Genomic DNA, 45,435 nt, shown 5'->3' with positions numbered 1-45,435 from the left:
CCGCCCTTTTCAGCCAGGATCTTCGTGATCGCAGCCGTCAGCGAGGTCTTGCCATGGTCAACGTGACCGATGGTGCCGATGTTGCAATGCGGCTTGTTCCGCTCAAATTTAGCCTTACCCATGGGGCTTTACATTCCTCTAACCGAGTGGATGCGATGTGCTGACACTACGCGGTCGCGCGAACGGCGCCGGGGGGTTGGAGCGGGTGAAGGGAATCGAACCCTCACAACCAGCTTGGAAGGCTGGGGCTCTACCATTGAGCTACACCCGCACAGTGGGTACGGATGAAACCCCCGTTTTCCGAACCGAGTCAACCATTCCGAAAAATGGCGGCCCGTTTCGACCGTTGCCTGAACCATGCACCCGGCCGGCTCCCCTGCCGAGGGCATCGTTCAACCCGGTTTTGCCGCGAAGCAAAACACGAGGCGATGCAAGTGGCCGGTTCCTTACCCGATCACCCCCGCCCTTGCAAGATCAATCTAAGCGACACCTGATGTGGAGAAAAATTGCAGCGGCCCGAAACGACAAAAGCGCCCCCGAAGGAGCGCTTTGTTGGTCACGGAAGGCGATGGTGGAGGAGGTTGGATTCGAACCAACGTAGACATAAGTCGGCAGATTTACAGTCTGCTGCCATTGACCGCTCGGCCACTCCTCCAGACGCCTCGTCCGCTCCGAGGAGCAGCGCGACGGCCGGGGAAATACGAGGTCGCGGCCCTCCCTGTCAACGCTATTTTGTTCGAAGCGAGAGATTTATCCGCTAACCCTTGCATCAAGGCCCCGGTAACGGCAGGCTCTGGCCCATGAAAAAACCTGATCGCCGTAATGCCCCCCAGGGCAAATCTTCTCATTCCCCGTCCGGTCCCCGTGGCCGGGACGAGCGCCCAGCCCGCGCCAATGCCCCTGCCCCGCAGGCGCAACCCGCCCGCGAGCCCCGCCCGGAAGGACGCCCGGACGCCCGGACAGATCGGGGCCCCCGCCCCAATAAAGGCAGCGGCAAGGGCGGCAGCGGCCAGCCCTGGCTTTATGGCCACCACGCTGTGCGCGCGGCACTTGCCAACCCCAACCGCAAAAGCCGCCGCCTGCTGTTGACCGAGGAAGCCGCCCGCGACTGGAAGCCCGTCGGCTCTCTGCGGCCGGAAGTGGTCGAGCGCATCACCATCGAGAGTGTCTTGCCCGGCGGTGCCGTTCATCAAGGCATCGCCCTGCTGGCCGATCCGCTCGAAGAGCTGGGCCTGGAGGATGTGCTGTTCACCGCAGCCCCCGATGCGGTCTTTGTCCTGCTGGATCAGGTGACCGATCCCCATAACGTCGGCGCCATCCTGCGCTCCTCGGCCGTCTTCGGCGCCGCCTGCGTCATCCAGACCGACCGGCATGCCGCAACGGCTACAGCGACGCTCGCCAAGGCCGCCTCCGGCGCGCTGGACAAGGTGCCGCTGGTGCGCGTGGTCAATCTTGCCCGCACCATCCGCCAATTGCAGGAGGAAGGTTTCTTCGTCGTCGGCCTCGACGGGCAGGCGGACAAGACCCTGGACGAAGCGGTCATGCCGGGCCGCCTCGCGCTGGTCATGGGGGCAGAAGGCGACGGACTGCGCCGCCTGACGGTCGATAGCTGCGACACACTCGGCCGTCTTCCGGCAGCCGACGATTTTGCGTCGCTGAACGTCTCCAACGCGGCGGCAGTCGCCCTTTACATCGCGTCCAAGCGGTGATGAGCCTCTCGCTCGCCCCTGCCCGCGCGCAAGACTTCGAGCTGCTGCTGGCCTTACGCATTCTGGTGATGCAGCCACAGCTTGAACGCATCGGTCGTTTCGACCCGATCCGGGCACGCGAGCGCTTCGCCAAAGTCTTCAATCCGGATACTGCCCGCCTGATCATGGCGGGCGGTATCCAGATCGGCTGCGTTGGCATGACGCCGGGAACCCCGGACTGGTCGCTGGATTATCTCTATCTCGAACCTGAATTGCAGGGGCGTGGGATCGGTGGTCGGGTCCTGGATTGGGTGCTGGCTGAAGCCGATCAGGCTGGCGCGCCGGTCGTGGTCGAGGTTCTGCGCAACAGCCCGGCCATCCGCCTCTATGAACGGGCCGGGTTCAAGCAGTTCGACATGAAGGAACACGACGTCTATCTCCGCCGCGCTGCTGCAAAGCCCACCGGTTAACGGACGGTCAGGCTCGCCCGCCAACTGGCCTTGTCCTGTTCGAACCAGACCGGCGGAGTGACCCAGGCGGCGACGGTGCCGATCACCCCCAGGACCAAGACCCAGCGGCGCCACTGGATGTCCAACGTGCTGGTCATCAGCCAGATCGCGACTCCGGCAATGACATAGCTGGGATAGATCCAACTGGCGGCGACATGCCAGAACCAGCTACCGACAGATCCTGCCGCCAGCGGTACGAACAAGGCCAGGGCAACAAGGCCGGGGCGCCTGCGCTCGCGAAACAGACGCACCAGCATCAGGATCAGCAAGGGGCAGACAACCAGGATCAGCGCCACAATAGCGCCAAGCGCCAGCCCCGGCCTGCCCCCGAACAGGATCAGCCAGTCATAGCCTGCAAAATCGGCCGGGATGCCGTGGAGCGGGCCGCTCCAGGCTGCCAGAGCATAGCGCGGCGCCCGGGTCGAGAGGAGCAGTTGCAGGATCATGACGGCGCTGAGCGCGATCAACGGCGGCAAACCGACCAGCAGATATCCCGCGATGGCCGACTTTCCATCCACAATTTGGCGATAGAAGATCGGCAGCACGGTCAGCACCGCCATCAGCACATAGATACCGTTGGGGTCCGACACCATCAGCAGCCCCAGGACGAGCCCGGCCGTCATCTGGGACTGCACATCGCCGATGGCCTCCAGGCGCGAACACCAGAAGACCAGCGCCGCGAAGATCCCCAGCGAAAGCAGCCGCGGCTGCCCCGAAACCGCGAGATACAGCAGGAAGGGATGCGCCGCGAAACTTAAGGTCAGGACCACTGCTTCCCAGCGCTTCCAACCCCGGCGGATAATCCAGGCACAGAAATAGGCCGCCATCAGGGCTGCGATCCCCACCGTGACCAGCACCAGGAACCAGGGCTGCACGCCCGGGATCTGGCGGAAGACCAGCACCAGGATGATCGTCAGCCACTGCCCGCCCGAGGAGGCCAGGGCCTCTACCGGCACGCTCCACAGCCGCTCGACCGTCGGAATGGTGAAACCGCTGCGGATGGAGATGAACGCCAGCGCGGCAAAAACGATGGCCAGCACCACGCCGACAGCCGCCGCCGTTCGGCCCAGCGGCTTCTTCGGCGTATGTCCCAGGACCTCAACCATTCTTCGCCTCGGCTGCCTTGGCGAGCGCCTGATGGGTGGCGGAGCTGGTGCCGTGCTGGGTCTTCTCCCAATAGTGCGGATTGAAGATCAGTTGGCTCAGCGCCTTATAGGCCGCGATCGAATGCATGATCCAGTAGAAGGGCTGCAGCAGCCCATAGGGCACGAGGTCGTAATATTGCCGTTTGAAGGCCGCCACGACCCCGAAATAGATGTAGAGCAGGTTGGCAACCAGCAGGTTGAACAGCGAGATATAGAGGACGACGGGCGGGAAATACTCACTGATCGCCGGCATCGGCCAGATCAGGGTGACGATGAAGGTTAGCCAAAGGATCGGGTTCAGCAGCACCGTCAGCGGCGGCCCGCCGATGAAGAACTGGAACCCCCAGAAGCCGGTATGGCCCAGCGACTTATAGAGCTTGATCGGATTGCGCATATGGACCAGCCAGGTCTGCATATAGCCCTTGATCCAGCGCGAGCGCTGCTTGATCCAGCTGGGGTAGACGCCGTTGGCTTCCTCGAACGTCGTCGAATTGACGATGCCGACGCGATAGCCCTCCTGCGTCATGCGTACGCCCAGATCCGCATCCTCCGTAACGTTGAAGGAATCCCAGGCGCCAAGCCCGCGCAAGACATCGATCTTGAAATGGTTGGAGGTGCCGCCGAGGGGAATCGGCACCCGCAGCGCATCCAGGCCCGGCAGCAGGAAGTCGAACCACTGGGAATATTCCAGCGTGAACATGCGGGTCAGCAGATTGTCGTCGCGGTTGAAGTAATTGAGGCGCGCCTGGATGCAGGCGACGTTCGGATCAGCCTTGCGGAAGGCGACCACCGCCTTCTTCAACTGGTCCGGTTCCGGCATATCCTCCGCATCATAGATGCAAAGATATTGGCCCCGGGCGAAGCGGAGCGCGTAGTTGCAGGCCTTGGGCTTGGTCTTGGGCTGGGAGTGCGGCACCCGCACGATCTCGAAGATACTGGCCGCACCCAGGGCCTTGGCGGCCTCGATGGTCTCATGATCGCCCGCCTCCAGCACCAGCTTCACGTCGAGCTTGGATTTGGGGTAGTCGAGCTTGCGCACGCTATCCACCAGCAGGGGCAGAACTTCGTGCTCCTTGTACATCGGGATCAGCAGCGTATAGACGGGCAGATCGGCGTCGGACAGGGCCGCCACCTCCTCGACCGTCACCTGCACGTCGATGCGGTGATTGCCGCCCAGCCACGTCAGCAGGAACTTGAAGCAGAAGGTCGCGAGATACAGCAGCGATACAAAGGCCGACACGCCGATTAGCGTCGCCTTGGGTGCCCACCAGAGCCCCAGGATCAACAGCGACAGGATGACCCAGACGGCGATAACCTGCCCCGACACGAAGGTCGCGCGCGCCGAATGCATCGGCATCACCCGCCACAGGCCTTCGCGGGCATCAAGATCGTCCAGCGCCTCGAACCGTTTCTGCACCTCCCACAGCACGTCGAACTTGGAGGTGATGGCGAAACGATAACCGCCTTGCCCGAACCGCCCTACGGCCCAGGTTTCCACATCCTCATTCACATCCATGGTGGCGATGGTGACACTGCCGTCCTCCCCCCGCCGCCAGGGGATCAGGGCCAGATCCAGATAGGTCTGACGCTCCCCCGCATCCGGCAGATCGTCGTCCGGCGGGGTTTCGCGCAGATTGACGAACGGCAGATCCAGCGCTTCGGCCAGTGCCTTGTAATAGCGGAAAGCCGTGGTGTGGCCGCGCGCGATCAGGATCTGACCGACGTTCGATCCCCAGCGCTCCTGCTCTCCCAAAGCCTCATCAAGGTTGGGGGGCGTGATCAGCCCATCCCGCAGCAGGATTTCGGCAGCTTTGACGCTGGCGGCACTGGAATGGCCCAGGGTTTCGAAGCGCATGGCTAGAACCTCCACCAGAGGGCGGTGAAGAGCGCGTGACCGGGGTCGATGTTCCGATTGCCCTGCTCGACATAACCGCCCAGTTGGATAGAGACGGCAGAACTCACGTCATAGACCACCGACAGCTGGGTCTTATAGACATCATAGTCCGATCCGCCGCCATGCTCGTTCGATACCCCAATGGTGTTCAGCTGCTGGACGAGCAGCAGCCAATCCGGCACCGGCCGCAGACCCAATGTTGCGTCGAAGCGAATTTCGTCCGCCGGTTCCTGCAACCGGAAACGATAAGCGCCTTCAAGATTCAGAAAGCCGCTCCAACTGCCCACCGTGAAGCCATGACCGAACAGGATGCGCGGCTCCAGGTCGATCTGCTCGCTGCCGATGCCGGGGCGACGGCTATCGTTGCTGGTGCCCGGCAGCTTCACGAGACCCTGCAAAGACAGCACGCTATTGTCACTGCGCCAGATGCGCTGGCGGGCCGAAAGATCGATATCCGCCAACCCATTGCTGCTCGCCGAACTGCCATTCGCCCGGTCATGGGACAGCCATTGATAGCGCGGCTGCGCGCCAATGGTCAGGCTATCGGTCGCGCCATATTCCAACAGAGGACTCAGCTCGAACCGGCTATAGTCCGATCCGCCAGTGCGCACTCCATCGGCGCTATAGGTCGTATCTGTGCGATACCAGGTCAGCGTGGTGATCAGCTGTCCCGTCCCCTCCCCTTGGGTCCAGGCTCCTGCCGAGGCGGAGAGAGGAACAAAGCCGACAGCGATGGCGAACAGGGCCGCTCTCATCGAACCTCTCCCCGGCGCAGGCGCAGCACGATGAAAAGCGCCAGTGCCGACAGCAGCAGCCAGCCCAGCACAAACAGTTCGGTCCGATAGAGCGTCAGTTGATCCTGAAAGGTCAGCTGTTCAGGATATTCGACCGAGCGGCGTTCCGATTTAGTATCGACGGCCGTCGCGCGTACCCCATCCAAGACCGTAACCGTGCCATCGATACCGCCCGCAACCCGCGCACTGCCCGGCGCACCAGGATAGATCCAGACGGCTTGCCGCCGGGGTGTCTGCACCAGTTGCACGACGCTGGCCTCGACAGGCTGAGCGAGCGACAGAGTCCCTTGACCATCGGGCAGCGCGATATCGACCCGGCCACGTCCGAACTGGACCGGCGCCCCCGCCAGATCGGCAGGCGGCATACGGCCGAACCAGATAGTCGGCCCCCGGTCGATGCCGGTGGTCGGCGCCCCTTCGACAACAGAGATCGACGCCCCCGGCCCGGCGCGGTCATCAATCAGTTGCGCGATGACAGGCAGGAACTCCCGCAGCCGATTGGCATATTCCGGCTGCACGGCCACATGGGCCTGACCATCGGGTGAGATAAACAGATGCCGCAAATCATAGGCATCGACCCGCTGGTCGGTCAGTTCCAGATAGCTCGTGCCGCGCAGCTGGAAGGAGGCGCCCTGCGAGCATTGCCCCGCGCGGGCGAGGTGACGCAGGCGGATTTCCAGCCGTCCGCCGTCGCTGACCAGATCGCCCGGCAGTTCGATCCGGCGACCGTCCAGCCCGAACTCATCCCGGAGCGCGAAGCTGTCGACAAAGGCGCCGTCGATATAGACATCGGCGACCACGATCTCCTGGGCAGACAATTCTGAGCCCTGCCCGAATAGGACGACGGCACGCGGCAGGCGTCCTTGGGGCAGGCGATGAACCGGGATCGTAATGGTCTCGACGGTGCGGGCCTGAAGACGCGCGGTGCGCTCGCGATAGCCCAAGGCCGCCAGGGTCACCTTGTTCGCATCCGGTGCCACGCCCCGCGCCAAGGCGCTGTCGAGCGCCAGTTCCGCCGACTGCACTTCGGGCAGCAGGATCAAGGCGCGGGCAGCCTCCGGCGAGGAGATCTGCAAACTGGCCCCTGCCCGTGCGCTGGAAGCGACGACGGTCGTCGGCTCGCGGGCTCCGGCAATCAGAATGTCCGGAGCATTTCCGGCGGTGATACTGTCTGGCAGATCGACGAATTGCGGGCGGGCGCCGCGCCGCCGCAGCGCGCCATAGATCTCCAGGGCTGCTTCCGACTGCGCCAAGGTAGGCTCGGCCGGAATTCCGACCCGGATATCGCCAACGGCCCGTCGCCAAAGCTCACCGGGCAACGGCAAGGCTCCCGCTCCGCGCTCCACATCGAACGTGCTATCGCCGCTGATCCGCACCCAGCTGGCCGCACTTTCCGCCACCCCGCAATTGCCGATACCTCCCGGCAAGTCGACGTTGAATTCGACCCGGGCATAATCGGCCTGCAGGCTTTCCGCCGGGATCTCGACCGACAGGCGGCTGCGGGCCGTCTGATCCAATTGAACGGTCGCCAGCGGAATCCCGCCAACCCTGACAGTGAGCATCGCTCCTGGCGGCAGCAGGCCGGAGGTTTGGGCATCGAACCGCAGGCGTCCGTCACTGGCACGCGCAGGCAACGGAAAGAAGACCTCCGCCGCAGTCTGAGATGCAGTCAGCAGAGCGCCATCGGCATATCCCAGATCGGCAAGGCGGATGGTATCGGCGTGGGCCATGCCGCAAAGCGCGGCCAGGGCGGTGGCCAGAATCGCGGTTCGTCGTGCGGATGCCATTGGGGCTGGCCTCTTATTCTTCAATACGACTGCTGGCCCCAAGATGACCGCTGGCGACACTCCAGGGGCAGGGATAAAATTGTGACCGATGTGAAGCTAACGCTGCAACCCTTCGTTTCCAGCGCTTAGCTGAAAAAGAAACCGGGCGGGATACGCCCGTGCGCACCCCACCCGATCCACAACCGATAGCAAGTGTGACTTAGCTAGCGCCCCAGTGCCGCCGCCACCCCTGCACCGTAAGCCGGATCGGCCTGGGTGCAGTGGGCGATGTGCCGGTCCTGGATCTCCTTCGACACACCCCCCAGCTGGCGCGCCGTGTTTTCGAACAGCAGTTGCTTCTTTTCCGGGGTCATCAGGCGGAAGAGATTACCCGGCTGCTCGAAATGATCCTCATCGACCCGGTGATCCCAGTGATCGGCAGCCCCTTCAATCGGCAGGGGCGGTTCGGACGCGCGGAGATTATGATCCGGCCATTCGCCCCGGCTATTGGGAGAATAGCTGGTCGTGGCACCCAGGTTGCCATCGACCCGCATGGCGCCATCCCGATGATAGGAATGGTAAGGGCAGCGCGGGGCATTCACCGGGATCGAGTTGAAATTGACGCCCAACCGATAGCGCTGAGTATCGCCATAAGAGAAGAGCCGCGCCTGCAACATGCGGTCGGGCGAGAAACCGATTCCCGGCACGATGTTGGCAGGCGAGAAAGCCGACTGCTCCACTTCGGCAAAGACATTCTCCGGGTTGCGGTTAAGTTCCATCACCCCCGCCTCGATCAGCGGGAAATCGCCATGCGGCCAGACTTTGGTCAGGTCGAAGGGGTTGTGTTTATGCGTCTTGGCCTGAGCCTCCGTCATCACCTGGATGAACAGGGTCCAACGGGGGAAATCCCCCGCCTCGATGCTGCCGAAGAGGTCGCGCTGATGGCTTTCGCGATCTCCGCCGACCACGACAGCGGCTTCGGCATCCGTCAGGTTCTCGATCCCTTGGTGGCTGCGGAAATGGAATTTCACCCATACCCGTTCGTTCGCGGCATTGATCATGCTGAAGGTATGGCTGCCGAAGCCGTGCATGTGGCGGTAGCTCTTGGGAAGCCCGCGGTCGGACATCACGATGGTGACCTGATGCAGCGCCTCGGGCAGCAGGGTCCAGAAGTCCCAGTTATTCTCCGCCGACCGCATGCCGGTCTTGGGATCGCGTTTCACCGCGTGATTGAGGTCCGGGAACCGCAGGGGGTCGCGGAAGAAGAACACCGGCGTGTTGTTGCCGACGACATCCCAATTGCCCTCGTCCGTGTAGAATTTGACTGCAAAGCCCCGGATATCGCGCTCGGCATCGGCCGCCCCGCGTTCCCCCGCCACGGTCGAGAAGCGCAGGAAAAGATCCGTTTTCTTGCCGACCTGCGAGAAAATGCTGGCCTTGGTATAGCGGGTGATGTCCTGGGTGACGGTGAAGGTGCCATAGGCCCCCGATCCCTTGGCGTGCATCCGGCGTTCAGGGATCACCTCGCGGTCGAAATGCGCCAGTTTCTCGATGAGCCAGATATCCTGAAGCAGCGCCGGGCCGCGCGGGCCTGCGGTCAGCGAGTTCAGGTTATCGGCGACAGGGGCGCCCGTGGCATGGGTAAACGTCGGTTTGGTCATCGCGTCCTCTTTGGCTGAAAGGCTGAGAGTTGAGCGGCGGTCCACGGCCCCGTCCTAAGCGTATGGCCAAAGCACGTGGACTTGAAGCGCGCTCATCCTAATCGGCGAAGCCGGATCAGGGAATGGCAAGAAAGCGGTAGCCACCGCCCTTCCGCTCGGCCATGCCCGCCCCAGGGGTGGGCCAGTGATAGCCGAGCATGCGCGTGCGGTCGGTCGCCACCCGGTCGATAAGAGCGGTGCGGGTCCTGACCGCCAGATCCTGGTCGGTGTCGAAGCCGAAGCGCCACTGCGGATGCTCGAAGGAAATCAGGGCATTATTGATGGCATCGGCCGAGATCAGCAGCCCGTCGCCGCCCTCCATCTCCAGCGAGATATGCCCCGGCGTGTGACCCGGCGTCGCTAAAACCCGGAGGCCGCTGACGATATCGTCGCCCGCCTTCACCAGACAAACCCGGTCGATGATGGCTCCAAGATCGCGCTGGGCGCCGAGCGCGAACTCATGCAGAGCGGACGGCACGCGGAACTCCCAGCCTTTTGCCGTCCAGAAATCCCATTCGATGGCGGATACATAATATCCGGCATTGGGGAATGTCAGGGAGCCGTCGGGGCGGATGATCCCGCCAGCATGATCGGGATGGGCGTGGGTGAGTACCACCTTCGTCACCGCCGCAGGATCAACCCCGGCAGCGAGGAGATTATCGAGCAAGCGGCCGGCACTGGCCTGGAACTTATCGCCCGATCCGGTATCCACCAAGATCAGATCCTCTCCTTTCCGGATCAGCGGGATATTGACGCTGATGTCCGCGCTGTCAGTCCGGCCGGAGTAACGCTCCATCAGCCCCGGCAGGATGTCAGGGGGCGCGTCGGGGGCAATGATACCGCTCGGCAGCGTTATGAACCCGTCGCTGAATACCGACAGATCGAACTCTCCGACCGAGAAGCGATGGGGCTTTGTCGCAACGGTAAGACTATCCATGGCACCGATCCTTCCAGGAAAAAGGGCGGCCCCGGTCGGGAGCCGCCCCTTGCGGCCTTACGCCTTGGCGAAATCCAGCAGATCCTTGTTCACCTGATCCTTATGGGTATCGGTGATCCCATGCGGGGCACCGGCATAGACCTTGAGGATCGAGCCCTTGACGATCTTGGCAGAGGCCCGTCCTGCGGCATCGATGGGAACGATCTGATCGTCGTCGCCATGGATGATCAGGGTCGGGACATTGACCTTCTTCAGATCTTCCCGGAAATCGGTCTGCGAGAAGGCGACGACACTGTCGTAGGTATTCTTGTGACCGCCCATCATGCCCTGCATCCAGAAGCTGTCGATCATGCCCTGAGACGGTTTGGCACCCTCGCGGTTGAAGCCGAAGAAGGGCCCCGACGCGATATCCTTATAGAGCTGCGAGCGGTCCTTGAGGCTGCCCGCCTGAATACCATCGAAGACTTCCTTGGGCAGGCCACCGGGATTATCGGCAGTCTTCACCATGAGCGGCGGCACTGCGCTGACCAGCACAAATTTGGCGATGCGGCTGGTGCCATGACGGCCGATGTAGCGCGTGATCTCGCCGCCGCCGGTGGAGAAGCCGATCAGGATGACGTTCTTCAGGTCCAGATGCTCGATCAGTTGGGCAAGATCATCGGCATAATGATCCATATCGTTGCCGTCCCAGGGCTGACTGGAACGCCCATGGCCGCGACGGTCATGACCGATGGCACGGAAGCCATTATTGGCGAAATGCAGCATCTGCGATTCCCAGCTGTCGGAGCTGAGCGGCCAGCCATGGGCGAAAATCACGGGCTGCCCCTTGCCCCAATCCTTGTAATAGATCTCGACGCCGTCCTTGGTGGTGAAGGTGCTGCTCATGGTTTTCGCTCCGGATGAAGAGGGGGTTTTCGACTGGTTCGACGGGGCGGCGAGGCTCGCCGTCGGCAGGGTGGCGGCGGCTACGGCGGCACTCGCTCCGCCGAGCAGCAGATCGCGACGCGTGGCAAGCAAGCCGGTTTCGCTGGTCATCATTTTTGCTCCTCAGATTGCATGGTCAGGCAGCTCTGGCCGCCGCCCTGAACTGAGAGTGAGTATCGATCGTTCGCCTGCCGATTTCTTGAAGATCAGGACTGTCTGTTTTTGTAAAAAACGACTGAACAGTCAGAAAAAAATTCCGGGCACTTAAAAAAATAACGCCCTCACAAAGGAGGGCGCTCAAATACTCAGCAGACTAAACCTTAGTATCAATTGACAAAGGCCACCCGACGCTGACGGCGCCAGCTGTGGGGCGGTGCGCCCGTCGAGCGATGAAACACTCGGGACAAATGCGCCTGATCGCAGAAGCCGCAGCTTACCGCAATCTGGCTCAGGGGATCCGTTGTCGTGGTGATCATGGACTTGGCGAGAGCGATCCGCCGCTCGATGACATATTGCCCGAAGGAGGTGCCGAAGGTCGTCTTGAAGGCGCGGGCGAAGTGACTGACGCTGAGGCGCGCCACCTTGCTGACAGATTCGCGACAGAGCTTGCCTCCGAGGTTTTCTTCGATGAAGTCGGCGACCTTCTTCTTCTGCCAGGGCGCAAGCCCGCCCGATGTCTGCGGCACCGGGCGGCGCAGCAGGCTGGCGGCACGGTCGATATAGGCAATGACGCCGTCCCGGTCGCCTTCCAAGGCATCCAGAGCTTCGACAAGAAGATGCGCAATGTCCTGGCGATTGGCGTTCTGAGGGGGGACAGGAAGCGAGGACAACATGGGACACCCTTTGACGTTTGAGGATCGAATGCCCCAAGCATCACTCCGCCGCCCTCAAGCCGCGAGTTAAGCGGTGATAAGATCTGTTCAGCACACAAACAATTTAAAGATTTCCATTATTTCAATAGCTTACACATTCATTCCCTCAGACATCAGGTCGTGTGATGACTGTCGCTTTACAGAGATTCACACGTCTTAATTCGCATTACGATCGTTCTGTCCCTCATTGTGGCACGCATGTATCGACCGATGCCCCAGGACGTTTGCGCGATGAGAATCCTGATTGTCCTGACTTCCCCTGAAAAGCTGCCGACCGGCGAGCGGATCGGCTTCCAGTTGGAGGATTTCGCCCTGGCATACTATGGCTTTGGCGATCTGGGCATGGAGGTGGTTATCGCCTCCTCCCAAGGGGGCGAACCATTCTATTTACGGAACACCTCCCCACCTGTCCCGCTGATCGAGCGTTTTCAAGCTGATCAAGCTGCACGCATATCGCTCTCCGATACGCTGCGGCTCGACCAGATCCATGCCGATGACTTCGCCGCGCTCTTTTGTCTCGGTGAGCAGGATGATTCTGCGGGCGATCTGGTCGGGCACTTCAGGAAACTCGGAAAACCCGTAGCTCTGACCTCCCCGGACGGCACCCTCTATGTCGAACGTGATGATGTGCTGGTAACGGGGCAAAATACGGCTTCCATCCCCGCCGCCGTGCAGTTGATTGGCCGGATGCTGATGTCCAAATCGCTGCCGTGACATATCGCCCCAGTACCCGATCAAAATTCAGGCATCTTCTGGAAAAAATCGAACGATCACAGTAGCATGGCGCCCCGGGGAGATATTCGATGGGCGAACAGCCGCTTTCGTTCGGTTCGTTTCAGCTATTTGCAAGTCAAAGACTGCTGCTGGAGCAGGGTAAGCCCATGCGCCTTGGCAGCCGCGCCTTCGATATTCTGCTCGCACTTGTCGCCCGCCCCGGCGAGGTCATCAACAAGGAAGAACTGATCGCCCAGGTCTGGCCCGACACTTTTGTCGAGGAAACCAGCCTGCGGGTCCATATCGCCGCCCTGCGTAAAGCGCTCGGAGACGACACCTCCGCCAGCCGCTTCATCGCGAATGTGCCCGGACGCGGTTATTGTTTCGTCGCCTCGGTATCGAGTGGACCGCCGACACAGCCGCCCATTCTTCCCACTGCAGAATTGGCAGCGCTGCCATCCCTGCCGGTTTCCATCACCCGGGTGATCGGCCGGGATGATGTCGTGGCGGCGATATCGGCACAGCTCACCCTGTCGCGCCTCGTGACCATCCTAGGGCCAGGCGGCATCGGCAAGACCACAGTCGCCTTAGCCGTTGCCGAGTCTGTCGCAGAGCGTTATCGCGACGGCATCGCCTTTGTCGATCTGGCGCCAGTTACCGACCCCAGGGCAGTCCCCAGCGCCCTCGCGGCAGCTCTTGGGCTTACGGACAGGTCAGAGGTACTTCTCCGCGATCTCATCGGCCATCTGCGGGGCCGGGAGATGCTGGTGGTGTTCGACAATTGCGAACATCTCATCGCCGAAGCCGCCGGTCTGATCGAGACTCTGCTGCGGCAAGTTCCCGATACCCGCTGGCTGGCAACCAGTCGTGAGCAGCTTCGCATCACCGGAGAATGGGTCCAGCGCCTGAGCGCCCTGGATGTCCCCCCGGAACAGGAAGACATGAGCGCCGACCAAGCCCGGCGCTATTCCGCCGTTGAACTCTTCATCGAACGCGCGTCAGCCGGCCTCGGCGGCTATAACCTGTCCGATGCCGATGCGCCGCTGGTTGCGGAGATCTGTCGCCGCCTGGATGGGATCGCGCTGGCCATCGAACTGGCAGCGGGTCAGCTCGATATCATGGGTGTGCGGGACATCGCCGCATCACTCGAAGATTGTTTCCGTATCCTGACCCGAGGCCGGCGGACCGCCCTGCCCCGCCACCAGACCCTCCGCGCGACCCTGGATTGGAGCTATCGCGTTCTGCCGCACGAGGAACAGGTCGTGCTGCGGCGGCTGGCCGTCTTCAATGGCGGTTTCACGCTGGAGGCGGCCAGGACCATTCTGGCGGACGAAAAACTTTCCCCAGCCGCTGTGATCGAGGCGGTCGCCAATCTGATCGCCAAATCACTAATTTCGGCCGATATCGCCGGGGACAACGGGCGCTATCGCCTGATGGACACGACACGCACCTATGCTCTCGAACAGTTGAACGAGGCGGGTGAGACGGCTGTTCACCGGCATCGGCATGCCACCTACTATCGCAGTGTCTTCGAACGGTCCGAGGGCGAATGGGAAACGCGCCCGACACCGGAATGGCTCGAAGACTATGCCCGGCATATAGGTAATCTGCGCGCCGCCCTCGACTGGTCGTTCGGTCCCGAGGGCGATCCGATGGTCGGTGTCGCACTCACAGTTGCCGCCGTCCCCTTCTGGCTTTCCCTGCTGCTGGTCGAGGAATGCGAAGGCCGGGTGCAGCAGGCGCTCCTCGTCCTGAACATTCAACCGGCTGGAGCGGCGGATCACGCGAAGATGCGTCTGCATGCCGCCCTGGGCTGGCCGAAGATGCGGGCCATCACCGGGTTGCTGAGCCGGGGTGATGCCTGGCGCGTGACGCTGGATCTGGCCGAATCGCTGGGCGACGTCGATTATCAGATGCGGGCCCTTTGGGCGCTGTGGGTGGATCGCACCAATGCAGCAGAACCGCGCACGGCCCTTGAACTCGCGGATCGTTTTTGCGCCCTCGCCGCCCGCTCTGGCGATCCGTCGGACCGCCATATCGGCGAACGGATGCAATCGCGGTCCCTGCTTTTCCTGGGCAAGCTACCCCAGGCGCGCCAGTTGATCGACCGGATGATCGCCCAATATCGGGCCCCCATAAATCGTTCGCATCACGTGCGGTTTCTATACGACCAGAAGGTCGTCGCTCGCATCACGCTTGCCCGTGTGCTTTGGCTCCAAGGGCATTTTGAGCAGGCGATGGCAGAGGTCGAGAGTAACCTTGCCGAGGCCCAGGCTGGCGGTCACAGCCTGTCGGCCGCCCATGCGCTATCCGATGCCGCCTGCGCCGTCGCCCTCCTCCAGGGAGACCTGGAGACAGCAGCCCGCTACATCACGATGCTGAAGGATCAGACACGCGCCCAGTCGATGGATGTCTGGAACGTCTATGCCGACGGCTTTCAGGGGGAATTGCTGATCCGCCAGGGGCAGGTGGATGCAGGGATTATCCTTCTGCAGGATGCCATTCAGCAACTGCAGAACACCTGCTTCATCCTGTTCCAATCCTGCTTCCAGGGCGCCTATGCTGAGGGTCAGGCCTTGGCCGGGAATGGGGCTCTGGCGCTCGGCATCGTCGAAGCAGAAATCGCCCGCTGCCGTCAGACGGAGGAGCTATGGTTTATGCCGGAGCTCCATCGTATCCATGCCGGACTGCTGCGCCAGACGAGTGCGAGCCTGGACACGGTTGAAGCGGCCTATCAGGCATCGCTTCAGCTTGCCCGTGAACAAGGTGCCCTGGCGTGGGAACTGCGCACAGCGATCAGCTATACGGGTTTTCTGGAGGATATCGGCCGGGCGGCTGAGGGGGGCGATCTGCTCATCGATATCTGTGGCCGGATGCCCGCAGGCCAGCCCTCCCCTGATATGGTGACCGCCCGAGCGCTGCTCGATCAACTTCGACACGAAAAACCCGTCGAAGCCTGATCCTCGGCACCCGTCGTTTGGGCGCCCCGATACAAGATTGCGGCCGCGTGTTCAGTCAGGATCCCCCCGAGTTTTGGGATTTCCTGGAGAAAGATCATGCGCTATCGGATTTTTGGCCGGACGGGCTTACGTGTCTCCTCTTTTGCCCTGGGCACAGGGAATTTCGGCAAGGGCTGGGGCTATGGCTCGGATCGCGAGGAAGCCCGTCAGGTCTTTGACCATTATCGGGCGGCAGGCGGGAATTTCATCGATACCGCCGATCAGTATCAGTTCGGCCAGTCAGAGGAGTTTTTGGGAGATTTCATGGCCCAGGACCGCGAGGATATTGTCCTGGCGACCAAGTACTCCCTCGGTGATCGCCCCGACGCCGGGCTTCAGCGCACCGGCAATAGTCGCAAATCCATGTTGCGATCTGTCGAGGCGAGCCTGAAGCGTCTGAAGACAGACCGCATCGATCTGCTCTGGGTGCATATGCCGGACGGCGTGACCCCCATTGATGAGATTGCCCGCGGGTTGGACGATCTCGCGCGCTCCGGCAAGATCCTCTACGCGGGCCTGTCGGATTTCCCGGCCTGGCGCGTTGCCAGTGCCGCCACTCTGGCCGAGGTACGGGGCTGGTCTCCTATCGCCGCCGTGCAGCTCGAATATAGCCTTGTCGAGCGGTCGTCTGAGCGGGAGTTACTGCCCATGGCGGAGGCTTTTGGCCTCGGGACTGTCGGCTGGTCACCGCTGGGCGGCGGTCTGCTGACCGGCAAATATCGCAAAGGCGAAAGCGGCCGCGCCCAGGGCCTGGGCGCCGTTATCCATGGGGAAAGCGACGCCCGCAAAACAGCAACGGTCGATACCGTGCTGGCGGTGGCCGAAGAAACAGGAAAGTCGCCGGGCCAGGTCGCCATCGCCTGGGTCCTGTCCAAGGGGGTGTTGCCGATCCTCGGTCCCCGCACGCCCGAGCAGCTTGCCGATAACCTCAAAGCCTTGGAGGTTGCTCTTTCCCCTGAACAGATCGAACGCCTCGACAGCGCGAGCGCCATACCGCTGGGCTTCCCCTATGACATCGTCGCCGCCTCTGCCGATCCACTGGCAGGCGGCAAGCGCGCCTTGACCGATTTCCCTCGCTTTGCCGTCCGATGACATTCTGCAGGTGAACATAGGTAATTATTGGCTGCTCATGCTCTTCGGTTGCCTTGATAAGCCGGATGTTCTGGGGTATTTAGTCGCCGACGCCGGCTTAGCACAGTGGTAGTGCAGCGGTTTTGTAAACCGAAGGTCGCGGGTTCAAATCCTGCAGCCGGCACCAAGGCTTTAAAAAACAAAGGCCGCAGTTTTCTGCGGCCTTTGTGCTTTTCGGGCTTCTCAATCCAGGCTTTCCGACACATCGAAAGATCGCTCGCGAAAGCCCCGCAGGATCAGGACTTGGCGGCGAGATCGGCCGGGACCAGCGTCACGCCATGATAGCGGTGGTAGATCTCGACCAGCTTGCCGTTATCCAGGTTCTTCTTCACGAACTCGTTCAGTTTGGCCTGGAGCTTCGGCTCGTTCTTACGCAGGGCGATGCCGAGCGGGAAGCCCTTCATCACGAACTTGGTATCGAGGTCGAGCTTCGGGTTGTCCTTGCGAAGCTGGTTCAGCAACGGCAGCGAGGTGGCATAGATCTGCAGCTGACCGGAGGTGATCGAGGTGGTGGAGGTGGGGTCATCCTCGAAGCGGGTGATCTGGACGTTTGCAACGCCATTGGTGCCGCGGGTCAGTTCCTGGTCGTTCACGGTGCCGCGGGTAACCGCAATGCCGCCCTTGCCCCCCAGATCGGCGTAAGAGGAGATGTTCATCGCCTTCGGAGCCGCAACGACGCACTGCAGTTCGGCATAGGCGGTCGAGAAATCGATGACCTTCTTGCGCTCGTCGGTGATCGACAGGGCGGAGATCACGACATCGGCCTTGTTGGCCATCAGGAACTGCACGCGGTTCGGGGTCGAAACCTGGACGATTTCCAGCTCGACACCCAGTTCCTGGGCCAGCAGATGTGCCGTTTCAACATCCGATCCGGTCGGTTTGAAGGCGGCATCCATCATGCCGTGGGGCGGGTTGCCGAGGTCGATGGCAACCATCAGCTTCTTGCGCTGCATGATGGTATCCAGGGTGTCGGCCAGCGCAGGAACGGCGCTTGATGCCAGCAGGCCGAGGCCCAGAACACCCGAGAGAAGCAGATTGCGACGGTTCATTTTATTCGTTTCCTCACTAGTCGTTGGGTCGTTATCGGGAATGGCCGTCGTAACGCGGCCTTGGTCGGACGGGGTTAAAGCCCCACGCCGACGAAGTTTCTGAGCTCGGGCGTTGAGGGCGAGCGCAGGATGTCACTCGGTCCGGCTTCGTGGACGCGGCCCTCGTGCATGAAGATGATCCGGTTGGCGACACCGGCGGCGAAGGCCATTTCATGGGTGACGAGCAGCATGGTCATGCCGCTGCGCGCCAGCTCCTCAATGACTTTCAGCACCTCGCCCGTCAGTTCGGGATCAAGGGCGGAGGTCACCTCGTCGAACAGCATGACCTGCGGACGCATAGCTAGCGAGCGGGCGATGGCGACGCGCTGCTGCTGACCGCCCGAAAGCTGCTCGGGATAGGAGTTCAGCTTCTCGGCAAGACCGACCTGGGTCAGCACCTCGACTGCCAGATCCTTGGCCTTCCTGCGGTCCATCTTCTTCACCCAGCGCGGGGCAAGCGTGATGTTCTGCTCCACGGTCAGATGCGGGAAGAGGTTGTAGCTCTGAAAGACGATGCCGACGTCCTGACGCAGCTTGCGGAGCTGCAATTTCGGATCGCTGACCACATGGCCGCAGACCGTGATCTGGCCTTTGCTGATCGTCTCCAGCCGGTCGATGCAGCGCAGCGCCGTCGATTTGCCGGACCCGCTGCGCCCGATGAGGGCCACCACCTCGCCCTTGGCGACATCGAAGCTGACGCCGTTGAGGACCTGGAGGTTGCCGTAGAACTTGTGGACGTCCTGAAAGCTAATGATGGGCGACATTGAGTTTTCTCTCCAGACGGCGACTCAGCCAGGACAGCGGATAGCAGAGCAGGAAATAGAGGCCCGCGATCACCAGATAGACCCGGAAAGGCTGGAAGGTGGCGTTGTTGATGAGCTTGCCGATGTAAGTCATTTCGGCCATCCCGATCACCGAGACGATCGAGGTGTTCTTGATGATCTGCACCATGAAGCCGACGGTCGGCGGGGTCGCGATACGCAGGGCCTGGGGCAGGATCACGAGCCCCATGCGCTGGGCACCGGTCAGGGCCAGACAATCGGCGGCCTCCCACTGGGTCTTCGGCACGGCCTGCAGGCATCCGCGCCAGATCTCGCCAAGATAGGCCGACGAGAAGAGGGTCATCGCCAGGCAGGCGGCAACCAGGGGCGGCATGTCGAAGCCCAGGATCGGCAGGCCGAAATAGAGCACGAAGATCAGCACCAGCAGCGGCGTCCCCTGGATCAGGGTGACATAGACCAGCGCTAGCCTCTGGACCGTCATGGACCGCGAGATGCGGGCAAGCGCGATGCCGAAACCAACCAGACCACCCGCGAAGAAGCCGACCAGCGACAGGAAGACCGTCCAGGTCAGGCCACCGATGAGCGCATCCCAATGGCTGGGCGCAAGTCCGAGCAGCCCGGCGATCATAGCGACGTCCTCAGCTTGCGGCGGCGGGTAAAGGCGAATTGCCCAACACCCCAGAACAACCCGCGCATGGCAAAGGACAGCAGGAGATAAAGCCCGGCGATCACCAGGAAGACCTCGAACGGGCGGAACGTGTCGGACTGGATACGGCTGGCCGCCGCCGTCATCTCCTCGGCCGAGATCTGCGAGGCAATGGAGGTACCCAGCATCAGCAGCACATATTGGCTGGCCAGCGCGGGATAGACTTTCTCGATGGCGGTCGGCAGCACGATGGCCGTCAGCACCTGCCAGCGTGACAGGGCAAGACAGTCACCCGCTTCGATCTGGCCCTTGTGGATCGACTGGATACCCGCGCGGATGATCTCGCTCGAATAGGCGCCGATATTGATCGTGAGACCGATCACCGCCGAGGTGGTGGCGGAGAATTTGAGCCCGAGGGAGGCCAACCCGAAGAACACGACGAAGAGCTGCACCAGCAGCGGCGTATTGCGGATGACCTCCACATACACCCCGATCAGCGCCCGCAGAACCCGCGACTTGCTGGTGCTCGCCACGGCGCAGACAGTCCCGAGCAGGAACCCGCATACCGTCGCCATCACCGCAAGCTGAACGGTCAGCACAAGCCCTTCGGCAAGCATCGGCCAGTAATCTTGCAGGAATGAGAAGTCGAAACTGTAGTTCATGGTCCGGGGCTTTGCCCTCTTTCCCTTAGGGTTTCCTCCACCCGGTCCTGCCCTCCTCCTAACCCAGGAAGGCAGGACCGATACCCTGACGGTCAGGCCATGAACTGGCCGCCGTTGACCTCCAGAACCTGCCCGGTGATGTAGCCGCTCATCTTCTTCGACGCGAAGAAGACATAGGCACCGATGCAATCCTCCGGCGTGCCGATCACCCCTTGCGGGATGGTCTTGCGCATGGCTTCCAGGATTTCCGGGGTCGAATAGCGCTCATGGAACGGGGTCGCGATAACGCCCGGCGAGACGCCATTGACGCGGATGTTCGCCCCGGCCAGTTCCTTGGCGAGATTGCGGGTGGCATTCAGCACAAACGCCTTGGCACCGGCATAAAGCAGCGCGCCAGGACCACCGCCATTGCGGGCGGCGATCGAGCTGGTGTTGATGATGCTGCCGCCACCGGCCTGCCGCATATGGCGCGCAGCAGCCTGCGAGGCGACCACGACCGAGCGGACATTGAGGTCCATGACGCGGTCGTAGAAATCGTCGGTGATCTCGTCCAGCGGCATGCGCTGCACCAGCGCACCGGCGTTATTCACCAGCACATCCAGACCGCCCAGACCGGCCGCCGCTTCATCGACGATGCGGGTGGTTTCGGCCGAGGACGAAACATCGCCGCCGATCAGGATCGCCGTGCCGCCCGCAGCCGTGATTTCCTTCAGCAGTGCCTCGGCTGGTTCCTTGCTCTGGTTATAGTGGATCGCGACGGCGGCGCCGTAACCGGCATAGGCCTTGGTGATCGCGGCGCCGATACCGGTGCTCGAACCCGTCACCAGGATGCGCTTGCCCTTGAGGTCGTCCATTGTCTTCTTCTCCTTAGGCGAAAGCGGGATAGCGGCCGGGGAACGTCTGACCAGCCTCTTCGATGGCGAGGCCCTTGGCGAAGGCCGGGCTTTGGGTCCAGGGCCGCGCCATGGCGTCCGTCATCTTGTTGATCTCGGCCAGATAGCCCGCGCCTTCGGTGGCGAGTGCCTTCTCCATAGCGGCCAGATCGGGATAATGCTGCTGGAAGGCCTGCCACCAGATCGCGCGACCGGCCAGGAAACCGCTGGCACCGGCCTTGAAGGCGTAATGCAGCACGCGGCGGAATTCTTCCATACCCGCGCCAGCCGACAGCATCACCCAGGGCTTGTCGATCAGCTTGCCCATCTCGTCGAACCAACGCTGAGCCTCGGCAACCTCGGCGCCACCCTTGGCAGGGTCCGGCAGATGGCTTGCGGCCAAGGGGCTTTCGAGCTTGTAGATATCGACGCCATATTCGGGCGAGGCGAAATCGCGCACGCTCTGCAGCACCAGCTCGGGCCGCTTGTCCTTGTGCTCGATATAATCGGTGGTGTGGTCCGTGGCGCCCGCGAAGGGGAACACCAGCAGTTCCAGCAGGAAGGCGAGGTCATAGGCCTTGCAGGCCGCGCCGACTTCACGCACCAGGTTATGCTGATGCTCACGGACATCCGCCGAGCAGTCGGGGCGATACCAAAGCAGCAGCTTCACGCCATCGGCGCCCGCCCGCTTGATCTTGTCGACGCCCCAATCCTTCATGGCAAAGGTCTTGCGGCCGCCGGGGCTTTCGTCGAAGGCGAAGTTTTCGAGCGTCAGCAGCAGGCCGGGATTGGTCGGCAGCACGTCGAACGACAGGCTATAGCCATAGTCCGGGTCGATCAGGACGGCGGTGCTATCGGGCGCCAGGGCCTTGACCAGCGAGCGCTTGACGCCGCCGACCCGTTCATAGCTGGCCGAGCCCGCACCGAGCTTCTGGTCGATTGCCTTGATGATCGGCGGCCGCTGGTCTGCGGCCATCATCTTGAAGCGGCCTTGCGCGTCGGAAAGGCGGCGCAGCGCGCGGAACTTCCCGGCCGACAGGGTACTGGTCATGACAAATCCTTGGTGTTGGTGAGGGAGGAGCCGCCCTTCGCGAGGAACGCGTCCACTTCGGCGGCTGTGGGAATGCTGGCGCCACCGCCCCAGCGGGTGCATTTCACGGCGGCGACCAGATTGGCAAAACGCATGGCGTCATGGGGGGAGAGGCGCCGAGCGACGGCCAGCGCGAAGGCGCCATGGAAAACGTCCCCCGCCGCCAGTGTATCGATAGCTTCGACGCTGAGGCCGGGTTCGTTATGGTAGCCGTCTTTGTCGATCCAGCAGACGCCGCCTTTGCCCAGCGTCACGCCGACCAGCGTATGGCCACCGGCGTCCCAGATCATGCGCAGGCTGGCTTCGACATCACTGGCGCCGCCGTTGATCTGAGCCAGGGCAGGTTCGGAGAAAACAACGTGAGAAGCCAGCGGAACCAGCGCTGCCAGCGATGCCCGATCCGAGGTCAGATCGGCGTCCAGAACCGTCGGCTTGCCCAGGGCATTCGCCTTCTCGATCACGATCCGGGAAGCGGCAGGCCACCGGACATCGGCCAGCACCGCATCGTAACTGTCGATATCGTCAAGTGGCAGCCAGGAAGCATCGGTATCGAGCTTGGGATCGGCGAAAACCAGCAGCATGCGTTCACCATCGCCGGTCACCCCCACCGCCGAGATACCCGACCGGGCATCATCGACCCGGCGAACCCGCGAGACATCAACCTGGCTACGGCGTAGATCATCCACGATCCGGTCCCCCTGCATGTCGTTACCGATGCGGGCCCAGAGGGTGGCACTGCCGCCCTGGCGGGCAATGGTGATAGCGGCATTGGCGGCGGGGCCGCCAGCGGCCGAAGCGAAGTCCGACGCAAAGACCTTGGTCGGTTCGGTCGGGAAATACGGCAGCGCGAAAATCTCGTCATAGACGGCAATGCCGACACAGAGCACCGAGCTCATGAAGGCCTCCCGCATCGCAGACGCGTCACCGTTCCAGGCGTCTTGGCACACGCCCCAGGAGCAATCCGGCTAGTCATTGTCCACCGCTGATCGTTTCCATAATCGGATCTTAATTCCGTTATTCGGAATTTGAACTCATGTTGCCGTTCCGCATTGCGGATGTCAATTCTGATTCTAATGAAACCGACGACGGTTTATAGTTGCGGGCAACGAGAGGTCGGCGACCGGGTTGGAACCCGTTCGAACACCGATGAGACGCACGGGAGAAGGCGCCGAATGGCGAAGACAAAAGCCGAGATAAGCGGCGCAGAAACGGCGGAGCGCAGCGACCGCGGGTCGCTGAAATCCATGCAGAAGCTGATGACGGTGCTGGATTGCTTCTCGCGCTATGACCGCTCGCTTAGCCTTGCCGAGATATCCGAGCGCTGCAAAATGCCGAAAACTACCGTGCATCGGCTGGTCACCAGCCTGCGCGAGGCAAAACTGCTGGAGCAGGACAAGGGCCGCGACCGCTATCGCATGGGCATCCGCCTGTTCGAGCTGGGCAGCATCGTGCTCGCCAACCTGGACCTGCACCGCGAGGCGCGGGCACTGGTGGAGCGGCTGGGCGATATCAGCGGCGAATCCGCCCATCTCTGCATCTTCGATGGCACCAACATGGTGATCGTCGAACATCGCGAGCCGGGTGGCAGCAGCGTCAACTGGACCACCACCCTCTCGATCTCCCCCTCCTATTGCACCGGCGTCGGCAAGGCTGCCCTCGCCTTCCAGGAACCGGCGACCATCGAGAAGGTGATCCGTCAGGGCCTCTTGCCCTATACGCCGAACACCATCACGGACCCCGAAGCCTTGCGCCAGGATCTGGCGGCGACACGCGCGCGCGGCTATTCCATCGATGAGGGCGAACATCAGCCGACCATCCGCTGCGTCGCCGCCCCGATCCGCAATACCTCGGGCCGGGTGTTCGCCGCCGTTAGCGTGACCGGCCCCATGGACCGGGTAACGCTGGAGCGCGTCCCCGCCCTGGCCGAACTCGTGACAGCCACCGCAGCCCAGCTCTCGCGCCAATTGGGCTATGAGCCCACGGCCGACAAACCTTCCGCCAACAAGAGGACCGGTTCGTGACGCACGTCGAGTTTCGGGGCGTCATTGTTCCCCTGACCACGCCTTTTACCCCCGACGAGGAAATCGACCGCGCCAGCTTTGCCCGCCAGATCGAATGGATGCTGGCGGAGGGCGTGAACGGCTTTGTGGTCGGCGGCAGCACCGGCGAAGGCTATGCCCTGGATGAGGGCGAGATGCTGGAGCTTTCCAAGCTGGCGCTCGATGCGGTGGCAGGCCGGGTGCCGGTCATGGCCAGCATCATGGTCGACAGCACCCGCGCCGCAGTCCGGCGCGCAAGGCAGTTGGCCGAACTACCCCTGAGCGGCCTGCAGATCGCGCCGCCCCATTATATCTTCACGCCCAACGACGATGGGCTGTTTGCGTTCTATCAGGCCGTCGGCGTGGCTTCCCCCCTGCCCCTCGTGCTCTACAACGTCATCTCCTGGGCCAATGTCAGGCCCGAGATCGCGGCCCGCATCCTGGATGGCGTTCCAACGGCCTATGGCGTCAAGCAGAGCGACAAGGACCTCGGGCGCTTTGCCGATCTGGTCCTCGCCGTCGGGCCCGAGCGCGTGTTCGGCGCCATAGATGGGTCGCTGATGAGCTGTTATGACCTGGGAGTGGCGGGTTCCATCGCCGCCATCGCCAGCGCCACGCCGCGCGCGAGCGTCGCCCTCTGGCAGGCTGTCCAGCAAGGCGACCGCGAACGGGCTTTAAGCCTGAATGCCGCCTTGGGTCGCCTCTGGCAGCAGCTTTCCGCCAGCAATCTGCCCGCCCGCGTCAAGGCCGCCCAGACCGCCCAGGGCATCGCCGCCGGTCGGCCGCGCGCGCCCATGTCGGCACTCACGGCAACCGAAGAGGCAGCCCTGACCTCGGCCCTGAAGGATCTGGAACGGGTAACAAACCGATAGAGGCTAATGCGCGCGCAGCACGCTCGGCAGCCAGGTGCTGAGGCTGGGGATCAGCGTCAGCAGGCCCAGCACCACCAGCTGCACGGCCAGCATCGGATAGAGTTCCTTATTCAGCTCCGATAGCTTGATCTTCGCCACCATGGCCGTGACGAACAGCAAGCCTCCCACAGGGGGGGTGATCATGCCGATGGTGAGATTGACGATCACTACGATGGCGAAATGGATCGGATCGATCCCCAGGGCCACCGCCATCGGCGCCAGAATCGGCACCAGGACCATCACTCCTGGCAGCGGCTCGATGAAGATCCCGAACAGCAGTAGCAGGATATTGACCGCCAGCAGGAAGGTGATGGGATCCAGCCCCATGCCGCCAATCCAGAGGGCCAGCCCCTGCGGCACCTTGAGCACCGTCAGCACCCAGGCGAAGGCCGAGCACATGGCGACGATCAACAGCACCGCCGCCGTCATCAGGGCCGATCGCGCCAGGATGCCCGGTAGCATCGACCATTTCAGCGTCCGATAGACCCAAAGGCCGCACACCAACGCATAGAAGACGGCAATGACCGAGGCCTCGGTCGGCGTGAAGACACCGCCATGGATACCCACGACGATGATCACCGGCAGCACCAGCGCAGGCAACGCCCGCCAGGTAGTCGCCAGGATGGTGCGCAGATCCGGCGCCTGCCCCTCGCCCCGGAAATTGCGCCGGTGGCTGGACCAGAAATTATAGCCCATCAATGCGCCGGAGATCAGCAGACCGGGAATGATGCCCGCAATGAATAGGCTGACCACCGAGACATTCTGATCTTGAAGGGCATAGATGATCATGATGATCGACGGCGGAATGATCGGCCCGACCACCGCCGTACTGGCCGTCAGGGCCGCTGCATAGGCGACGGGATAGCCCGATTTCCGCATCATCCGGATCAGGATCGAACCGGGACCGGCCGCATCGGCCAGGGCCGAACCGCTGATGCCCGAAAAGAAGGTCAGCGTCAGGATATTGGTATAGCCAAGCCCGCCCCGGCGATGGCCGACAAACATGGCGGCAAAGCGCAGCAGCACCTCGGCCAGCGCGCCGCCGGTCATGAGTTCAGCCGCCAGCAGGAAAAACGGCAGCGCCATCAGTGGGAAGCTGTCGACACCGGTCAGCAGCTTCTGCGCCATGCTGATCGGGACCAAGCCATTCGCCACCATCGCCAGCAGGCTGGCCATACCGATGGAGAAGGCAACCGGCACCCCCAGCGCCAGCAGGAGGATGAGCGAGCCGAACAGGAGGGCGGTGATCATATGGAGGCTGCCTGATCGGGATCGAGATCGCTCGATTGTTCAAAAGATTTATCGACCACAAAGCCCCGCGCCACCGCCAGCAGATGCCAGAGGGTGAAGGCGAAGCCGACCGGGATGGCGGCGGCGATGAAGCTGAAGGGGATATCGGTCACCGGCGTCGATTGCACCCAGGTGCGCTCGACAAAATCAATGCCGACAAACACCAGAACAAGGCAGAAGCCCGCCATCAGCGCGACGATCAATGCCCGCAGATATTTCGCCCTGGGCTCCCCTATGGCACCCTGGAGCGAATCGACCGCCATATGGCCGCCCAGCCGCATCACCGGGCCGATACCGAGGTAGGTCAGCCAGATCATGAGGTACCGCGCCACTTCCTCCGCCCACAGGATCGAATCCCCAGTGGTATAGCGCAGGGCGACATTGGCAAAGACGATCACCGACATTGCGGCCATCGCGACGATCAGGACCCAGCGATTGACCTGAAGAATGACGCGGTCGATCTGACGCAGCATGCATACAGCCTTACAAGGACAAACCCCAGGCGCAGAGATCTTGGCGCCTGGGGGCCGTTCGGTTGGTTACTTGAAGTTCCGGATGGCTTCGATCTTGTCCTTGCCGAACCGCTTGGCATAGTCGTCGAACGCCGGGGCCAGGGCCGCCTGGAAGCTGGCGGTATCGACCTTCTCCACCACCTGCATGCCTGCCGCCTTCACATCGGCAACAGCCTTGGCTTCGACGTCGTCAACCCAGGCGCGCATGTCCTTCGCGGCTTGGGTAGCGGCATCCTGCACCGCCTTCTTATCGCTGTCGTTCAGCTTGTCGAAGGTCCGCTTGGACATCACCAGCAGGGCGGGCGAATAGACATGGCGCGACAGGGTCAGATGCTTCTGCACTTCCGACAGCTTGGCGCTGACGATCACCGACATCGGGTTTTCCTGCCCGTCGATGGTCCCCTGCTGCAGACCCTGGATCACTTCGGGCCAGGCCATCGGCGTCGGGCTGGCGCCCAGGGTGCGGAAGGCCGTCATATGCACCGGATTTTCCATGGTGCGGACCTTCAGGCCCTTCATGTCGGTCGGGGTATTGACCGCATGTTTGGAGTTGGTGAGGTGGCGGAAACCCTGCTCGCCCCAAGCCAGCGCGACCAGCCCCTTGGCCGGGAACTTGCTGAGGATTTCCTGTCCCGGCGCGCCATCCAAAGCAGCACGTGCATGGGCGCTGTCGCGGAACAGGAAGGGGATATCCATGATCCCCGCTTCGGGCACGAAGTTGATCACGGGGCCTGATGAGGTGACGACCATTTCAAGGTTGCCGAGTTGCAGGCTCTCGATGGTTTCGCGCTCGCCCCCCAGGGCGCTGGAGGGGAATTGTTCGACCTTGAAGCGGCCCGGCGCCAGCTTCTGCAGGTTCTCGTCGAACGACTTGGCGGCCACGCCATAGTGCGAATTGGGGGCCAGCGCATAGGCGATCTTGATGGTGGTCTGGGCTTGAGCCTGGCTAAGGCTACCGAAAGTCGCCGCAACGGCAAAAACGGTTGCAGCCAGCGAATAGGGATGACGCATCGATCTCTCCTGGGAGGTTTCCTCATGATGGCGGTCAGTTATCCTGACCTGCTCAATTCGGAAAAAACTCTAGGATGAAAGAGACGGAGCCTCAACATCTTGCTCAAGAGGAGATCGGCTTATCCCACCTCTCGTCTCTGACGCATTGCGGTTTGGCGCGATAAGGGTCGGAAGCCCGGCCAGCTTTGCGCGCCGCAATCCGCCCGATCAGATATGTTTTCAGCGCGCCCGGCAGGCTGTTGCGGTGCCGCCAGTCGATGCAGAGACCGGCGCAGCGGCATTCTGTCGCAACCTCGCGGCCGTTCTCGTAGCGGCACTGATCGAACGGCGGCATGCGGTCCAGTTTGGCGTAATCGAGCGACTGTCCCCCAAAGGCCTCCAGGAACCCTTCATGGAAACGCGGGTGACGGGCAATGTCCCGCGCCCGCCGCCAGCTTCCGGCGCCGAAAATGCGGTCATTCGCCATCGACCTGCCCCCAGGCCGGAAAAGGATCGGGCAGCGACAGATGGCGGCGCGGATTGAAGCTGACCGGGCGTGCCGGGCCAAGTAGACAGGCATCCAGTGCAGCCCGCATGCCTGCCTCATCCATCCCCGATCCGATGAAGACCAGTTCCTGTCGCCGGTCGCCCCACAGCGGATGCCAATGGCGCTTCAGATGCTGGCGTCCCTCCGCGCTCTGCGGCCAGCGTTCCTTGGGCACCGCCGCCCACCAGTTCCCCAGCCCCTCGGTCCGGCAGATCGCCCCGGCGATGCTCATCTCCCCCACCCAATCCGGGCGGGTCGCCAGCCAGAAATGCCCCTTGGCCCGGATCAACCCCGGCCAGGTCTGATCGAGAAAATCCTTAAACGCGGTCGGATCTAAGGGTTGCCGCGCCCGATAGACAAAGGAGGCGATGCCATATTCCTCCGTCTCCGGCTTATGCGCCGCAATCCCGTAAAGCTCCTTATGCCAGAGCGGATGCTGCTGCGCCTTGTCATGATCGAACAGTTTGGTGTCGAGCACATCGGACAGCGGTACTTTGCCAAAACCGGCCTGCACGATCCGGGCATCGGCATTCAGCGAGCGGATGATCGCATGGACCAGCGCCAGGTGCTCGGGCGACACCTCCTGCGCCTTATTGACGACCACCACATCGGCGAACTCGATCTGTTCGACCAGTAGATCCACCAGCGTCCGCTCGTCCCCCTCGCCTGCCGTCTCACCCCGGTCTTTCAGGAAATCCTGGCTGCCATAGTCTTTCAGCAGGTTGATGGCATCGACGACGGTCACCATCGTGTCCAGCCGGGCGACATCCGACAGCGACCGCCCCTCCTCGTCGCGGAAATCGAAGGTCGCGGCGATGGGCAGCGGCTCCGCCACGCCTGTGCTTTCGATCATCAGATAGTCGAACCGCCCCTCATCGGCCAATTGCCACACCTCGGACAGCAGATCGTCGCGCAGGGTGCAGCAGATGCAGCCATTGGTCATCTCGACCAGCTTCTCTTCCGTTCGGGACAGATCCGCCCCGCCCCCGCGCACCAGATCGGCGTCGATATTCACCTCGCTCATATCATTGACGATCACCGCGACCCGGCGCCCCTCGCGGTTGTTGAGCACGTGGTTCAGCAGCGTCGTCTTGCCCGCCCCAAGGAAGCCGGAGAGCACGGTAACGGGAAGTTTCTTGGCCAGCATGGATCGCCCTTCAGCATCGGAACGGCCGCACGATATATGTTATTTTATAACATATCAATACTGATATTGAGCGAAGCTCCCCAGAAGACCTCTACCTCTGGTGGAGCGCGTCGCTTCCGTATCGCAGAATGGCGGTTTGATGCGGTAACCCCCTTCAGCAATCCAGCGCCGCCACCCGCGCCATCGGCAACGTCCAGTCCGCCGCCGACGCTACGGTCGAACGATCGGTCGCGATCAATAAGATATCGCAGCGCCTATGGCCGCTTCTTGAATTTCCTGGATCTGGCAGCACTGTCTATCCCCATGAGAACCGTAGAAGGCTTGCCTGCGGGATTATAGACCATCGTCCGACGTTACGACGATCCGCTCGCCCTGCGGATCGGTCGCACACTGGAGCCGGACGCCGGTTTCTCCGTGCAGATCCCCAGTGATTTTCTTCAGGTGGGACCGCTCCTCACGAAACCTTGATGACGAGCTTCCCGACGTTTTTCCCATCGAGTAATCCGATGAAAGCGTCGGGCGCATTTCGCAGTCCTTCAACCACATCCTCGCGATATCGCACCGCACCCGAGGCGATCCACTGGCTCATTTCCGCAAGGAACTGGGGCTTCTGAGCGACGAATTCACGCTGAATGAAACCGCGTATCGTCAGGCTCTTTCTCAAGATATCGCGGGCGATCAGGGGCCAGCGATCCGGCCCCTCGAAATCACCGGTGCTGTTGTATTGAGAGATAAGTCCGCAGACGGGGATACGCGCAAACGAGTTCAGGAGCGGTACAACACCATCCCAGACCTTGCCGCCGACATTCTCGAAATAGACGTCGATTCCGTTTGGACACACAGCAGCAAGATCATTGGCAAAACTGGGCGAGCGGTGATCGACCACAGCATCGAAGCCGAACTCATCCCGGACAATCGCGCATTTCTCCGGACCACCAGCGATACCGACAGCGCGGGCGCCCTTAAGCCGTGCGATCTGCCCGACCGCCGATCCCACCGCCCCGCTCGCAGCGGCGACCACGACCGTCTCCCCTTCCTTGGGCTGGCCGATGGTCAGCAACCCGGCATAGGCCGTAAAGCCGGGCATGCCGAGCACACCCAGGGCAGTCGATATCTCTGTCGGCCAGTTGTCCAGCTTCACCAGCCCGCTACCGTCCGACAGGGCGAAGGACTGCCAACCGCTGTGCGAGAGAACGATATCGCCTACAGAAAAACCGGCATGCCGGCTTTCAAGCACCTCGGCGACCGTCCCGCCCTCCATGACCCCATTGATCTCCACAGGCGCAGCATAGGATTGCGCCGCGCTCATTCGCCCGCGCATATAGGGATCCAGCGACAGGTAGCGGATACGGAGCAGCACCTGCCCATCGGCGGGCGCCGGAACCTCAACCTCTTCAAAACGGAAATGTGCAGGCGTCGGTCGACCTTCTGGCCGCGAGGCCAGAACGATCCGTGCGTTGATCATCGAAATACCCTTCTTAACGTAACTGGCTGTCTTTACTGCCGCGGCGATTGATCGCCGAATGTTTGACGGCGCTATCGAGCTTGGCCTGACAGGCGACACATGTCTGCACACCGGGCAGCGCCTTGCGCCGTGCTTCGGGGATGTCTTCGCCGCATTCTTCGCAGTACAGAGCCGCTTCTCCGACCGGGATACGCGCACGCGCCGACTTTACGGCATCGATGACCGTGTCATCGATCTGATCCTGAACAGCGCCATCCCGCGACCAACCACCGGCCATTATCCGAACTCCGATTGCCTACCTCAAGAATATGGGAGGTCGCATCGGTCAATCAATCGAACCGAGGTTGACGGACGTAGTCGGCGGGCGGGAAGATCACCAACAACATGATCACTCCCCCGCCCTTCATATCCTTGCTGTCGATCTATACGCTGTTCTTCAAGATCGGTGCCTTCAGTTTTGGCGGCGGGCTGACCGGCTGGGTCTATCGCGAAGTGGTGGTCGCCCGGCACTGGATGGAGGAAGAGGATTTCCTCTCAGGTCTCGCGCTCAGCCAGATCGTGCCGGGGGCGAATATTGCAAACCTCTGTATCTTCGTTGGCAATCGCTTGCGCGGGACTATGGGCGCGGCAGCGGCATTGATCGGACTTCTCAGCGCGCCCTTCTTCATCGTCATCGGGCTGCTGTCGATCTATGAGACCATTGCCGCCATCGGCTGGATCCGTGCCGCCCTGGACGGCACGGCGGCAGCGGCTGTGGGTTTGCTGGTGTTGATGGCGTGGCGGTCCGGACGCAAGACAGGCGGCAGATGGTCCTCGATAGCGGTCATGGCCGCCACTTTTATCGCTGTTGGCGTGATGCGTTGGCCGCTTGTCTGGGTGGTCCTGGTTCTGGCCCCGATTTCGGTGGCGCTCGCGTGGCCCCGCAAGGATGAAAATGCAGGAGGATAAGGACCAGATCTGGCCGCTGATTGCGGTCTTTGTCCCTTTCTCCCTGGCCTCCATCGGCGGGGGAACCAGCATTTTTGCGGGTATCCAACATCAGGCGGTCGACGTCCAGCATTGGGTCACGAGCCAGGAATTTGTTGAGATGTTCGCCATATCCCGGGCGGCGCCGGGGCCGGGTTCCCTGCTGGTCACGCTGATCGGCTGGAAGGTCGCGGGGTGGCTCGGGGCCTTGGTAGCGACACTGGCGTTATTCCTGCCTTCCTCCCTGCTGATCTTCGGCATCGCCAGGATCTGGAGCCGCTTCCGGGGGCGGTCCTGGCATACGGCGCTGGAGCGGGGTCTGGCGCCCATAGGGGTCGGACTGACCTTAGCCGGTGTCCTGGCAATTGCCCGTATTGCCGGTTTCGGTCCCCTGGGCTGGGCGGTGGCGGGAGGATCGGCCCTCCTGCTGGGATTTCGCCCGAAAACCCACCCGCTTCTGCTGCTGGCGGGAGGGGCTTGCGTCTTCGCTCTCCTCAAGGTTTGGTATCCCTGATATTGCGGGCAGCCCGGTGACGCCCCAGATTAACCGGGATTCATCCGGCTCATTCTGATCAAGGCAGTCGCTTGGCCCTTTCCCGCTCGCCTCACCGGCGCCTCTGGTTGATGACCAATTTCCTGCTGCTGGGCATGCTCGCCCTGTTTCTGGCGGCGAGGGCCGGACAGGGAGCCTATCCGTGGCTCTCATACGTCGTTGCCTTTGCCGAGGCGGCCATGGTGGGCGGTATTGCCGACTGGTTCGCGGTGACGGCTCTCTTCCGCCGTCCTTTCGGTCTGCCGATCCCCCATACCGCCCTGATCCCGCGTAACAAGGCGCGCATCGCGACCAATATCGCCAAATTCACATCCGATAATTTTCTCGACGACAAACTTGTCGAGCGAAAGCTGGCTGAGGTCGATATCGCAGGTGCTGCCGCGCGGCATATGCAGGATCCCGACCAAGCGCGTCTGATTGCCAGCGGTCTTCGCGAAGTCCTGCTGCCGTTGCTCAAAGCCATGGACGATCCTGCCATCTCCGCCGTTGCGCGCTCAGCGTCCCTCGATCAGCTCCGCCGGATACCGCTTGCCCCGGTCCTGGGGGAGTTTCTGGGTGCGATGCTGGCAGGGGGCCATCATCACGCTGCCTTCGATGCTTTGCTGGACGAAGCGTCGGTTTGGATCCCCGCCAATAGACCGCTGATCCTGGAGAAAGTTCAAAAAGCCTCCCATTGGCTCATTCCCAATTTCGTCGACGATAAGATCGCGGAAAAGCTGGTCAACGGCATGATTGAGCTGTGCCAGGAGATGAGGCGTCCGGACAGCGAGCTGCGCGCCACCCTGGAAGGCAGCATCGACCGCTTGCGCATCCGACTGGCCGAGGATGCCGACCTCCGGGCTCAACTGGATCGTATGAAGGATGATCTGCTGGCTGCGCCCGCCGTCCAGGACCGGATCGAGAGCCTGTGGAACGAAATCCGACACCGGATGATCGCAGACCTGGAGCAGCCGCACGGCACCCTGACAGCGCTTTTGACCCAGGTAGTCCTGGGGTTGGGGCAGCGGATGACCACCAATGCCGATCAGCGCGAAACAGTGAACAGCTGGCTCCGAACCATCGCCCGCGATCTGCTGCAGAGTCAGCGCCCCCGGCTGGTCGCCTATATCGAAACGACGATCCTTGATTGGAACAGCGATCTGCTGGTCGATAAGATCGAACAGGAAGTGGGCCGCGACCTCCAGTTCATCCGCATCAACGGCACCCTGGTAGGAGGCGCCATCGGCCTGTTGATTCATGCCCTGGGCGATTTACGGCTGTTTTAGAATACAAAACATTTTAACTATTTGATGAGGCTCCGGCGTTTATTGATGGAGTTGATGTGCGCTCATGGCGCGGTGAGAATAAAGCTTGGGTGCGGTTGAGTGGGGCAATGACCGAGTTGGACAATCCTGAGGCTTGCAAAGCCATGGAAGAGGCCCTTTCGGCGCATTTCACCGCCATCCAGCCTGCCTTCGATTTCGAATTGGCAATCGTCGGCGGTCAATATTCGGCCTGCCCGCCTCTGACGCCAGAAGACCTGCTTCCGGACTATCATTTCCGTCGCAAACATTTCCCCTCCCCATCCGCCGCCGCCTACCTGATGACGCTGGCGGAAGGTGCCGAAGCTTCGCATCGTCCCGACATCGCCCTAGCCCTTGCTCATGGCGCGATCGCTTTCGATGGGAAACACATCGACGCCCTCCTCCTGCTCGCCAGGCATGCGCATCGGGGCGGACAGATCGAACAGGCGATTCAATGGGCGCGACAGGCTGCATTGAGCGATCCGGCCTCGACCAAGGCTCATGTTCTGCTGGGGCGCTTGCATCTCGAGTCCGGGCAATTCGAAGAAACCAATACTGTTCTTGGCCCCTTCCTCGACCGGTATCCAGATGCCGAAGGTTTCTGGTATCGCGGTAATGCTCTGCTCCAGATGGGCCATGCCGCTCAGGCTGCAGCTCACTTCAAGGTCGTGATCGACCAGACCCCGGCTTTTCCCGAAGCCAGGATCGCTCTGGGCGAAGCGCTTGCTCGTCTGGGTCGGATCAACGACGCCATTGCGACCACCCGAGAGGCGTTGAGACTCGCCAATCATCCGCACTGGGTGATCCGATTGGCCGGCCTGCTGGTCCGTGCCGACAAGGGAGCAGAGGCGCTTGCGATCTTGGAGCCGATGTTCCTTCAGCAACCGGATAATCAGGCAATCCGGTGCCTGCTTGCAGAAATCCACATGCAGCAGGGCAATATGGATCTTGCCAGACATCTTCTGGAAACCGGCCTGCAGATGGCGCCTGACGCGCTCGCACTCTGGCTCGGACGTGGCGCCTTGGAACGTCACAGCGGCCATCTCGCCCGTGCTGCCGCCATTGCCACCGAGATCACGGAACGCTGGCCTGAGCAGGCCGAAGGCTGGCATCTGCGCGGCCTTGTCTTCCGCGATCAGAAAAACATCGAGGCTGCCCGGCAGAATTTTATCCGCGCCCTTCAGCTTGCCCCCCGTTCCATTCCGGTAACCTTGGCCATGGCTGAACTGGCCCTGGCCAAGGGCTGGCGGGAAGAGGCCTTGGGGTACCTGGACAGCCTGCTGCATGCTGCACCCGGTATTTTGGAGGCCCGCCGCCTGAAGGCCGATATTCTTGTTCAGGAAGGCCGTTTTCCGGAAGCATCTGCACTTCTGATCCCCCTCTGCCGCCATGGGGAAATGCGACGCGCCCCAGGCTTCTGGTTGCCGCTGGCAACTCTGCTGGAGGGCATGGGACGGACCCGGGCTGCGAGCCTTGCACTTCGGCGTATACTTCGCATTGCCCCCAAAGATCCCGAAGCTCTGGCCCGCGCGATCGGTCTTGCACGCATGGTCGGGGATGAGGTTGAGGTCGCACACCTCGGCGGGATATTCCTGGACCTGCATCCCGACCGTCCCCTGGCCGACGCCATCACCAGTGCACAGCTGCTGGCAGATGGCCATACGGCCGCCGCGGCTGTTCGGGCGGAAGCCGCCGTCTATAAAGCCCCGAAAGAGGCCGAGGGCTGGTTCCAGCTAGGCCGGGTCAGGCACCGTCAGGGTCGCCTTTCCGAGGCCGAAGAGGCCCTGGCCCAGGCCCGTGCGCTCGCCATCGGCCGCGCTGATATTCTGTTGGAAATCGCTGAAGTCCTGAAAGCGGATCAACGATTTGCGGAAGCGAAGATAGCCCTCAAACTTGCCTCCGAATTGGCCCCCCGCTCCGTGCCGGTTTGGCTGGCCTTGAGCGGGGCCTATGAAAAGGCTGGTGCCTTTGCCCAGGCCCTCGACGCCATCACCCATGCCAAGGCGCTCGCTCCAAACGATGTCACGGTTCATCTGACCCTGACGCGTCTGCGCCTCATCCTGGACCCGCAGGCAACGACAGAAGACATCCTTGCGCTGCTGGACCGCCCGAACCGCCTCGAGATTTATCGCAGCGTGCTGGCGGCCGTGACGGCAGCGGGGAACTTTGAGGCTCTCCCTCAACTAGCCGCGAAAGCACGGGCAACCTTCCCCGAGGACGATGCCATCGGGCTGGCCTATCTCCACAGCCGGAGAACACTCGGTTCAACAGGAGATCAGGCACGAACCACCCGCCATTGGGCAAGGCGGCTGATGCAAAAAACGGGACAGGCGCCCCTCGTCCCGCAACAACCGCGCATCCATGGTAATCGGCTGCGGATTGCCTATCTGTTGGCAGGCCCCGATGTCGCGGCAATCGAAACAGTGGTGCGCAACCATGATACAGAGCGGGTCGAGATCCATATCTACATGGATGCCTCTGTCAGGCTCGCAGGCGACGTTCGTCATCGCGTCAATCTGCATCCTTTAAGCGGAGGAAATCTGCGCCAGTCCTTGATTGCCAATGGTATCGAGGTCAGCGTCGACATGGGAGGCTTCGCCCCCTGGGCAGGACAGATCGATATTCTTAAGGCTTTCGCCGCCCGGACGGCGCCGCTGCAATGCCTTTGGCCAGCAGAGCCAGGGGATGACGCCGGTTTACATGACCTTACATTTTCCAGTTCCTGCGACACACTTGCCGAAGATGTCGAACGGGCGGGTTTCGCCACCCGCGATACAGATAGACAATGGTGGCAAAATCCAGATGCCAAGGAGCGCAGTCGCGCGATCGCCCATCGTTCTTTTGCAAATTGGCAGGGCCGTGAACAGCGCCTAACGCTATCGAGCAGCGAACAACCGGATATCACCCTTGTCCTGGTCCTGTTCAATCAAGCTGGATTGACGCTGGAGTGTTTGCGGTCAATCGCGGACCAGCAAGGGGTCGGCTTCGAGACGATCCTCATCGACAACGCCTCAAGTGACGAGACCGCATACCTCCTGGATCGGGTGGACGGCGCTCTGATCGTCCGCAACTCAACCAACCATGGTTTTCTGGAAGCCGCTAATCAGGGAGCCGCCCTGGCGCGGGGGCGACATATCGTCTTTCTAAATACCGACGCCTTGCTGCAGGAGAATGCCCTCGCGCATGCCCTGCGCCGGATCGATAGCGACCCGGCCATCGGCGTGGTCGGCGGCAGGGTCGTCCTGGCCGATGGCACTTTGCAAGAAGCTGGGTGCATGGCCTTGAGCGACGGTTGGACCGCCGGCTATGGCCGCGGCCAATCCCCTGACCTGCCCGAGTTTCGGTTCGTTCGGGAAGTGGAATGCGTGTCGGGCGCATTCCTGATGGTTCGTCGGACGCTGTGGCAGGCTCTGGGCGGTTTCGACCCCGTTTATGGCCCGGCATATTATGAGGACACCGATCTCTGTTTGCGCGCCGGTCGGGGCGGTTTCAAGACGATCTATGATCCGACCATTCTTGTGACTCATCTGGAATGGGGCAGCGCTGTGGATCTGTCCTATTCGCGCACGCAGATGATCCGCAACCGGCCGATCTTTGCAGCGCGGCATGGCGACGCCATTGCCAGCCGACCCGATATCTTCGCCTATGACCCGCTCCATCAGCGCTCGGCCGCCAAGCCTTGCCCCAATCTGCTGATGTTGGACGATGTCATTCCCTGTCCAGGCGAGCAGCCGCTCGAAATTATTCGGACGCTCTCATCTGGATACAACATCACCCTCCTGCCGATGTGCCAAACCGAAGCAGACTGGTCGGAGGTCTATGCCGACCTTCCCGATACGACCGAGGTGATGCTCGGGCGTGGAACTGCCGGTCTGGAGGATTTCCTCGAACAACGGCAAGGTTTCTATCGGCACTTGCTGGTGCGGCAGGCCCATAACATCGAGTTTGTCGCCAATCTGCGCCGCCGGAGCCCGCATATTTTCGCCTCATGCCGGATCGTCGGCGAACTCTCCACCAGTCAGACGCTCGCCCCCGATTTTCTTTCACAGATCGACTGCCTGCTGGTCGCGAGCGGGCGGGAGCGAGAGACCCTGCATAACCTCAAAGCAACCGACGTTCGCCTGCTTAAGCCGATCCGCAGCATTCCCGAGGCCATCCCGGATTTCGAGGCGCGGGAAGGGTTGCTGCTCGTAACTGATTCCATCATGCCCGGCAGCGTCGACGAAGATGGCGTTCTCTGGCTGATGGAAAGCCTCCTGCCCAGGCTGGAAGCACTGCTTGGGCAATCGCTTTCCGTCACCCTTGTCGCAGACTGTCGCTCAGACCGTGTCACCGCCTCGGCGGATGGCACTCTCCAGGTTCTGAATGGGGACACTGATCTTGATCCCCTGATGGATCGCGCCCGCCTGCTTGTCGTACCCACCAGGGCCTTGGGCGGCGGCAGTCCCCTTGCGATTGATAGGGCGATGACGCGGGGGTTGCCGATTGTGGCCTCCCACCTGGCGGTGCGTCGCCAGGAGTGGGACCTAAATATCGAGCTTCTAGCTCGGGATGTCGACACCATCATCCCCGCGCTGGCGGACCTCTACCGCTCCCCAACCCATTGGCGGCTCTTCCAACAGGCTGGCCTGAAACGATCCCGGCAGGTGTCGTCGCCCGACGCTTTCGCGTGCAGCTTGACGGCAGCCTTGCAAGGGTCGGAATGAAAGACACCTTGGCCCTAAGCCACTCCTGGCCCCTCCCCCTGCGCCGCCTTGTCCTTGAAGGATTCAGCGCTATCCGCAGTGGTAACGAGGATTTGGCTCAAGCGAGGTTCGAACAGGCGCTGGCAATCGAACCCAATCTTCCTGAAGCTCACCTCGGGCTAGCTTTGACCCTGCGTCCCGGTCCTGCCTATCAAGATTGGCTAGCCCGTCTGCACGAGATTCTGGCGCCGGCTCTTTATATGGAAATCGGGATCGAGAAGGGCCTTAGTCTACGCCTGGCCCGTGCACCCACCAAGGCAATCGGGATCGACCCACATCCGCAGGTCGGCGGGGTCGACTGGGTGACTGAAACCAGGATCCATGCAGTTACCAGCGCCCTTTTCTTTGCGAGCCCTGACCGGACGGTCGACATCTCCGCGCCTGTGGAGCTAGCTTTCATCGATGGCGACCATCGTTTCGAAGCGGTTCTCCATGATTTGGCGGAACTGGAACCCTTCATGGCGCCCGACGGCGTCATCGCGATCCATGACACCTGGCCTTTGGACGAACTGACCTCGGGTAGGGTGCATGCCACCGGCTTCTATTCGGGGGATGGCTGGAAAATCGTGCCTTGTCTGAAGGCCGTGCGTCCGGATCTCCGGATCATGACGATCCCCGCAGCGCCGACCGGTCTGACGCTCATTACCGGCTTCTCACCTAAATCCTCTCTTTTGCGTGAGCGGTTTTCGGCGCTGGTCGAGGCATTTGTACCGTTGCCCTACGCCGTCTATGCAGCCGCCCCCGCCAAGGTTCTGAACCTCGGCAGCAACGGAGAGGATGCCCTGGATCAGGTCCTGCGGTGGCGGGCGAGTGCGAAGGCGAAATCATCCTGAGTGCGCCCCTGGCGACGCAACTCGTCCGATGCCTCGATCAGCAGCCGCAGATACTCCGGTCCGGTGGGATCGCCCGACTGCGCCACATCGAAATTATGGGCGATGGTCGCAAGTGCCAGATGCAGCAAGCCGCCTCCGAAACCTCTGACTTCCTCCACATGGAAGCGCTCCTTGAGCAGGGGCAGAATTTCCGATGAACGGACGGCCTCGCTTGGATCGAACGCTGCAAGAACCTCGGCCTCGACGCGCCAGAAATCCCGGCGTCGATAGTTCTTGCGATTGACCAGGAAACGTTCGGGCAGAATATGCAGCAGGCGATTGATCAGCAGAACCTGATCCTCGGTCCATTGGAAACGGGTCGGCCCGACAAAATCCTGGATAAAGAACCAACCGTCGGGGGCCATCACCCGCTCAACGGCGGCATAGAGATTTTCCAGTTCCGCGCAATGATGCAGGGCAGATACGCCGAAGACCACATCGAACGGCCCCTCGACATCCAGCGCATTCATATCGCCGACCTGATAGTGGATGCCCGTGATCCCGGCGGCTTTCGTTGCCGCCGCCGCCGCTGCAACAGCCCTGGGCGAGATATCCACCGCCACGATCTCCTTCACCCACCCGGCGCGGTAGATCCCGTGCTCCAGTCCGGTCGTGCCGCCGCAGGCCAGCACCAGAGCACGCTCGACCGGAACCGGCCGCTCCTTGGGGACGATCTGCTCGAAAAACCGCGCCATATCCGACAGATGAGGATCGCCCGTAACATGGCGGTTGTTCATCTGCTGGATCGCTTCCAGGTGCGTCCAGTGCCAACCGTCCGCTGCCCAATCCTGCGGGTCGCCCCAGACGGCATCGATCTTCTCTTTATCCTGTTCTGCCGTGCCGTGCGTCATCGCGCCTTTACCTGTCGATCCAGAAGACATTCCGGCCCCGAACCATTAATGTCCGTGCCATGAACGCCCTGGCTGAACGCTATCTCAAAACCATCAAGCAGTCGCTCTCGAACGATTTTTATATCGAGTTGGAAGGGCTGCTTCACTACATGCTTCTGTGCCAGCGCAAAGGTGAGCAGCCGGACGGTGCGGTTATGCGCGACCTGGCTGGGAGACGCCCAGATATCCTGGAGCATGTGCAACGGGCGCGGGCTGACGGATCGATGATCCTCTGGCCTCAGGAGGATGGCTCTCTCTACGATCCGCGCAATTTTTCCGAACATGTCCACACCATGGTGGGGCGTGCGCGCCTGGATCACCTGCATCATTGCCTCGATGCAATCCGCACCCAGCATATCAAGGGCGACCTGATTGAAACCGGCGTCTGGCGCGGCGGGGCGACTATTTTCATGCGCGCCTATCTGGCGGCTCATTCGATGACCGATCAGATCGTCTGGGTTGCCGATTCTTTTGAGGGCCTGCCCGTTCCGTCGGTGCGCCAGGATATCGGCTATGACATCAGCGCGGCCAAGGAACCGATCCTGGCCATTAGCGAAGACAAGGTCCGCGCGCTCTTTCAGCGTTATGACCTGCTGGACGATCAGGTGAGATTCCTCAAGGGCTGGTTTCGCGACAGCCTCCCTGCCGCTCCAATCGAGAGATTGGCACTGCTTCGTCTCGACGGTGATCTCTACGAGTCGACCATGGATGCCCTGTTGGCACTTTACGACAAGGTCGTGCCCGGCGGCTTCATCGTCATCGATGATTATGGCGCGCTGCCCCCGTGCAAGCAGGCCATTGAGGATTTCCGCGCCGAACGCGGGATCACCGACCCGATCCATCAGATCGACTGGACGGGCGCTTTCTGGCGCAAGCCCGGTTGGGATCCGGTCCAGGTCCACGATCCCGATGCCGCCCCTTCCTACTACTCTCCTGTCGTCGATCGAGTGGCCGTTCGCAGGGCACAGGATCGGATCTTTAAGCGCGATCAGCCGCTTGATGGGCTCTCGTTCGACTTCGAGGCGCAGCGCGCCCTGCTGGAACAACTGACGCCGCTGGCCAATGACCTGCCGTTCCAGGACCAGCCTGTCGACGGGCTACGCTACGGCTATCGCAACGATTATTTCTCCTATTTCGATGCGATCCTGATGGCGAGCATGATCCGCCTCCACCGCCCCAAACGGGTCATGGAGATCGGGTCCGGCCACTCCTCCTGCGTCATTCTCGATGTCAACGACCGTTATTTCGAGGGCGCTATCGAATGCAGCTTTATCGAGCCCTATCCCGAACGGCTGCAATCCCTGTTGCGGCCGGGCGAAAATGTCCATCTTCACGCCTTGCCGGTGCAGGAGGTTGATCTCGCTGTCTTCGATCGGCTGGAAGCGGGCGATATTCTTTTCATCGACTCAACCCACGTTTCGAAGACAGGCAGCGACGTCAATCACAACTTCTTCAAGATCTTCCCGCGTCTGGCTCCGGGCGTCCTCATCTGCCTCCACGACGTTTTCCATCCCTTCGAATATCCAAAATACTGGGTGCTGGACGAGCATCGGTCCTGGAACGAGCTGTATCTGTTGCGGGCCTTCCTCTCCTACAATTCCAGCTTCGAGACCGTGTTTTTCAGCGAATGGTTCGAGCATCAGCAGCCGGGCCTGATCGTCGACCGGATCCCGAAAGCCGCCGGAAATCTGGGCGGCTGCTTCTGGATGCGAAAGACTGCTACAAACTGCCTGGGGACCCCCGGTTTTACCCAGGTATCAAAGCCGGCGCCTGCGTTCGAGGAATGCCAGTTTTATCACTCCATCGAGTTGCAGGGTCGGGAAATCAAAGGGCAATGGGATCTGCGCTATGGCCTTGATGGCTATCTTGGCGGTGTGGATTTCAAGGATAAATCCGTCTTGGAGATTGGGCCTGCCAGCGGATTTTTAACATTTCATATGGAAAAATCGGGCGCCACCGTCACCGCTGTCGAACCTCCCATGGAACGGCTGTGGGATTGCGTTCCTATGCCGGATTTCGATCTCGATGCCTGGCGCGACGCCTTTCGTGGTCATATCGTCGGCGTTCGGAATTCCTTCTGGTATCTCCATCACCACTATGGATCATCGGCCCGGTTGATCGAAACGGTCCCAGAATCGATTCCGGCGGCAGTAGGCGATTTCGACATCGGGCTGCTGGCAGCCATTCTGCTGCATACCCGTTCGCCGATATCGATTCTGGAGAGCGTCGCCAAGCGGGTCAAAAATACGATGATCGTCACCGAACTCGACGATCCGGCAATCGGTGACCTTCCTGCGTCCCGGCTGGTTGCTTGGGCTGATTGGAAACAGGTCGATACCTGGTGGAGTTTCTCGCCTGCCTTCTTCATCCAGGCGCTGAAACTCATGGGTTTTCCCCATGCAACCGTGTACCGGCATCACCAGAAGCGCGAGATGGACGGAGTAATGTACCCCCTCTTTACGGTGGTGGCCCACCGAACCGCCCCTGCGGCCGGGCTTTAAAGCTCCGGCGGCGGATGAATCGCAAGACGGGAAAGCAGCTCGTCGATCTGGATCTGGTTAGACAGCACGGTATTGCGGGCGTTTTCCAGGGCCTTGGCCGATAGGTATCCCCATGTCGCCGGATCCTTGTAGACAAGGCTCAAGGCATGGGACCAATCCTCGATGGGAGCATGGGCGTGAAGAACCATCCCGCCCTCTCCAACCGTATCGGGCAAAGCGCCACGGTCGCTCGAAATAACCGGCAAGCCGTTGAGTTGAGCTTCGATCACCGTTCGGCCATAGGCCTCTTCCCAAAGGCTTGGCATCATCAGCAACCGAGCCTGGGCATAAAGTGACTTCATATCGTCGGTCGGCGGCAGCCATTCGACATTATGCAGACAGTCCGTCCGCCGCCGCTGATAGTTGCGCCACGCGCCATCCAGTTCCCAGCTTTCGACCAGAGTGAAAGGGATATCTGGATGCGCTTCAGCAAGTCGCACCACGATATCGACGCCCTTCACCTGAGTGGGGTTGACGAAGAGCACCCGATTGCCGATATGCGGGGCGATATAGCGCTCCGGTCGCACGACAGGCGGCAGAACCAGGGACTGGATATTCGCCAAAGCCCGCAGGCGCTTGGCCGTATAATCAGAGTTGGAGATGAAGAACAGCGATGGATGGGGCATCAGATTGCCCCCGATCTGCTGCAACTCCAGATTATGCAGATAAATCGCCGTTGGGATCCGGGTCTCCACCGCCGCTATCAGCATCGGCATCAGCACATAGCCGGTCTGCACGATGATTGCCGTCGGTTCGAAACTTGCGGCGATCATCGGCAAGGCACTGACCGGATCCGCTGCGCGGATGACCTTATAGCCGAACTTATCATCCTGGCGCTGAACCTGGCGCGGCCCGTGGGGGGATTGCCCGCATAGGAAGATACACTCCACCCCGCGTTCAACCAGCATTTCACAGAGGTCATCGGTCGCTGTCTGAAGCCCGCCGATCACCTCGGGGAGATGAGGGTAGCTGGTGCAAAAAAGCAAACGCATACGGCTATGACCAACGTGATGTCGCGTAATGGGACCGAATTCCAGAGCCTAATAAAAAGCCTGCGCATTGCGAGGCAACGACAGCCAAAGCCTTCATAAGGTGTCCGCAAGATAAGACGCTGAAACTACGCCAAGTTTATGCACCGCAGCTCATTTCGCCGCCATATTTATCTGAGTTTTTTATCTTTTTTTATGGTTTCAGAGATCAAGTTTATGGATCGTCCTCGGTGGGGAATGCGGTCCTGGAAAATGGTGCGTTAGTGGCGACTAAAGATTCGTCTCTTACAGTTTATGACAGCTCGGAAATCGCGGGGGCTCCGCAGGATATTTCACCCACCGAAGTTGTCTCGGCAATGGATCTGGCTTGGTCGATGTTCGACGCAGGGCGGATCGAAGAGGCGATTGAAATCTCGTGGCGCTGTCTTCAGACCTCTCCAAGAGATGCCAATATCGGCTGTGCCATGGCCTGGTTCGAAATGGCGCTCGACCGTGATAGCCAGGCAGCCGATACCCTGGCTATCGTGTTGCAGATCGACCCGACATGCGCCGTCGCCCATTGGTACGATGGCATTCTGAAGAAGCGGGCTCATCACGTCGACGCGGCGGAAAAAGCTTTCCTCCTTGCTCTCTCGCTAGACCCTACCTTGACCGAAGCGAAGGTTTCACTTGGTTGGTTGCTGGCAGATCATGCCCCGGCCAAGGCACTTCCCTTGGCCCAGGACGCTCTTGCCGAAAAAGAAACCCCTAACAGGCAACTGTTGCTCGCCTGGATATTCCATCGCCTGGGGAGGACTGAAGAGGCTGTGACCTTGGTCAAGGCTGTCCTGAATGCAGGACTGGTTGATGATGTATCCCTGAGCAAGGCGATTCAGGTTTTGATCGCGACCGGCCGCACGCGCGAGGTGGTGCAACATCTCGTCACGTTCGAAAACCGTAACGCGAAACTGGATGCCCATCTCGGCAATGCCCACCGCGCTTTGGGGGAGACCAAGCAGGCGCTCGTGATTGCCGAAGCACTCACGAGGGATACCCCCGATGCCCCGGAGGGTTGGCAACTCCTGCTATCCCTCAATGAAGACCGCGGTGACCTCAGTGGTTGCCTTGTCTGTCTGGAGCGTTTGGCCGCTCTCAAGCCTGAAGACATGATGGTCACCCTGCGCCGGGCCGCCCTGTTGATCGAGAACGGACAATATGAAGCGGCAGTGAAGTCTCTTCCCTCTCTGGATGGTTTCTCTGGCCGCCCTGCCGACGAGATTCTTCTGCTTTCGCAGATCACGACCCGCCTGCAACAGTTTGATGCGGCACGTCGCCTTCTGCACACCCTGACAGAGAAGGAAGACCGGCGCGGTATAGCCTGGTCGCGTCTGTCGGATATCTTCAATCGGCTGGGCAAGCCGCTTATGGCCGATCTCGCCGGTCGCCGGGCCAGCAGACTGGCCCCTTGGGAACCGGAAATCTGGGGGACCATCGGCTGGCAATC

39 protein-coding genes and 3 tRNA genes (1 of these 42 cut by a window edge) are annotated in these 45,435 nt (G+C 61.5%); 15 read left to right on the top strand and 27 right to left on the bottom strand.

Annotation, left to right across the window (positions count from 1 at the left end; all coding sequences use genetic code 11):
• The 3 genes from ACFSM5_RS19420 to ACFSM5_RS19410 all read right to left on the bottom strand — a co-directional run.
• A partial coding sequence (locus ACFSM5_RS19420; protein WP_379875273.1) for a GTP-binding protein occupies positions 1-122 on the bottom strand: 122 nt, incomplete at its 3' end.
• 75 nt (positions 123-197) lie between these two features.
• Positions 198-271: transfer RNA gene (locus ACFSM5_RS19415), tRNA-Gly, on the bottom strand.
• 298 nt (positions 272-569) lie between these two features.
• Positions 570-655 (bottom strand) — tRNA-Tyr (locus ACFSM5_RS19410).
• A gap of 145 nt (positions 656-800) precedes the next feature.
• On the opposite strand from ACFSM5_RS19410, the gene rlmB reads away from it, so the two are divergent.
• Complete coding sequence (gene rlmB / locus ACFSM5_RS19405; RefSeq protein WP_379878245.1) at positions 801-1,709, top strand: 23S rRNA (guanosine(2251)-2'-O)-methyltransferase RlmB; 909 nt, start codon at positions 801-803, stop codon at positions 1,707-1,709.
• A complete protein-coding gene (locus ACFSM5_RS19400) occupies positions 1,709-2,158 on the top strand; it encodes a GNAT family N-acetyltransferase (protein ID WP_379878244.1) in 450 nt (149 codons plus the stop codon). The genes rlmB and ACFSM5_RS19400 overlap by 1 nt, the downstream gene beginning before the upstream one ends.
• Here the strand turns inward: ACFSM5_RS19400 and ACFSM5_RS19395 are convergent.
• The 8 genes from ACFSM5_RS19395 to ACFSM5_RS19360 all read right to left on the bottom strand — a co-directional run bounded on the left by ACFSM5_RS19395 (position 2,155) and on the right by ACFSM5_RS19360 (position 12,190).
• Positions 2,155-3,303: a hypothetical protein gene (locus ACFSM5_RS19395; protein ID WP_379878243.1), complete on the bottom strand. Its 1,149-nt coding sequence runs from the start codon at positions 3,301-3,303 to the stop codon at positions 2,155-2,157. The two genes, ACFSM5_RS19400 and ACFSM5_RS19395, sit on opposite strands and share 4 nt — an antisense overlap.
• Positions 3,296-5,197, bottom strand: coding sequence for a glycosyltransferase family 2 protein (locus ACFSM5_RS19390; protein ID WP_379878242.1), 1,902 nt, complete (start codon positions 5,195-5,197; stop codon positions 3,296-3,298). Before ACFSM5_RS19390 ends, ACFSM5_RS19395 begins: the two co-directional genes overlap by 8 nt.
• A gap of 2 nt (positions 5,198-5,199) precedes the next feature.
• Entirely contained in the window at positions 5,200-5,991 is a 792-nt protein-coding gene (locus ACFSM5_RS19385) for a transporter family protein (protein WP_379878241.1), read from the bottom strand.
• Complete coding sequence (locus ACFSM5_RS19380) at positions 5,988-7,817, bottom strand: cellulose biosynthesis cyclic di-GMP-binding regulatory protein BcsB (RefSeq protein WP_379878240.1); 1,830 nt, start codon at positions 7,815-7,817, stop codon at positions 5,988-5,990. The genes ACFSM5_RS19385 and ACFSM5_RS19380 overlap by 4 nt, the downstream gene beginning before the upstream one ends.
• A 203-nt stretch (positions 7,818-8,020) precedes the next feature.
• The gene (locus ACFSM5_RS19375) at positions 8,021-9,457 is read right to left on the bottom strand and encodes a catalase (RefSeq protein WP_379878239.1); all 1,437 of its coding nucleotides are present in this window, start codon (positions 9,455-9,457) and stop codon (positions 8,021-8,023) included.
• A 115-nt stretch (positions 9,458-9,572) separates the two neighbouring features.
• Complete coding sequence (locus tag ACFSM5_RS19370) at positions 9,573-10,433, bottom strand: MBL fold metallo-hydrolase (RefSeq protein ID WP_379878238.1); 861 nt, start codon at positions 10,431-10,433, stop codon at positions 9,573-9,575.
• A gap of 57 nt (positions 10,434-10,490) precedes the next feature.
• Complete coding sequence (locus ACFSM5_RS19365; RefSeq protein WP_465261259.1) at positions 10,491-11,468, bottom strand: alpha/beta fold hydrolase; 978 nt, start codon at positions 11,466-11,468, stop codon at positions 10,491-10,493.
• Positions 11,469-11,683: 215 nt separating this feature from the next.
• Complete coding sequence (locus ACFSM5_RS19360; RefSeq protein ID WP_379878237.1) at positions 11,684-12,190, bottom strand: helix-turn-helix domain-containing protein; 507 nt, start codon at positions 12,188-12,190, stop codon at positions 11,684-11,686.
• A 249-nt stretch (positions 12,191-12,439) separates the two neighbouring features.
• On the opposite strand from ACFSM5_RS19360, the gene ACFSM5_RS19355 reads away from it, so the two are divergent.
• From ACFSM5_RS19355 to ACFSM5_RS19340, 4 genes are all read left to right on the top strand, one after another.
• A complete protein-coding gene (locus ACFSM5_RS19355; protein ID WP_379878236.1) occupies positions 12,440-12,943 on the top strand; it encodes a type 1 glutamine amidotransferase family protein in 504 nt (167 codons plus the stop codon).
• A gap of 89 nt (positions 12,944-13,032) precedes the next feature.
• Positions 13,033-15,903: an ATP-binding protein gene (locus tag ACFSM5_RS19350; protein ID WP_379878235.1), complete on the top strand. Its 2,871-nt coding sequence runs from the start codon at positions 13,033-13,035 to the stop codon at positions 15,901-15,903.
• 96 nt (positions 15,904-15,999) lie between these two features.
• Positions 16,000-17,034 carry an aldo/keto reductase gene (locus ACFSM5_RS19345; RefSeq protein ID WP_379878234.1) on the top strand — a complete coding sequence of 345 codons (1,035 nt, stop codon included), beginning with the start codon at positions 16,000-16,002 and terminating at the stop codon, positions 17,032-17,034.
• Positions 17,035-17,125: 91 nt separating this feature from the next.
• Positions 17,126-17,200: transfer RNA gene (locus ACFSM5_RS19340), tRNA-Thr, on the top strand.
• A 109-nt stretch (positions 17,201-17,309) separates the two neighbouring features.
• Here ACFSM5_RS19340 and ACFSM5_RS19335 read toward each other — a convergent pair.
• The 7 genes from ACFSM5_RS19335 to ACFSM5_RS19305 form a co-directional block, all read right to left on the bottom strand.
• A complete protein-coding gene (locus tag ACFSM5_RS19335; protein WP_379878233.1) occupies positions 17,310-18,122 on the bottom strand; it encodes a transporter substrate-binding domain-containing protein in 813 nt (270 codons plus the stop codon).
• 74 nt (positions 18,123-18,196) lie between these two features.
• Positions 18,197-18,925 (bottom strand): amino acid ABC transporter ATP-binding protein, encoded by a 729-nt coding sequence (locus tag ACFSM5_RS19330; protein WP_465261258.1) that lies wholly within the window; start codon positions 18,923-18,925, stop codon positions 18,197-18,199.
• Positions 18,909-19,571, bottom strand: a complete 663-nt coding sequence (locus ACFSM5_RS19325; RefSeq protein ID WP_379878232.1) for an amino acid ABC transporter permease — start codon at positions 19,569-19,571, stop codon at positions 18,909-18,911. Before ACFSM5_RS19325 ends, ACFSM5_RS19330 begins: the two co-directional genes overlap by 17 nt.
• Positions 19,568-20,251: an amino acid ABC transporter permease gene (locus ACFSM5_RS19320; protein ID WP_379878231.1), complete on the bottom strand. Its 684-nt coding sequence runs from the start codon at positions 20,249-20,251 to the stop codon at positions 19,568-19,570. The genes ACFSM5_RS19325 and ACFSM5_RS19320 overlap by 4 nt, the downstream gene beginning before the upstream one ends.
• 92 nt (positions 20,252-20,343) lie before the next feature.
• Positions 20,344-21,105 carry an SDR family NAD(P)-dependent oxidoreductase gene (locus ACFSM5_RS19315; RefSeq protein ID WP_379878230.1) on the bottom strand — a complete coding sequence of 254 codons (762 nt, stop codon included), beginning with the start codon at positions 21,103-21,105 and terminating at the stop codon, positions 20,344-20,346.
• Positions 21,106-21,118: 13 nt separating this feature from the next.
• A complete protein-coding gene (locus tag ACFSM5_RS19310; protein WP_379878229.1) occupies positions 21,119-22,174 on the bottom strand; it encodes a tagatose 1,6-diphosphate aldolase in 1,056 nt (351 codons plus the stop codon).
• Entirely contained in the window at positions 22,171-23,109 is a 939-nt protein-coding gene (locus ACFSM5_RS19305; RefSeq protein WP_379878228.1) for a PfkB family carbohydrate kinase, read from the bottom strand. Before ACFSM5_RS19305 ends, ACFSM5_RS19310 begins: the two co-directional genes overlap by 4 nt.
• A gap of 276 nt (positions 23,110-23,385) precedes the next feature.
• Between ACFSM5_RS19305 and ACFSM5_RS19300 the strand changes: the two genes are divergently transcribed.
• A complete protein-coding gene (locus ACFSM5_RS19300; protein WP_379878227.1) occupies positions 23,386-24,234 on the top strand; it encodes an IclR family transcriptional regulator in 849 nt (282 codons plus the stop codon).
• Positions 24,231-25,124 carry a dihydrodipicolinate synthase family protein gene (locus ACFSM5_RS19295; protein ID WP_379878226.1) on the top strand — a complete coding sequence of 298 codons (894 nt, stop codon included), beginning with the start codon at positions 24,231-24,233 and terminating at the stop codon, positions 25,122-25,124. Before ACFSM5_RS19300 ends, ACFSM5_RS19295 begins: the two co-directional genes overlap by 4 nt.
• Positions 25,125-25,127: 3 nt before the next feature.
• Here the strand turns inward: ACFSM5_RS19295 and ACFSM5_RS19290 are convergent, their stop codons facing one another.
• From ACFSM5_RS19290 to ACFSM5_RS19260, 7 genes are all read right to left on the bottom strand, one after another.
• A complete protein-coding gene (locus tag ACFSM5_RS19290; RefSeq protein WP_379878225.1) occupies positions 25,128-26,414 on the bottom strand; it encodes a TRAP transporter large permease in 1,287 nt (428 codons plus the stop codon).
• Complete coding sequence (locus ACFSM5_RS19285; protein WP_379878224.1) at positions 26,411-26,926, bottom strand: TRAP transporter small permease; 516 nt, start codon at positions 26,924-26,926, stop codon at positions 26,411-26,413. Before ACFSM5_RS19285 ends, ACFSM5_RS19290 begins: the two co-directional genes overlap by 4 nt.
• A gap of 66 nt (positions 26,927-26,992) precedes the next feature.
• A complete protein-coding gene (locus ACFSM5_RS19280; RefSeq protein ID WP_379878223.1) occupies positions 26,993-27,976 on the bottom strand; it encodes a TRAP transporter substrate-binding protein in 984 nt (327 codons plus the stop codon).
• Between the two features lie 103 nt (positions 27,977-28,079).
• On the bottom strand, positions 28,080-28,442 hold the full coding sequence (locus tag ACFSM5_RS19275) for a hypothetical protein (RefSeq protein WP_379878222.1): 363 nt from the start codon (positions 28,440-28,442) through the stop codon (positions 28,080-28,082).
• Positions 28,432-29,649 (bottom strand): zinc metallochaperone GTPase ZigA, encoded by a 1,218-nt coding sequence (zigA, locus tag ACFSM5_RS19270; protein WP_417498533.1) that lies wholly within the window; start codon positions 29,647-29,649, stop codon positions 28,432-28,434. The genes ACFSM5_RS19275 and zigA overlap by 11 nt, the downstream gene beginning before the upstream one ends.
• Positions 29,650-30,103: 454 nt before the next feature.
• A complete protein-coding gene (locus ACFSM5_RS19265; protein ID WP_379878221.1) occupies positions 30,104-31,114 on the bottom strand; it encodes an NADP-dependent oxidoreductase in 1,011 nt (336 codons plus the stop codon).
• A 13-nt stretch (positions 31,115-31,127) separates the two neighbouring features.
• Positions 31,128-31,391 (bottom strand): DksA/TraR family C4-type zinc finger protein, encoded by a 264-nt coding sequence (locus tag ACFSM5_RS19260; protein ID WP_379878220.1) that lies wholly within the window; start codon positions 31,389-31,391, stop codon positions 31,128-31,130.
• 107 nt (positions 31,392-31,498) lie between these two features.
• On the opposite strand from ACFSM5_RS19260, the gene ACFSM5_RS19255 reads away from it, so the two are divergent.
• The 5 genes from ACFSM5_RS19255 (at position 31,499) to ACFSM5_RS19235 (ending at position 39,494) form a co-directional block, all read left to right on the top strand.
• Positions 31,499-32,062, top strand: a complete 564-nt coding sequence (locus ACFSM5_RS19255) for a chromate transporter (RefSeq protein WP_379878219.1) — start codon at positions 31,499-31,501, stop codon at positions 32,060-32,062.
• Positions 32,049-32,594, top strand: a complete 546-nt coding sequence (locus tag ACFSM5_RS19250; protein WP_379878218.1) for a chromate transporter — start codon at positions 32,049-32,051, stop codon at positions 32,592-32,594. The genes ACFSM5_RS19255 and ACFSM5_RS19250 overlap by 14 nt, the downstream gene beginning before the upstream one ends.
• Positions 32,595-32,704: 110 nt before the next feature.
• Positions 32,705-33,898, top strand: coding sequence for a DUF445 domain-containing protein (locus ACFSM5_RS19245; protein WP_379878217.1), 1,194 nt, complete (start codon positions 32,705-32,707; stop codon positions 33,896-33,898).
• A gap of 143 nt (positions 33,899-34,041) precedes the next feature.
• Complete coding sequence (locus ACFSM5_RS19240) at positions 34,042-38,622, top strand: tetratricopeptide repeat protein (RefSeq protein ID WP_379878216.1); 4,581 nt, start codon at positions 34,042-34,044, stop codon at positions 38,620-38,622.
• Complete coding sequence (locus ACFSM5_RS19235) at positions 38,619-39,494, top strand: class I SAM-dependent methyltransferase (protein ID WP_379878215.1); 876 nt, start codon at positions 38,619-38,621, stop codon at positions 39,492-39,494. Before ACFSM5_RS19240 ends, ACFSM5_RS19235 begins: the two co-directional genes overlap by 4 nt.
• On the opposite strand, the gene ACFSM5_RS19230 is transcribed toward ACFSM5_RS19235, so the two are convergent.
• Positions 39,449-40,384 (bottom strand): class I SAM-dependent methyltransferase, encoded by a 936-nt coding sequence (locus ACFSM5_RS19230; RefSeq protein WP_379878214.1) that lies wholly within the window; start codon positions 40,382-40,384, stop codon positions 39,449-39,451. The genes ACFSM5_RS19235 and ACFSM5_RS19230 overlap by 46 nt on opposite strands.
• Before the next feature lie 59 nt (positions 40,385-40,443).
• Between ACFSM5_RS19230 and ACFSM5_RS19225 the strand changes: the two genes are divergently transcribed.
• Entirely contained in the window at positions 40,444-42,924 is a 2,481-nt protein-coding gene (locus ACFSM5_RS19225) for a TylF/MycF/NovP-related O-methyltransferase (RefSeq protein WP_379878213.1), read from the top strand.
• On the opposite strand, the gene ACFSM5_RS19220 is transcribed toward ACFSM5_RS19225, so the two are convergent.
• Positions 42,921-43,955, bottom strand: a complete 1,035-nt coding sequence (locus tag ACFSM5_RS19220; protein WP_379878212.1) for a glycosyltransferase — start codon at positions 43,953-43,955, stop codon at positions 42,921-42,923. The genes ACFSM5_RS19225 and ACFSM5_RS19220 overlap by 4 nt on opposite strands.
• Before the next feature lie 260 nt (positions 43,956-44,215).
• On the opposite strand from ACFSM5_RS19220, the gene ACFSM5_RS19215 reads away from it, so the two are divergent.
• Positions 44,216-45,435: the start of a glycosyltransferase gene (locus ACFSM5_RS19215; protein WP_379878211.1), read on the top strand. The gene runs 3,889 nt beyond the window's last position; the window shows 1,220 of its 5,109 coding nt (coding positions 1-1,220); its start codon is at positions 44,216-44,218; its stop codon lies beyond the right edge, outside the window.

Source organism: Lacibacterium aquatile (assembly GCF_042683105.1).
In the GTDB taxonomy this organism is placed as follows: domain Bacteria; phylum Pseudomonadota; class Alphaproteobacteria; order Elsterales; family Elsteraceae; genus Lacibacterium; species Lacibacterium aquatile.
This window is presented reverse-complemented; position numbering and strand designations above follow the sequence as displayed.

What these genes read in the sequence shown, in the direction of transcription:
- ACFSM5_RS19300 (WP_379878227.1), top strand. Translation starts at nt 23,386, where the DNA reads ATGGCGAAGACAAAAGCCGAGATAAGCGGCGCAGAAACGGCGGAGCGC.
- ACFSM5_RS19390 (WP_379878242.1), bottom strand. Translation starts at nt 5,197, where the DNA reads ATGCGCTTCGAAACCCTGGGCCATTCCAGTGCCGCCAGCGTCAAAGCT.
- ACFSM5_RS19380 (WP_379878240.1), bottom strand. Translation starts at nt 7,817, where the DNA reads ATGGCATCCGCACGACGAACCGCGATTCTGGCCACCGCCCTGGCCGCG.
- rlmB (WP_379878245.1), top strand. Translation starts at nt 801, where the DNA reads ATGAAAAAACCTGATCGCCGTAATGCCCCCCAGGGCAAATCTTCTCAT.
- ACFSM5_RS19235 (WP_379878215.1), top strand. Translation starts at nt 38,619, where the DNA reads ATGAAAGACACCTTGGCCCTAAGCCACTCCTGGCCCCTCCCCCTGCGC.
- ACFSM5_RS19360 (WP_379878237.1), bottom strand. Translation starts at nt 12,190, where the DNA reads ATGTTGTCCTCGCTTCCTGTCCCCCCTCAGAACGCCAATCGCCAGGAC.
- ACFSM5_RS19310 (WP_379878229.1), bottom strand. Translation starts at nt 22,174, where the DNA reads ATGACCAGTACCCTGTCGGCCGGGAAGTTCCGCGCGCTGCGCCGCCTT.
- ACFSM5_RS19290 (WP_379878225.1), bottom strand. Translation starts at nt 26,414, where the DNA reads ATGATCACCGCCCTCCTGTTCGGCTCGCTCATCCTCCTGCTGGCGCTG.
- ACFSM5_RS19225 (WP_379878213.1), top strand. Translation starts at nt 40,444, where the DNA reads ATGAACGCCCTGGCTGAACGCTATCTCAAAACCATCAAGCAGTCGCTC.
- ACFSM5_RS19260 (WP_379878220.1), bottom strand. Translation starts at nt 31,391, where the DNA reads ATGGCCGGTGGTTGGTCGCGGGATGGCGCTGTTCAGGATCAGATCGAT.
- ACFSM5_RS19325 (WP_379878232.1), bottom strand. Translation starts at nt 19,571, where the DNA reads ATGATCGCCGGGCTGCTCGGACTTGCGCCCAGCCATTGGGATGCGCTC.
- ACFSM5_RS19230 (WP_379878214.1), bottom strand. Translation starts at nt 40,384, where the DNA reads ATGACGCACGGCACGGCAGAACAGGATAAAGAGAAGATCGATGCCGTC.
- ACFSM5_RS19385 (WP_379878241.1), bottom strand. Translation starts at nt 5,991, where the DNA reads ATGAGAGCGGCCCTGTTCGCCATCGCTGTCGGCTTTGTTCCTCTCTCC.
- ACFSM5_RS19250 (WP_379878218.1), top strand. Translation starts at nt 32,049, where the DNA reads ATGCAGGAGGATAAGGACCAGATCTGGCCGCTGATTGCGGTCTTTGTC.
- zigA (WP_417498533.1), bottom strand. Translation starts at nt 29,649, where the DNA reads ATGCTGGCCAAGAAACTTCCCGTTACCGTGCTCTCCGGCTTCCTTGGG.
- ACFSM5_RS19370 (WP_379878238.1), bottom strand. Translation starts at nt 10,433, where the DNA reads ATGGATAGTCTTACCGTTGCGACAAAGCCCCATCGCTTCTCGGTCGGA.
- ACFSM5_RS19375 (WP_379878239.1), bottom strand. Translation starts at nt 9,457, where the DNA reads ATGACCAAACCGACGTTTACCCATGCCACGGGCGCCCCTGTCGCCGAT.
- ACFSM5_RS19345 (WP_379878234.1), top strand. Translation starts at nt 16,000, where the DNA reads ATGCGCTATCGGATTTTTGGCCGGACGGGCTTACGTGTCTCCTCTTTT.
- ACFSM5_RS19355 (WP_379878236.1), top strand. Translation starts at nt 12,440, where the DNA reads ATGCCCCAGGACGTTTGCGCGATGAGAATCCTGATTGTCCTGACTTCC.
- ACFSM5_RS19335 (WP_379878233.1), bottom strand. Translation starts at nt 18,122, where the DNA reads ATGAACCGTCGCAATCTGCTTCTCTCGGGTGTTCTGGGCCTCGGCCTG.
- ACFSM5_RS19305 (WP_379878228.1), bottom strand. Translation starts at nt 23,109, where the DNA reads ATGAGCTCGGTGCTCTGTGTCGGCATTGCCGTCTATGACGAGATTTTC.
- ACFSM5_RS19330 (WP_465261258.1), bottom strand. Translation starts at nt 18,925, where the DNA reads ATGTCGCCCATCATTAGCTTTCAGGACGTCCACAAGTTCTACGGCAAC.
- ACFSM5_RS19320 (WP_379878231.1), bottom strand. Translation starts at nt 20,251, where the DNA reads ATGAACTACAGTTTCGACTTCTCATTCCTGCAAGATTACTGGCCGATG.
- ACFSM5_RS19400 (WP_379878244.1), top strand. Translation starts at nt 1,709, where the DNA reads ATGAGCCTCTCGCTCGCCCCTGCCCGCGCGCAAGACTTCGAGCTGCTG.
- ACFSM5_RS19245 (WP_379878217.1), top strand. Translation starts at nt 32,705, where the DNA reads ATGACCAATTTCCTGCTGCTGGGCATGCTCGCCCTGTTTCTGGCGGCG.
- ACFSM5_RS19255 (WP_379878219.1), top strand. Translation starts at nt 31,499, where the DNA reads ATGATCACTCCCCCGCCCTTCATATCCTTGCTGTCGATCTATACGCTG.
- ACFSM5_RS19280 (WP_379878223.1), bottom strand. Translation starts at nt 27,976, where the DNA reads ATGCGTCATCCCTATTCGCTGGCTGCAACCGTTTTTGCCGTTGCGGCG.
- ACFSM5_RS19395 (WP_379878243.1), bottom strand. Translation starts at nt 3,303, where the DNA reads ATGGTTGAGGTCCTGGGACATACGCCGAAGAAGCCGCTGGGCCGAACG.
- ACFSM5_RS19350 (WP_379878235.1), top strand. Translation starts at nt 13,033, where the DNA reads ATGGGCGAACAGCCGCTTTCGTTCGGTTCGTTTCAGCTATTTGCAAGT.
- ACFSM5_RS19265 (WP_379878221.1), bottom strand. Translation starts at nt 31,114, where the DNA reads ATGATCAACGCACGGATCGTTCTGGCCTCGCGGCCAGAAGGTCGACCG.
- ACFSM5_RS19275 (WP_379878222.1), bottom strand. Translation starts at nt 28,442, where the DNA reads ATGGCGAATGACCGCATTTTCGGCGCCGGAAGCTGGCGGCGGGCGCGG.
- ACFSM5_RS19220 (WP_379878212.1), bottom strand. Translation starts at nt 43,955, where the DNA reads ATGCGTTTGCTTTTTTGCACCAGCTACCCTCATCTCCCCGAGGTGATC.
- ACFSM5_RS19365 (WP_465261259.1), bottom strand. Translation starts at nt 11,468, where the DNA reads ATGACCAGCGAAACCGGCTTGCTTGCCACGCGTCGCGATCTGCTGCTC.
- ACFSM5_RS19315 (WP_379878230.1), bottom strand. Translation starts at nt 21,105, where the DNA reads ATGGACGACCTCAAGGGCAAGCGCATCCTGGTGACGGGTTCGAGCACC.
- ACFSM5_RS19240 (WP_379878216.1), top strand. Translation starts at nt 34,042, where the DNA reads ATGGAAGAGGCCCTTTCGGCGCATTTCACCGCCATCCAGCCTGCCTTC.
- ACFSM5_RS19285 (WP_379878224.1), bottom strand. Translation starts at nt 26,926, where the DNA reads ATGCTGCGTCAGATCGACCGCGTCATTCTTCAGGTCAATCGCTGGGTC.